This is a genomic window from Methylovorus sp. SPW-M1 (genome assembly GCF_053848825.1).
In genome coordinates, this window is sequence record NZ_CM132626.1 from 2,186,936 (window position 1) to 2,244,110 (window position 57,175).

The following is a 57,175-nucleotide window of genomic DNA, read 5'->3' on the forward strand; positions in this document are numbered from 1 at the left end:
ACGTGTTGCCTAACGGCTACCTGGTCGTGGGTGGTGAAAAACAGGTGGCGCTGGATAAAGGCACCGAGTTTGTACGCCTGTCCGGCGTCGTGAACCCCGACACCATCACGGCCGCCAACACCGTGCCATCGACCCGCGTGGCTGACGCCCGTATCGAATATCGCACCAACAGCCGTGTGGATGCCGCCCTGGTGACGTCCATCCTGTCGCGATTTTTCCTGAGCTTCATCCCGCTGTGAGAATGCCATCATGACCACGCTTCTGCCTAAACGCCGCCTGAATATTCTGCTGATTGCCCTGCTGGCCGCCGGCCTGGGCATGAGCCTGCCGGTGGAAGCGGAGCGCCTGAAAGACCTGGCGACCATACAGGGCGTGCGCTCCAACCAATTGATCGGCTACAGCCTGGTCGTGGGTCTGGATGGCACCGGTGACCAGACCACACAGACGCCATTTACCGTACAAAGCTTGATCAGCATGCTGCAAGGCATGGGCGTGACCCTGCCACAGGGCACCAACCTGCAACTGAAAAACGTCGCTGCCGTGATGGTCACCGCTACCCTGCCGCCATTTGCCCAGCCAGGCCAGGCACTGGACGTAACGGTATCTTCCATGGGTAACGCCAAGAGCCTGCGCGGCGGCACGCTGTTGATGACACCGCTGAAAGGTGCTGATAACCAAGTCTACGCCATGGCCCAGGGCAACCTGGTGGTAGGCGGCGTCGGTGCTTCGGCCAATGGCAGCCAGACCCAGATCAATCACCTGGGCGTAGGCCGTATCTCGGCCGGTGCCACGGTGGAACGTGCAGTTCCGGTGGCGCTGAATCAGGGCACCGGCATTAACCTGGAATTGAAAGATTCGGATTTTTCCACCGCCAGCAAGGTGGTCGATGCCATCAACCAGCGCTTTGGCACGGGCACGGCCGCCGCGCAGGATGGCCGCGTCATCCGCGTCAATGCCCCCGCAGACAGCAGCCGCGTCAGCTTTCTGGCCGCGCTGGAGTCGATTAACGTCAACCCGGCCGAATCGTCGGCCAAGGTAATTCTGAATGCGCGCACCGGCTCGGTGGTCATGAACCGCTCGGTATCGCTGGAAGACTGCGCGGTATCGCACGGCAATCTTTCCGTCGTGATCAACACCGCACCGGTGATCAGCCAGCCTGGCGCGCTTTCCGGCGGACAAACCGTCAGCACCGCCCGCTCGGAAATCTCCATCGAAAAAGAACCTGGCAAGGTCCTGAAGCTGGATGGCGGCGCATCGCTATCCGATGTGATCAAGGCCCTGAATGCCATCGGCGCCACCCCCCAGGACCTGCTCGCCATTCTGCAGGCCATGAAGTCTGCTGGCGCCCTGCGCGCAGAACTTGAAGTGATCTAGACCACACACCATGGTCAACGCTCCTTCAGACAGCACCGGCAAACTGGCATTTGATGCCAATAGCCTGAATCAGCTGAAGCTGGCCGGCAAGAATGATTCGCCTGAAGCGATCAAGGCCGTCGCCAAGCAGTTTGAAGCCGTATTCGTCAACATGATGCTGAAAAGCATGCGCGATGCCACGCCCCAGGAGGGCATGTTTGACAATGAACAAAGCCGCACTTTCACTGCCATGCTGGATCAGCAGTTGAGTCAGAATATTGCATCCAAGGGCATAGGCCTGGCCGATGTACTGGCAAGACAGCTGAGCAAAACTGGTGTTACCCCCGGCGCCAACCCCGATCAGGATGACGGTGTGAGCGCGGCTTTGCCCTATAGCAGCCCCTTTGTGCCCCGCACGGCGCTGCAGATGTATGCAGACCCATCGCAGGACGCCAGCAAGGGTGCAGGCTCAACCAAGTCCGATGGCAACGCTGACAGCTTCCAGGCCACCATGGCGCCGTATGCCGAGGAAGCCAGCCGTACAACGGGCATCCCGGCCAACTTCATGCTGGGTCAGGCCGCGCTGGAGAGCGGCTGGGGCAAACGCGAAATCAAGGGTGTCAACGGCGAGAACAGCTATAACCTGTTTGGCATCAAGGCCACCGCCGGCTGGACTGGCAAGACAGTGGATACCGTCACCACGGAATACGTGAATGGCGTCAAGCAGAAGCGCGTGGAAACCTTCCGCGCCTATGACTCGTATGCAGACTCCTTCAAGGATTTTGCCAACATGATCAGCAAGAATCCGCGCTATGGCAACGCCATGTCCAACCTCAATGACGTCAATGCCTACGCGCAAGGACTGCAAAACGGGGGGTACGCTACAGATCCTGACTACGCCAGCAAACTGATCAGTGTGATCAAGAAGGTCACTACCGCCTGATGCCCACGATTAAAGTTCCTGCGGCTTCTGCCGTCAATAATCCATAGTCTAGGAAAAAAGAACCATGGGAAGCGATATCTTAAATATAGGTAAAAGTGCGCTGAACGCAGCCCAGATCGGGATTAGCGTGACGGGCAACAATATCTCCAACGCTTCCAGTGCGGGTTACAACCGGCAAGTGATTTCGCAATCAGCAGCCGCTTCGCAGAATGTAGGCTTTGGCTATCTGGGCAAAGGTACCCAGGTAACCAGCATCGAACGGGTATACAGTGCCCTGCTGGCCAAGCAGGTGAATGTCAGCCAGGCCCGCAGCAGTGAGCTCTCCACCTACAGTTCGCAGATCAACAGTATCAACAACATGCTGGCCGATTCTTCGGCAGGCTTGTCGCCTGCCCTGCAGGATTTCTTCGACAGCGTGCAGGATCTGACCAACAACCCGGGCTCGGCTTCCAGCCGCCAGGCCATGCTGTCTTCATCCGAAGCGCTTGCCAGCCGCTTTCAGAGCCTCAGCAGCCGCCTCACCGAGATGGAAAATTCGGTCAACTCGCAACTGAGAAGCAGCACCTCACTGGTCAACTCATACGCCCAGCAGATCGCCTCCCTGAATGACTCGATCAACAATGCGATGGGAGCCACGGGCAAAACACCCAATGACCTGATGGACCAGCGTGATCTGCTGGTCAGCAAGATGAGCAGTCAGATCAAGACCACCATCGTGCAATCGGGCAACAGCTATAACGTATTTGTCGGCAATGGTTTGCCTCTGGTGGTGGACAAGGAAAGCTACAGCCTGTCCGTGGTCAATTCGCCCACCGACAGCACCCGACTTGAAGTAGCGTATTCCGGCAAGGGTGGCACCCCGATCATTCTGGGGGAAAACAGCGTCACCGGCGGCACGCTGGGCGGCCTGGTCCAATTCCGCAACCACTCACTGGATACCACCAAAAACCAGTTGGGCCAGATTGCCGTTTCACTGACCGAGACTTTCAACGCCCAGCAAAAACTGGGGCTGGACCTCAATGGCAATGCGGGCGTGAATTACTTCAACACCATCAGCCCGACCATTAAATCCAATGGCAACAATACCGGCAATGCCGTGTTGACCGGCAGTTTTACCGATGCCTCGGCGGTCACCACCAGCGACTATACGCTGACCTACAACGGCGGCACCAATTACTCGGTCAAACGCCTGAGCGATGGCACCACCACCAACTACACCAGCATGCCGATCACCATTGACGGGGTCAGTATCAGCGTCAGTAGCGGCACCATGAGCAGCGGGGATAACTTCCTCATTCAGCCCACAGCCGATGCCGCCAGACAGATTTCCGTATCGATCACCGGCACCGACCAGATTGCCGCAGCATCACCATTGATTGCCGCCAAAAGCAGCAGCAATACCGGTAGCGGCGCCATCAGCAACCTGACAGTGAACAGTGCCTACATGGGCAGCCCGTTCAGCAGCGCGCTGACCCTTACATACAATAGCGGTACAGGCACGCTGAATGGTTTCCCCGCGACCGAAGCCGTCACCGTCAAAACCAGTAGCGGTACCACGACGACCTATGCCGCTGGCGCTGCTGTTCCCTATACCGCGGGGGCAACCTACACCGTGGCCGGGGCCAGTTTCACCATGGGCGGCACACCGAATAACGGCGACAGCTTCACGCTGACGCCCAGCACCGGCAGCAGTTCAGGCAACAATACCAACGCCTTGCTGCTGGCAAAGCTGCAAACAGCCTCTACCGTTAGCGGCAACAAGTCGTATGAAGCTGCCTTTGCCCAAATCGTGAGCGCAGTGGGCAACAAGACCAGTGAACTGCAGGTGACAGGCGCGGCAGAAGCCACCCTGCTGGAACAGGCACAGGCTGAAATGGAATCCAACTCCGGGGTCAACCTGGACGAAGAAGCCGCCAACCTGCTTCGCTATCAACAGTCTTATCAGGCCGCTGCCAAAGTCATGCAGATTGCCAGCCAGATGTTCGACACGCTGATCAATATCCGCTAAGGAATATCGCCATGCGCATTAGCACCAATACAATTTATCAAACCGGGATCAACAAGATCAGCGCCCTGCAGAGCGAGCAGTACAAGCTGCAACAACAGGTTTCTTCCGGCAAACGTATTCTGACCCCCGCCGATGATCCTGTCGGCGCTGCCCGCGCGCTGACCATCAGCCAGGCACAGAGCATTAACAGCCAGTATGCCGATAACCGCGCCATGGCATCGTTCAATCTGAACTCAATTGAAAGCACCTTGACCAGCGTGACCGATCTCATGGTGTCGGCCAAGAGCACGCTGGTCGGTGCCGGCAATGCAGTCTTGTCCAGCGAGGAAAAAAATTACATTGCCACCCAGCTGAGTAATGATCTGCAGGAATTGATCGGCCTTGCCAATAGCAAGGACGGCAATGGCAACTACCTGTTCGGCGGTTTCAAGAACACAACCCAGCCCTATACCGCCACTACCACGGGCGCCACTTACAACGGGGATAATGGCCAGATGGACATGCAGGTCAGCGATACCCGCCGCATGTCGACCACGGAAAATGGCCCGGACGTATTTCAGGCAGAGGGCAATGACGTGTTTGCCACGCTTTCCAATATTGTGGACCTGCTCTCCAACCCCGCCACCACCTCCGCCGCGCTGAATACCGCCCTGGCCTCGGCCAATACCAGCCTGGATAAAGGCCTGGACAACGTGCTGACCGTGCGCGCCTCCACCGGCTCCAAGCTGAAGGAAATCGACGCGCTGGACAACAATGGCGACGATAGAAATCTGCAATACAAGGCAGAGCTGTCCGACATTCAGGATCTGGATTACGCCCAGGCCTTGTCCGACATTACCAAGCAAAAAACCATTCTGGAAGCAGCGCAGCAGTCTTACGTTCAGCTCTCCGGCCTCACGCTGTTCAAGTACATCTAATGTGATCTGCCTGCGAATGTGCAGGGCTTGAAGACAGGCGGCTTGAAGATAAGGTGGCTAGAAACGCAAGGCCATATTGGCCGTGCTTTCCTGTATCAATTGCAGGATAGGCTGCAAAATCCCCGGCAACACCAGCGCGACCACCACATAGCCTATGGCGATGGTCACCGGAAACCCTATCCCGAAAAGATTAAGCTGCGGCGCGGTACGTGTCAGTATGCCAAGCGCCATGTTGGTAATCAGCAAGGCCGCGATCGCCGGCAGTGAAATCAGCAGACCGGCACTGAAAATCTTGCCGCCCCAGTTCGCCATTTTCATGAAGTCCAGCCCGCCCTGCCATTCGGCACTCAGGGGAAAATTGGCAAAGCTTTCCATTACCGCCGAGATCATGAGCAAATGCCCATCCAGACTCAGGAAAATCAGCGTAGTCAGCAACACCATGAACTGGCTGATGGCATTGCTCTGCCCCTGGGTCTGCGGATCATAAAACATGGCAAAGCCCAGGCCCATGGTCATGCCTATCATCTGGCCCGCCATTTCCACCGCGGCAAACACGATACGCATGCTGAAGCCAATGGCAAACCCGATCACCATCTGCTGCGCCAGCACCAGTATGCCTTTCCAGCTGAAAATATCCAGCAACGGCGGTTGAGGAAGACTGGGCAGTAGCGCCAGTGTCATCATCAGCGCCATGCTGATTTTGACGCGGGCGGAGATGGAACGGTGACTGAGGACAGGAGCCACGGCGATCATGGCCAGAATACGGGTCATGGGCCACAACAGCAGCACGATCCAGGATTGCAGGATGTCAGTGTTGAGAGAGACCACAGCGTGGGCTTATCCCGCCAGGGAAGGAATGCTGGTGAAGATGGCGCGCATGTAGTCCAGCATGACGCTGAGCATCCACGGGCCCGCGATCACCAGCACGGCAAATACACCGACCAGTTTGGGAATGAACGACAAGGTGGTTTCGTTGATCTGCGTCGCCGCCTGAAAAATACTGACCAGCAAGCCGATGACCAGCACCACGATCAGCATGGGCGCCGATACCATCAGAGTCACTTCCATGGCCTGGCGGCCCAGGGTCATCACGCCTTCTGGGGTCATGTCCGCACCTTTCTCTGTAAAAAAATCCCGGCTAGCAAGCCGAGACCTCAGTAAAAACTCTCGGCCAGCGAGCCAAGCACCAGTTGCCAGCCATCCACCAGCACAAACAGCATGAGCTTGAATGGCAAGGCCACAATGGCAGGTGACACCATCATCATGCCCATGGACATCAGCACGCTGGCGACCACCATGTCGATGATGAGGAAGGGAATGAAGATGGCAAAGCCGATCTGGAAGGCGGTTTTCAGCTCACTGGTCATGAAGGCAGGCACCAGCACACGCAACGGCGTCTGCTCCGGGCCATCGACGGCGTCACTGCGCGAAATGCGCATAAAGAGGGCAATATCGGCCTCGCGCGTTTGCTTCAGCATAAAAGTCTTGAGCGGGGCAGCGCCCTTCTCCAGCGCTTCCTGCAGGGTGATCTTGTTCTCGGACAAAGGCTGGTAAGCCTCGACGTAGATCTTGTCCATCACCGGACTCATCACAAAAAACGTCAGGAACAGCGCCAGCCCCACCAGCACCTGGTTGGGCGGCGAAGTCGGCGTACCCAGCGCCTGGCGCAATAGCGACAAGACAATGATGATGCGGGTAAAGCCCGTCATCATCAGCAATACCGCGGGCAGGAAAGAAAGCGAGGTCAGCAGCAGCAGCGTCTGCAGGCTCAGGGTGTAATTCTGGCTGCCACCGGAGCCCGGAGCGGCATTGATCAGGGGCATGGCGGCCTCGGCATGGGCCAGCGCCGGAATAGCCAGCAGTGCCCATGGCAGATGCCGGAGCAGGGTTTTGCAATGACGATGCGCCAGGATGGAATTACTTGTTGCCATGAAATTTCTCTGCGGATCGTTGTAACCAGCCGGCAAAGGGCTGCGGGTTGGCACTGGTGATGGCCTGTTCGACCTGGCTGTCACCTGCTTCAAGATCGGCCAGTGCACGCACTTGTCCGGGGGCCACGCCCACGACAATCCAGCGTCCCGCCACTTCAACCACCACGACACGTTCACGGGTACCCACGCTGACGCCACCCACGACGCGGGCGACCGAATTCTGGGCGGTGCGTCCAGGGGCAAACCGGCGAACAAGCCAGGCCAGGCCAGCCATAATGGCAAGCACGACCAGCAAACCAAACGTCATCTTGAGGGCACTGGTGGCAGGCGTCGGTGGCGCATCAGCAGCAAACACCAGCATCGGCAACAGCAGCGCGGGAAGGACAGCCAGTTTTCTCATGCGCTGCCTATCGGTTGATTTTACGTATGCGTTCAGCCGGGGTGATGATATCGGTGAGGCGGATACCAAACTTGTCATTCACCACCACCACTTCACCCTGGGCAATCAGGCAGCCATTCACCAGAACATCCATCGGCTCACCGGCCATGCCATCCAGTTCCACCACCGAGCCCTGCGCCAGTTGCAGCAGGTTCTTGATGGCGATCTTGGTACGGCCCAGCTCGACGGTCAGCTGTACGGGAATGTCGAGAATGAAGTCGATGTCGTTCTGGGTCTCGCTCATCTTTTTGCCAGTCAGCTCGGTAAACACCGTCGCCTGGGCAGTCTTGGCTTGCAGCGGATTGTCTTCGGCCTGCTGCTGCTCGGCCATGGCGGCACCCCAGTCGTCCTCAGCAGCAGCGCCTGCTGCGGCTTGTTCAAATTCGTCTTCCGGGCTATTCGCCATGTTTCTCTCCTTTTACATACTCTGAGGCGTTGGCCCGCAGCAATTTCTCTACCCGCAGCGAATATTGCCCGTTGAACACCCCGTATTTGCATTCCATGACCGGCACATTATCGACATGCGCCTCTATCGTTTCCGAAATATTGAGGGGAATCACATCGCCCACTTTCATGTTCAGTACATCGCCCAGCTGCATTCTGGCTTTGGCCAGGTTAGCCACCAGCTCCACCTCGGCGGCCTGAATCTGTTGCGTCATCAGGCGCACCCACCGCTTGTCCACGCCCAGCACCTCGCCTTGCAGGCTGGAAGTCAGGAGATCACGCACCGGCTCGATCATGGAATACGGGAAGCAGAAATGGATTTCGCCGCCTGCCGGGCCCAGCTCAATACTGAAGGTAGTCGCCACGATCACTTCGTTGGGAGTGGCAATATTGGCAAACTGGGTATTCATTTCCGAGCGCAGGTATTCAAACTTGACCTGATATACCGGCTCCCAGGATTTTTCGTAGTTTTCGATTACGATCGCCAGCACGCGCTGGATGATGCGCTGCTCGGTCTGGGTAAAGTCGCGCCCCTCAATGCGGGTATGAAAGCGGCCATCGCCGCCAAACATATTGTCGACGATGGAAAATACCAGCGAGGGATCAAACACCATGAGCCCGGTGCCGCGCAGTGGATTCATGTGCACCAGGTTAAGATTGGTAGGCACCACCAGATTGCGCACGAACTCGCTGTATTTGGAAATGCGCACGGGGCCGACGGAGACTTCCACGCTGCGGCGCATGAAGTTGAAGAGGCCAATGCGCAACAGGCGGGCAAAACGTTCGTTAATGATCTCAAGCGTAGGCATGCGCCCACGGACGATACGTTCCTGGGTAGCCAGGTTGTATTCGCGCACGCCATGCGGGTCGTGCTCGACCGGGGTATCGTCCTGGTCAAGGCCCACGCCCTTCAGCAGGGCATCGACTTCATCCTGAGATAAAAAACTGTCCGCCATGGCTGTTTATTGCACCACGAATGAAGTGAAAAACACGCCACTGACTTCGAGTGGCTTTTCGCCCGCCGAGAATGGCTGTTTGACCTGCGCCACAATCTCGTCGCTCAAGGCTTTCTTGCCTTCAATGCTGGTAACTTCGGAAGGCTTTTTGCTGGAAAGCAGCATCAGCAGACGGTTGCGTATTTCCGGCATGTGCAGCTTCACGGCCTCGGCTTGCTCGGCATCGGCGACTTTCAATGTGAGGTCGACTTGCAGGAACTGGGATTCAGGATCAGGTTGCAGATTGACGGTGAAGGTCTCCAGGCTGACAAAGACTGGCGGTTTTGGCGCCTCTTCGTGCTTTTCTTCGACCTTGTGTTCTTCCTTGGCAGGCTTGTGCATGAAGAACCATGCTGCCGCCCCACCGCCACCGCCGAGCACCAGCAGGGCAATCACGATAATCATGACCAGCTTCTTCTTGGAACCCGCTGCAGGTGCTTCTTCTGCGGGCGCTGCCGCTTTTGGATCTTTTGCCATCTAATGCTCTTCCCTTGTAACCGCGTCTATCTGGACGCTTCTATTATGAAAAATCCAAGGATACCAAGATGCGCCGAAAAGAGGGAGAAAAATAGCCCAAATCGGGCAGAGAGAGCGCGGCAGGGAGGGGGGGATGGGCATCCGGGCCATATGAGGGCCAGAGCGGATGCCGATCTGTGTATCAGGGCAACTGAATGTGCCCGACTGAACGTGCCCGACTTAAGTGACTGAGCAATCGCCCTAGACGAAGGTATCCACCATGCCGTTGCCGCTACGCACCACGGTAGACTGTACGGCGGCGGGGGCTGCACTACCATCTTCCGCCGCATTGCCGGAAGCACGGCCACTACGGCCACCCGCTTCTGCCAGTTGCTGCTGGGATTGCGTATGCTCGCCGACATTGCTCTGCCCAAGCTGGATGCCAGAGGCATTGAGCATGTCACGCAGATTGGACATGCCATCCTGCAGCGCCTGACGCACTTCCTGATTGTTGGACATGAAGGTGGCATCGGCAATGTCATTGTGCACATGAATGACCACTTGCAGCGGCCCCATGTCAGGCGGGTTCAGGGTCAGCGTGGCAGATTGCTCGCCGCCAGCCACCATCCAGGCCACTTTCTGGCCGATGGCCTGATCCCAGCCTGCGCGGCCAGGATACGCCGTAATGGTATTGGAGCTACCGACGGCTTCGCTCGCCTGCACCGGATTCATGGGCGCAGTCGCTGCGACAGCTTGCGCCTGGGTAATGGTGGCGGTGTTATCCACCTTGGCCGCTTGCTGTTCAGCCAGTTTGGCGGTTTCGCCTGTACTGAAGCCTGGCAGCATTTTCTCCAGCCATGCACTCATATCGGCCTGGTCACTGCCAGCCTGCGCAATCTGGCTGGTATCGCTAGTGTCAGTGCGGCTTTGAGCCAGCATATTGCCCAGCTCCTGATCCAGGCGGCCACGGGGGCGGCTGTCTGTGGTATCCACCTGCGGCTTCGGGGCGGCTGCAGCATCTTCTGTGGTCAATGCAGGCTTGTCAGCAGGCGTTACCGGCACGTTGGCAGGCACGGCCAGTGCCGCAATGGCAGGATCCGTAGTCACCACGGATGCAGCATCTGTAGCGTCTTTTGTTTCTTCCGACTTCTCAGGCTTGCCCTTGAGGTCTTTTCCCTGCTTGGCAAGCAAGGCGAGGTCCTTGAACTGGTCAGCCAATTCAGGGGCGATATTGGCGCTGCTGTCTGCGGCATCTTTTTTGGCGTCAGCCGCCTTGGTATCCGTCGCTTTTTGCTCGGCCTGCGGCGATTTCACATTCGCCGTCGTGGCTTTGCCCTGCTGGCTGTCGTTCTTTTGCTGGCGCTGCTGCACCTGGTTGGACAGCACTTTCTGAAAACTATTGGTGGCCGCCGCGTTGTCCGTCGTCGTGGACTTGGGGGCATTCATGGAACCCATGCCATTGCTGGACGGGGTGCTGGAAATGATCGGTAACGGGGTATTTTGCATGATTCACTCTTTCGCAGTATGGGAGCTAGCCTCGGCCAGGCTGACGGCTGCTGCGCATGGCATGCTCATCCATCAGTTTCTGATCGCGTTTTTGCTCCTGCTGGTGCGCTTTCTTTTCCGAGCGCTCTGCCAGTACCTCATAAGATAATTTCTTTTTCTGGCATTCCTGCCAGACGATGCGTTGGGCGGAAACACGGCTGCGCGCCAGTTCCACGGATTCCTGCTGCCCCCCTACCGCCTGGTCAAGCTTGCGGATGAAGGATTGAAAATTCTGATACGACTGGGCGTCCATGCCGGTTTCGAGATCACGCGCCAGCTTGGCCATGTAGTCATTGCGGTATTCGGTCAGCATATTGAGCTTGACCTGTGCGTCTTCGAGCAGCTTGTTGAGTGCCACCAGCTTTTCGGCGGCCTGATCGGCCTCCTTGCCAGCCAGCTCGGTCAATGTCACCAGAACCAGTGATTGTGCTGTCATATCTGCCCCCTACTGATTAACTCAGCCTGCCACCACGGCGGCAAGCTCAGCAATGCTATGTTCAACATCGGAGCGCTCTGCAATATCCTGCTGCAAAAACGCCTCGATTTTTGTGTGCTTGGCAATCGCCTCATCCAGGACCGGGTCGCTGCCAGCTTCGTATGCTCCTACATTAATCAAATCCGCACTGCGTGTATACCGCGAATTGAGCTGCTTTAACCTTCTTGATAGCTTTTGATGTTCTGGCAAGGTTATGTTATGCATGGCGCGGCTGATGGATTGCTCGATATCAATCGCCGGGTAATGGCCGCTTTCTGCCAGGCTGCGGCTCAGCACAATATGCCCATCCAGAATGGCGCGCGCGGCATCGGCAATCGGATCCTGCTGGTCATCGCCTTCGGTCAGCACGGTATAAAACGCCGTAATGGAACCCTCGCCGGGCCGTCCGTTGCCCGCACGCTCCACCAGCGCAGGCAGCTTGGCAAACACCGAAGGCGGATAGCCCTTGGTGGCAGGCGGCTCGCCGATCGCCAGTGCGATCTCGCGCTGAGCCATGGCATAACGCGTCAGCGAATCCATGATCAGCAGAACATTCTTGCCCTGATTGCGGAAAAACTCGGCAATTGCCGTGGCATAGCTGGCGCCCTGCAAGCGCATCAGTGCAGGCACATCGGCCGGAGCCGCCACCACCACCGAGCGGGCCAGTCCATCCGTGCCCAGAATCTGTTCAATAAACTCTTTCACTTCGCGGCCGCGCTCGCCGATCAGCCCCACCACAATCACATCGGCCGTGGTGTAGCGCGCCATCATGCCAAGCAGCACGCTCTTGCCCACACCGGAACCGGCAAACAGGCCCATGCGCTGCCCGCGGCCTACGGTCAGCATGCTGTTGATGGCGCGTACGCCTACATCCAGCACATCGGTAATCGGGGCACGCATCAAGGGATTAAGCGGACGGGTATTCAGTGGCACGCTGTTCTGCGTGAGCAATGGGCCGAGATCATCCAGCGGACGGCCAGCACCATCAACCACGCGCCCCAGCAAACCATCGCCGACGGGCAAATGGCGGGCACGATCCGAGGTACGGCGGCGTGGCGGATTGGAATGGCTGGGTTTGGGCAAGGCATCGGACACATCCATGGCAAACACCTTGGCGCCGGGGACGATGCCCTCTACCCCGCTTTGCGGCATCAACAGCAGTTTATCGCCATCAAAGCCCACGACTTCGGCCTCTACGCGGCGGCCTTCGGCCAGTGGCACCACACAGGCGCTGCCGATGGGCAGCTTGATGCCGACGGCTTCCATTACCAGCCCGGTGAGTTTGGTGATACGGCCTGCCACTTCCAGCGGCTCAACAATCTCCAGTATCTCGCCGCAATCGCGCAGATAGCGATGCCAGCGTTGCACGTGAGGATTGGCGGCAGTCATTATTTCAGCCAGTCATTCTGCTGGGAAAGTGCATCGGCAATGCGCTTCCAGCGCACTTCATTCGTGGCGTCGATCTGGTTGGCGGCGGTTTCGACGATGCAGCCACCACGCTCGACATTGCGGTCTTCCTGGATCATCCAGTGGTGCTCGGCTATATCGTCCACCAGATAGTTTTTCAGGGTTTTCACATCCTCGGGATGCACCAGAATACGCGCGGGCCGCTGCACATAGGGCAAATAGTGGATGGCATCTTTCACCACGCTCAGCACGGCGGCCGGATCGACCTCGATCTTGGTCTTCAGCATGGCCTTGGCAAGATCCAGCGCCAGTGCCAGCAATTGCTCGCCCACGGCCTCATCCGATGCCGACATGGCTTCGGTCAGCGAGTTGAGCAACACCTGCAATTGCTCGCGCTCGGCCTGCGCCTGCTCCAGGGCTTGCGCCATGCCAGCGGCATAGCCTTCTTCCAGTCCTTTGGCGTAACCTTCCTGGCGCAGCTTGTCTATCATCTGCGCCAGCTTGGCGCTGTCAGTTTCTTTTTCCTGGGGCGATTTGGCGACCGCCACCGGCTTGGGTTTGTCCTCGGCAAACGAGGATAGCTCCCAGCGCTGATATGCGGTCTGTTTTTCCTTGGGGATGGTGGCGTTAGACATAAGCCTCATCGCCCTTGCCGCCTAAGATAATCTGGCCTTCGTCGGCCAGACGGCGAATGATCTGCAGGATCTGCTTCTGCTGGGCCTCGACTTCGGAAAGCTTGACCGGTCCCTTGGTTTCGAGGTCTTCACGCATCATTTCAGCCGCACGGCTGGACATGTTCTTGAATATCTTGTCGCGCAGCTCTTGCGTCGCACCCTTGAGTGCCACGATAAGGGTTTCGGACTGCACTTCGCGCAGCATGACCTGTATGCCCTTGTCGTCGATATCAATGACGTTATCAAAGACAAACATCTCATCCATGATCTTCTGCGCCATGTCTTCGTCGTAGCTCTTCAGGCCTTCCATGACGCTGGCTTCGTTGTCCCCGCCCAGATAGTTCATGATCTCGGCTGCCGCCTTGATACCGCCCATCTGCTGCTTCTTCAGGCTTTCGTTGCCAGTCAGGAGCTTGGTCATCACTTCATTGAGTTCACGCAGCGCGACCGGCTTTACGCCATCCAGCGTAGCAATGCGCAGCATGACGTCCTGCCGCAGACGATCGGTAAAATTGCTCAGCACTTCAGCGGATTGATCGGGCTCAAGATGGACCAGGATAGTCGCGATGATCTGGGGATGTTCGTTTTTGATGAATTCCGCCACGGTCTGCGCATCCATCCACTTCAGGCTTTCAATGCCGCTGGCGTCGCGCGTTTGCAGAATGCGGTTCAGCAGCCCGGCTGCCTTGTCATCGCCCAGTGCCTTGGTCAGCACGGAGCGGATGTACTCGTCGGAATCGAGGCCGATGGAGGTTTTCTGGTCAGCAATATCGAGAAACTCCGTCACCACGGCTTCAATCTGGTCATGCTCAACCGATTTCATGCCCGCCATGGCCGATCCGAGCTTCTGCACCTCTTTCGGGCTCAGGTACTTCATGACCTCCGCCGCCTCATCCTCCCCCAATGCGAGCATGAGGATTGCGCTTTTCATCACGCCATCTTCACTCATTCTTTACTCACCCAATTCGTTACCAAACTTGCGACCAGTTTAGGGTTTTCCTTGGCCAGCTGTTTGGCAGCTTCCAGATTTTGTTCGTAGCCTTTGGCGGCGAGCTTTCTCGGCACACCCACCATATTTTCACCCTCCGCTCCCTCAGCGGCGCCAGTCAGTGTCACCACGGCGGCATCATCGTCACCGGGCGCGGGCAAGGCTTCCTTTTCATCCGACTTTACCAGCTTTTGCATCATCGGTTTCATCAGTTTACGATAAAGCAGGAAGATTACCAGCAGGCCTGCGGCCATCTTCAGCCACTCTTTGGCCATCTCGATGTTTTCTGGCTGCTTCCACAATGGCAGATCAGGGATGGCTTCGATCTGATCACCGGCAAACGAGCTGTTGACCACGGTCAGCGAATCGCCACGTTCCTGGTTGAAACCCATGGCCTGCTTGGCAAGATCGCTGATCTCGGTTTTCTCGGCATCGGTCAGTGGACGGTTGGTCACCTTGCCATTCTTGTCCACCACCTGCTTGTGATTCACCACCACGGCCACGGTCAGACGTTTGACGCCACCCATGGGTTGCTGCACATAGCGGATGGTCTTATCCAGCTCGTAATTGGTGGTGACGTTCTTTTGCGTGTTAACCGGTACGGCAGGCGTGGCATTGGCTGCGTTGGCGGCCGCTGCATTCGCAGGCGTGCCTGCGCCGGGCGCACCGGCATTGGCTGGAACAGCGGTATTCAGCGGTGCCGTGGCAGGTGCCGGTGGCTGATTGGACAGCGCACCTGGGACACCACCCACGCCAGCAGGCGAGGTGCTTTGTGATTCATTGGATTGCTGGCTGCGCACCGACATGGCATCTGGTGCCTGATTGGGGCGATAGGTTTCAGCAGCCTGCTCCTGGGTAGAGAAATCCACCTCGGCACTGGCTTCGGCATGCACGTTCTTGGCACCGACCATAGGCGCGATGATGGACTCAACGCGGCGCACGATATTTTGCTGCAACTCGTCTATATATTTAAGTTGCGTTGGGTCCAGATTATTGCGGCCAGCTTTTTTGTCGGTATCGGACAACAGATTGCCGTTCTGGTCGACCACGGTCACATTGGCAATCGGCAGCTCAGGCACGCTGCTCGCCACCAGATGCACGATGGCGCTCACCTGCTGCTGATCCAGCATGCGGCCTGGGCGCAGATTGAGCAGCACACTGGCAGTGGGCTTTTGCTGATCACGCACAAAGACGGAAGGCTTGGGAATCGCCAGGTGAATACGGGCCACTTCAACGGCGGAGATGGTCTGGATGCTGCGCTCAAGCTCGCCTTCGAGGCCGCGCTGGAAATTCACCTGTTCGACAAACTGGGAAACCCCGAATTTCTGGTTTTCAAGCAGCTCAAAGCCGATATTGCCGCCCTTGGGCAAGCCCTGGGCAGCGAGCTTCAGCCGCACCTGATGTACTTGCGATGCTGGCACCAGAATGGCGGTGCCGCTTTCAGAAAACTTGTAGGGAATGTTCATCTGCTCAAGCGAGGCGACAATGGCGCCGCCATCCTTGTCAGCATAATTGGAAAACAACACACGGTATTCGGGTTGCTGGCTCCACAGCCAGAACACCACCATGACAGCGACCACGGCGGCCACGCCCAGTGCGAGCAAAACCTTGTTGGTCAATACAGCCGTGTTCTGCCCAAATATGCCAGTGGGGGCAGCTTCAACAACGGCGTCAGGTGCTGCAGCCATATCCATCTCCAATTCAAAACGCGCTCAAGTGACCGGTTTAATGTTGGGCCCTTGAGCTGGGATTACCGATTGCAGGTCATTATCATCGCATCCGCCATTTTCAAATGCTGGAATAGAGCGAATTTCACTGGTTTATTTGGGGGCTGACTGGATAAGGGGAATGATACATTAGCTTCGTAGCATTCCCTATGCGGTGAGGACAAGATGGCCATTAACGGAATAGATTCCAGCAGGATAGAATCCATGCTGGCGCAGATCAGAGCGGCAACGCAGAAGCCAGCCATGGCGCCTGTTGCCGAGACCACGCCTGCCAGCAACACGCAAAGCACACCCAAAGTCGACTTTGCCGAAACACTGAAAGCCAGCCTGAATCAGGTGAACCAGTCGCAACTGGAAGCGGAACGCCTGGGCAAGAATTTCGCCATGGGTGATGATTCGGTCAGCCTGTCCGATGTCATGATTGCCGGGCAGAAGGCCAATATTTCCTTCCAGGCCACCTTGCAGGTACGCAATAAACTGGTGTCCGCCTATCAGGACATCATGAACATGCAGGTTTAAGCCATTTCAGGATAAAAATCTCAGGGGTGGTATTGCGGCGGCTCCGCGTCCGCATCCTGCTCCAGCCGATAGAGCCAGGCCAGAATCTCCGCAATCGCCATATACAGTTTGGGCGGGATATGGTCGTCCAGATCAATCTGCATCAGCAAGGACACCAGCTCCTTGGATTCATGCACAAACACATCATGCTCGCGCGCCCGCGCAATAATCTGCTCCGCCACCAGCCCACGGCCTTTGGCCACTACACGCGGCGCAAAGTCACCGGTCTCGTAGGCCAGGGCTATCGCCTGCTGGGTCAGACCCGCTTCGGCCGGTTTATTCGCCATCGCGCACCACCACCAGAGCATCTATCGTTTGCCCGCTTTGTTCCAATGCCTCAAACAGCTGATGCCGACGTGCGCGCATGGTTTGCAGCGTATCGATCTGCTGCGCCTGCAGCTGTATGCTCATGTGGCCATTCACCACGCGCAGGCGGGCGCTGACGCGGCCCAGTTGTGGCAAGTCCAGCGTCAACTCGCTGCTGACTTCAGGTTCGTAATCCAGCTGCGCGGTGGCGTGATCGGTCGCCGTATCCTGCTGATTGCCGCGCTGTTCCACCGGCACCGATGGCGGCTGGTACAGCAAGGGCTGATTAAGGGCAGGATTGGGCAACATGGATTGCTGCAACGGCGATGGCTGATTGAATGCCTGTGCTTGTGCGGCCGCTGCCGGTGAGGCCTGGGTCTGCGCGGATTGCGGCTGTGCTTGTTGCACTTCCACCGACCAGTTCATCTGCTGGCCGGGCCACACCTCGCCGCGCCAGTTCACGCGGCTGTTTTCCAGCACGGAAAGCTGCTGCGGCAACAGCATGGTGCCAGCGTTGGAGTTGGGTTGATTCTGTGGCTCTTGCAGGATCGCCGCCAGGGGGCGATCGCCTTCGGCAAAGGATTTGAGATGCGATTCATAAAACAGCCCGGTCAGCGTGAGGGCCTGCTTGAGATCCTGCGCCATTTGCTGCGGCGCCTGTGGCGATTGGCTGACAATGCCTGTGGCCTCAAACCGGGTAGGAACGCCCTGCTTCTGGGCTTCCTGCAATTTGCTGTCGATGAGCCGGGCGGCAGAACTGAGGGCAATGTCGGGCTCGGCCTCCGCAGTAAGCGATGACATGAGCTGGAAGGTTGGGGTCGGCGTTTCATCCAGAAAACGCAGGGTGAGGTTTTGCCCTACCCTGGCCTGCGAACCCAGGTCCATCTTGAGCAGCGTGCCGCCAACTTCCACATTGAAATGCCGGGGATCGGCACGGGACATCACCTGGGCCAGATAATCCTGGCCCTTGATGAATTGATTGAAACGAAAATCGACATCCTGAACAGTATCGGCAACCCTGACCGTAGGCAGCGCCTGGGTTACCCGGCTAACCGGCGCAACTCCTGGCGTATCCGATAGCTTGATCTGCATGGCAGTTCATTACTGCCGATAACTGCTACCGAGTCGACGCTCGTTGCTGTTGCTGCTGATCATGGCCGACAGCTTGACCATCCACGGATCCACCAGATTGCGGATTTCGCGATCATCTGCCAGGATTTTCTTGATGCTGGCGATCTTGCGCTGCAAGGATGGCCCACTCAAATGCTCTTCGGTGCAGGACTTCAGTTGCTGCACAAAATCCGCGCAACGCTGCTCCAGCTGTGCCAGGCGCTCCCAGTCATGTTCGCGCGCTGCCAGCAGCATTTCGCCAGTGACATCGGCCACAGACTCGTAGATTTGGACTTCCATGGATTCACTCATCACGATGCCTTTGCGTAATTTTGTACACGCTGAAACTGGGTGTTGTCAGGCGCAACCTGGGTGCCAATGGCTTCCCAGGCACTCTTGAGATCTCCCAACAGGCGTATGACTTCCTGTATCAGCGAGGGATCATTTTTAATATTGGCCATATAGAGACGGTCGCTCATATAGCCGTACAGCGCATCCAGACTGGTGGCAATCTCGCCACCGGCTTTTTTGTCCAGACTCAGGCGCAGGCCGCTCTCGATAATCATGATCGCCTTGGAGATCATGGCACTCTTGCGTTCAAAGTCCTTGGCTTCCATATGCATCACGGCGGTGTGGCAGGCCGTCATGGCACCGTCATATAACATCACCACCAGCTTGTGGGGGTCGGCGGAGACCACGCCGGTTTCAACGCCAACCCGGGAATATTCATTCACACCACGACTAGATCCAAACATAATCTTTATTCCTTAAATGGCAGGGTTAGCTGTTTGCCGAAAGTTGCGCGAGCTGCTGGGTCAGGTAGCTGCTCGTCGTTTTCATGCTGGCGACCAGGGTATCCAACGCGCTGAACTGGGCGCGGTAGCGTTTTTCAATCGCATCCAGACGATCATTCAAGGCCTCCTCCTGCTTGGTCAAACGAGTTATTGAGCTGTTCAGACCATCGGTACGCGTCGCGAGCAAGCCATCGTCGCTCAGCAGATTGGTCGTGACTTCATTCAACTGGCTGGCAAAGCCCTTGCTAAAGGTAATCGTGCCGCGACTGCCGGTGCTGCCGCCCAGAATCTTGACGAACAGGCCTTCAGAATCGTCGCCCGTCGCGCCTTTCAAGCTTTGACCAGTGCCAGTAGCGGCAACGCCATTGATCGAGCCAGCGACATTCACGCCGGTGGTGGAAGTGGCACTGCCAAACAGATCGCTGGCGCCATTGCCACCATTCAGCGTAATCCGCGAATCAGAACCGTAGCTGGGCGAAGTGATTTTCAGCGCACCGCCGCCATCCACGCCAATCTGGGCCAGGGAACCTGCACTCACCAGCTGCTGCTGCACCTGGTCAGCCAGGGCCTGGGTGCTGGCATAAGTGCCTGCGGCCAGCGTAATGCTGTAGTCAGTGCCGTCAATCGAAAAGGTTACCTTGTCGTTGCTGCCGGCGGTAATCGTCAGGTTGGGGGCGCCACCGCCCACCATGGTGCCCTGGGTAGCCAACTGGGTCACCGTCACGGCATAGGTACCGGCCTTGGTAGCGGTGGAGCTGCCGCCGTATGCGGTCAGTGCATCCGTGGTCGTACCGCTGGCGCCGAACAGTTTTGAAATATCAGAAAAATTGGTTTCAAGAGCAGTCTTGAGCTTGGTGCTATCCAGTGCAAGTTTGCCATCGCGCTGAAAGCCGACGCCAATTTGCGACAGGGTGCTGTAAGTGCTGGTGCCATCAATGGTCTGGGTAAAAATACTTTTCATCTGGGTGGAGATGGAGCGTGCGCCAGAATCCCCCAGTAATACGCCAGACTTGGTGCTGTCTGTCGCATTGAAATTGGTCAGGTTGCGTATCGTGGTGTCGAGTGCGTTGTAGGCATCCACAAACGCCTGCACATTCTTGACGATACCATCCGTATCGGTAGCCACATTCAGATTGGTGGCGGTGCCGGTGCCTGCCTTGAGCAGATTGAGGGTCACGCCCTGAATCGCGTCTGTAATGGTATTGCTGGACTTGGTGACACTGATGCCATCCACTGTCAGCAAGGCATTGGTGGCGGCCTGGCTTTGTGTCATGTTTTTGCCCGCGCCTGCCGTGCTGGTCGGGTCGTAGGCCAGCTGCGAAAGCCCGCTGGCATCGCTGCTGTTGCCATCGCTATCGGTTACGCTGATCTTGACGCTACTGGAGGCGCCCGTCTCTTTGGAGGTCACCACCAGACGCGCACCATTGGTGGAGCCGTCATTCACAATCGACGCCGTCACTCCGGCATTGGCGGAATTGATCGCATCGCGCACGCCAGCCAGGGTGTTATTGGAAGAGTCAATGGTGATGGTTGCCCCGGTTTTACTGCCGTTGACGCTAAAGGTATTGGTGGTGCTGTTGTACTCGCCGAAGCTGATCTCCAGCGTGCCGCTACCGATTACCGCGTTGGTCGAGGAAAAGCCGGAAGAAGCGATCTTGTGCGCTTGTGCAAGCTGGGTCACATTGATCGAGTAATTGCCCACCGTAGCACTGCCGGTAGCAGTAGCCGTGAACAGGCTGGTATCGCTGGACGTTGCCGTTTGCAGGTTGAATTTGGATGCGGTTGCCAGACTGCTGATCGTGGTCTGGAACGTAGACAGCGCACTTTTCAATGTGCCATAGGCCGATATCTTGGATTGCGTTGCAGTCTTTTGCGCGGTTACTTGGGTAAGAGGGCCTTTTTCTGCGTTGACTAATGCCGTCACCCAGGTCTCGAGCTCCAGTCCGGAACCAGTTCCTAATCCTGTCAATGTCGCCATAATCCTCTCCTACCTATCGGCATCAAGCCGTTTGTTTAATAACAAGACCTTGCAATTTGTCCAGCGTCTTGGAAATCGCCAGCACTTCTTCGTTGGGGATTTGCCGCAACACTTTGTTTGTTTCTGTATCCACTACTTTCACCACGACTTTTCCGGAATCCTGATCCATGGAAAATTGCACACTCTGTGCCACGGGTGAAATAAAACTGTTCAGCGTCTTAACTGCGGCCGCGATATCTTTGTCACTTGCAGATTTGTTGGTGTCGTTTTGCGCAGCCGTTGTCTGGGCTGGTGCTGACACTGTCGCTGCTGCCCTGCCGCCACCCAAACCCTGGGGGCTGCTGCCAGCGCCATATGTATATGCATTTATATTTGCGATCGACATTTTTAGCTCCTTTGTGTGAATGCCCGTAGAAGGCTTTCGTTCCTTCTACGGGCGATTCATCCCATCTAGCCTTCGCTTACGTCTTAGCCTCTCAGGAGGGTCAGCACGTTTTGCGGTACGGTGTTAGCCTGGGCCAACATCGCGGTACCTGCCTGTTGCAGAATCTGCGTACGGGTCAGGTTGGCGGTTTCTGCCGCAAAGTCAGCATCCATGATCCGTGACTTGGCTGCAGACTGGTTTTCAACCGATACTTGCAAGGCGCTGATCACAGAATCAAAGCGGTTTTGTACAGCACCCAAGGTAGCGCGGTTGGTATTGGCAGTGTTCAGAGCCGTATCAATCGCAGACAGTGCAGTATTGGCAGCCGTGTCAGTCAGGATGTTGCCTGAGATCGAAGATGCTGCTGTTGCGCTGACAGTGATGGTTTGACCGCTGTCTGCACCCACCTGGAATGTCATGCTGGTAGAACCGAACACAGCGATACCGTTAAACTTGGTGTCAGTGCCCAGACGTGTGATTTCGCTAGCCAGTTGCTGGAATTCAGCATCCAGGTTAGAACGGTCACCAGTACCGTTGGTGGCGTTGGCGGACTGAACAGCCAGTTCACGCATACGTTGCAGTGCATCAGTTACTTTACCCAGCGCGCCTTCAGCAGTTTGTGCGAAAGAGATCGCATCGTTAGCGTTACGGATCGCAACAGTTTGACCGCGAACCTGGGAGTCCATACGCGTTGCGATGGACATACCAGCAGCGTCATCCTTAGCGCTGTTTACGCGCAGACCAGAAGACAAACGTTGCAGCGAAGTATTCAGGCTCGACTGAGAAGACGACAGGTTACGTTGAGCATTCAGCGAGGCGATGTTGGTGTTAATTACAGCAGCCATGGTAATTCTCCTTTGTTAATTGATTCAAACACTTACTTTGCATTTCAGCATTGCGTTCATCGCGCCGCTGTTAAATTGTTTATCGGTTACTTTTAGTGAAAATTTAGCGGGGTTGGCTATTTAAATTTTCAAGCATTCCGAATCAAGCAATCTTGTGTTTGATGACGGCCGTAATTAACAAATCTTTAAACCTTTCTCATATATTTTTATTAAGAACTATAAAAATCAATTACTTAAACTTATGCACGCTGAGCCGAAACTCGCGTGGTCAACTGCTTTGCTGCCTTGTTTAGCTTGGTTTGGTCCCATGGCTCATTGACGATTTTCTGAAAATTCCGCACTTCATGCAGGACTTGATCGTCGCTTTGGATCACTTCGGTGAGACTATCCAGTGTCAAATTGAGCAAACGGATGAACGCTTTCTGCTTGCCATACTCATCTTCGGTCACCATGCTGATGCGATAACTGAGCTCATTGACCTCGCGCATGACCTTTTGCATGGCCCGGTAAGATTGTGTTGTCTTCACCTGTTCAGCCAGCTGACGTGACTTCATGGCCAGCTCGGATTCGTTCTGCAACAATGCAGGCAAAGTATGTGCCAACATCTTGGCAAGCTGATCCTGCCAGGGTCGGCCATCGTCTGCGGCATTGCTTAAATCACCAAAGGCGGCAAACCGGGACCGTTGCGACTGGATGGCCACCGAGGCCTTCACCAGTTTGAAAATCCCGTCCAGCAACGCATCCCAGTCTTCATTCTCAATGGCATAGGCCAGCTTCATCCCCGCTTCATTGGAGTTTTTCGCCAGCTGGCGGGCCACTTTCTGAAAGCGCTGCTCCAGCATGCTGGGAGCGGCAGGCGTCGGGCTGCCCTGTTGTGGGGCGCTCATCGGCGCGGCGGCCTGTTGTCCAGTCAATTCCAGATACAAGGCCTGATAGGCTTCAGGGGTAGGCGCAATGTCACGCGCCTCCAGTCGTGCCAGGATTTCCTGGCCGAGCAAGGCGGGTTTCTGCTGATAGATATGGAGAGTAGGGTCTGCCATGGCTGCATCTCCTTTGCCGCTCGGGCAAAGGCTCCGTCTATAGTTTGATTCCGCCATGCTAATCAAACAGACGACAATGCAAACAGCCTAACAGGGAGGTAAAAACCGCTTAAATCGGCAAAACCCACGGCTGAGCTTTGCCAGAGTAAGGTCAGACCAGAGACGTGGACTCACATCTGCGCTGTCTCCAGGCAACGACAGCCGCTTAATCGACCAGATTGTTTTTTATCGCGTAGTGCGTGAGTTCAGCGTTATGTTTCAGCTGCATTTTTTCCAGTAGCCGGGTGCGGTACATGCTCACGGTTTTGACGGATAGCGACAGCCGCAGGGCAATCTCACCCACCGTCAGGCCGGAGGCAATCAGCGTCAGCGTCTGGAATTCGCGGTCAGACAGGGATTCGTGCAAGGGCTTTTCAGTGTCCATCACCTGATTGGCCAGGGCGTCGGCCACTTCCGGCGTAATGTATTTCTTGCCCTTGGCGATCACCCGGATCGCATTCACCAGCTCGGAAGAGGCACCCTGCTTGCCCAGATAGCCAGCCGCGCCGGCCTTGAGCGAGCGGATGGCGTATTGATCCTCACGATGCATGGACAGCATGAGGATGGCAATCTTGGTGTTTTCCTTTTTGATATAGCGCAGCGCATCGATACCACTGCGGTCCGGCAATGAAATATCCAGCAGAAGCACATCGGCCTCAAGTTTGCAGGCGTAGTGGATGGCCTCACTGGCATTTTGCGCCTCGGCGATGACTTCGATATCCTCGGTTTCCGACAATATCTGCTTCAGCCCTTCGCGAAGAATCGCATGGTCATCGGCGATGATGACCTTTATTTTTTTGTCTGCAGGCATATAAATGCTTGTCCCCGTATTACCTTCGTTATGTCGCAATCTTACTTGAGACTGCGTGGAATTTTAACCTGCACCGCTGTACCCCCACGTACACGTTTTTCGACTTCAAGACTGCCATCCAGCGCAGCGACGCGCTCCCGCATGCCCCGCAGACCAAAGGAATTGGATTTATGCTGGTCCTGCATGCGTATGCCCTGGCCGTCATCGACGATACGCAGCATGATATCGCGGTCTTCCACCAGAAGCTCAACTTCCACCTGCCTGGCCCTGGCATGCTTGGCGATATTGGACATCGCCTCCTGGCAGATGCGGAACAGCGTGATCGCCTCATCGGCACTGACGGCCAGCTCGGTCTGCGAGCTGTAAAACCGGCACGGCAGGGAAAACTGCTTTTCAAATTGCCCGCATTGCCACTCCAGCGCCGCCACTATGCCCAGTTCCAGCACATCCGGCCGCAAGTCACTGGCAATGCGATGCACGATATCAAAGGTGCGATCGACAATGCTTTCCAGATTGAGTGCCTTCTCCACCAGCTTGGGTTCGTCGGGATTGATACGCTTGATAATGGAGGTAAGGCCGATCTTGATCGCGGTCAGGTTGCCACCGAGATCATCATGTATCTCGCGCGCAATGCGCCGACGTTCCTGCTCTTTCACCTGTGTCAGGTGGGCAGACAGCTCGGCCATGCGCTGGCGTGAACGTTCAATCTCGAGTTTTTCGTTTTTGCTCTGCGTGATGTTGGTAATGATGCCGCCCCACTGCACCTCGCCATCGTGCAGCTTGATGGGGCTGCCACGCAGGTTGATCCACTTGGTATCCTGCCAGGCCTTGATCCAGATGCGGCCTTCCCAGTTCAGCACGGTCATTTCATTGGCCGAGGTCAGCAAGGCTTCACGGAACGATGGCCGGTCTTCTTCTGCCATCAGCCGGTAAAACTGCGACGGCGTCTTGGTCAGCTCGGCTTCGGTAATGCCCAGCACGGCATAACAGGCCTCGCTCAGATAGATAAAACCGAGCCGGCCCGGCCCCAGCAATCTGAACTGGAATACCAGACCCGGCGTGTTGGCCACAATCGCCTGAAAGCGCGACTCGCTGTCATCCAGCGCCTGCATGGCAGAGCGGCTGACGCTGTTTTTCATGACCAGCATCCAGGACCGCCCTTCGGCCTCAAAAAAGCTCACTTTGGTGCTGTCGCCTGCACGCCGCCCTTTTTCGCCATCGGCCTTGGGTAATAACAGCGTCGTCAACGGTGCGCCGGATGGTTGTTTTACACACTGGGCCTGCCATTGCACAAGCTCGGTCTCGGGCATGCCGAGCACCGCGTGCAATGGCATCGCATGCAATTGCGTCAGCGTGCATTGATGACTAACCAGCGCCTGGCTGCTGACGCAGGCCAGTTGCATGTTATTGGCATCCACCAGATAGGCTTCATCCGACATGCCTGACATCAGTGCAGAAAAAAATGGATTGGCTATCGTTGCCTCTAGCAAGACATCACCTGTTGTTCATGGATAAGTTTTTATGGAGATCAAGCCGCTTGCAGGCAGTCAGCACAAGGCGTGCAAGCGATTTTAAGATAATCGCATCCACATAATTTCACAAGCGTTAATTGCGGGGAGAATCAGACCGGCCGATAACCGGCAAAAAAAAACCAGACCTGGAGAGCAAGTCTGGTTGAATTTCTATGGAGTATGCCTGAACATTGTGCGACACGCGAACCGTCATTCCTGACATTTCAATTGCACTAGAGCATGTGTTGCATACTAAAGGTCGCCGTCTGTTGCCACTACACTGGGACTCCCGAAAAACCTCGGGAATTTTTCCCGAAAGTTACTTGCCGCTTTCCACCAGCTGCTTCAGATTATCCAGGCCCTGACGGAAATAGGCCGTCACGCCTTCCACTGCCGTGGCATCGTCCTGCCCGGCAGGCGGCTCATTACCGGTAAAAGCACGGTAGAAACGGGCCTTCCAGGTCACTACGGTCTTGCCGTCCTTGCCTGCAGTGACTTCCAGACGGCCATTCAGCGAGCTGACCGGCAAGGCCTTGATATCCATGTCACGGCCCATGCGGTAGGCATAGCGCATCTCGGCATCCGAGTAATCATCCAGCTCTTCTTCTAGCACACCGCCGCTCTTGAATGTCAGCGTACGCTTGGCGCCATTGCCATTGCCGCCTTCAGCCGCCACTTTTTCCACGGCAGGTTGCCAGCTGGCAATCGCGCCAAAATCCTTGATCTTGGCCCAGACGGCAGCGGGTGCCGCATTGATCTCTACAGTTTCCTCGGCTTTCTGCGGGGTGGGGCCATGCGCCCACGCCGCCAGGGGTAATGCCAATAACAGTGCTGCAATCCATGATTTCATGGTTTTCCTTTCTTGAACAATGATGAAATAAAAGCGGGGAAATACGAGGCCAGCAGCAGGAGCAAGGCCAGCCCGGCAAATACGGGGCGGATATCGCTGGCAACCCACTGCCGGTGCAAGGTGTTCTGACGCAGGGCATCGGCCAGCTGGGCCTTGTCCTGCAGATGCAGATAATGCAAACCGGTTATCTTGGCGAGTTCCTGCAGGCCTTTTTCATCCAGGGCCGACATATGCTCGGTATACGAGCCTTCGGGGTGCGCGCCATGCGGCGCATTGCGTCCATGGTAGCCTTCCATTTCCAGCACAGACTGCACGTGGGACATGCCGAAGGTGGCAAATTGCATGGCATCTTCCGGCAGCCAGTAGCCGGTAATGTTGTCGTTTTCATCGAGCTTGGGAATGGCTTGCCGTTGCAGCTCGCCGACCCCGGCAATGATGCCGCCTACTTCGCCCGGTTTGCCATCAAACACCGGCATGTACCGCGGATTGGCGGGCGGTGCCTGCTGACCATCGGTCAGAAACACCAGGGTATCGAGCTTGAGCTTGCGGGTTTCTTCAATACCGCGATACAGGCCATGCGTGATGAAGGAATCCGCCGCCCAGGCCATGCGCCAGTCCAGCCGCTCCACAGCTTCATCCAGCACACTGAAATGGGCACAGACTTCCATGGGCTTGAACAGCATGGAAACATCGCGCTCGGTAAACATGCCGATGCTCACCAGCGAGCCACAGGGCAGATGACGCAAGGCATCGCGCACCGCTTGTCGGGCGAATGCCAGGCGGGCCACACCACCGGGACCACCATCGCGCACATTCATGCTCTGGGTAATATCGATGACAAAGCCCACCGAGTACACCTTGCGCGGCAGGGGCAGCTCCGGATGCAGAAACACCGGCAACATCAGGATACAGGCCGCCAGCAGCAGCGCCCGCCCGGGAGCCTGGGCAATACGCAAACGCCAGCCTTGCTTCACGGCATGCCCTTGGGGAAACCGGGAATCGTCGGCCAGGCACGCTCGGTGGTGGTCTTCAGCTCGGTTTCTTCCTGTGATTGCTCATTGCGGATGCCGGGCGTCAGGTCCGGGCTGGCACGCTGCGCCAGCTCCATGTTGTGACGGGCATCCCATAGCGTCGGATCATGGCGCAGGGCGTCACGGTAAGCATCCTTGGCCATCGCCAGCAAGGGAGCGGCCTGGTTGTAGGCCAGCGCGCCCTCTTCAGTCAACGCGCCCAGCGCCGTCGACAGATAGGCATTGCCCATATTGTATTTGGCGCGCGCCAGCAAAGCCGGAGGCAGGCGCTGCTCCAGCCGACCATAGATTTCCAGCGCATGCGTACTATCGCCACGTCGCGTCAGCTGCCAGGCTTGCAACAGCTGCCCTTCGGGGGTCTGGCTTAGCCATGGCGCGTGCTTCTCTATCGGCTCCTTGGGGTTAGCCAGTATCTGATTCACCTGGCTGGCCTGCAACCATTGCCAGCCCTGCCAGCCAGTAAGCCCCAGACCGGCGGCGAGCAGGCTCCAGGCCAGGGTCTCGCGCCACAAGATCATGCGTGCCATTGCGATATCTCCATTCGTTTTGCGCCATACAGCAGCGCCAGCAACAGCAGGGCTGCGGCATAGCAAATCCCGGCCAGATCGCGGCGTGGCTGTTTTTCAAAGTAATGCGAAGGCAGGTTGTGCATCTTGCCTACATCGCGCAATGCGGCTTCCAGCGCGCGCGGGTTTTCCGCCTCGTAAGCCTGATAAGGCACGCCCAGGGTTTTGAAATATTCATGCAGGAAATACTCAGGGGCACTGGCGGCATCATCGCCCTCCCCCGGCTGCACAAAAATGCTGGGGGAATTGGTGCCGCGGATATAAATCCAGGCAAGCGCTGCGTGCTCACTGGCAAACCAGCTGCGTATACGGTCCTGCGTCTGGCTGTCGATATGGGCGCCGCCGTCAGATACCAGCAGGATCAGCCGGGCGCCTGTCACCGGCTTGCCCTTGAAGTAATCCAGCGCCATGCCAAGGCCCCGCGCCACGGCGGTAAAGCCCATACCCTGGGCTTCGGCACTATCCAGCGCTGCCTTGAGCGCGACCTGGTCATGCGTCAGTGGCAGCACAAACACCGGGGAGGTACTGAAGGTGATCAGGCCCACCAGATCCTGCTGGCGGCTCTCGATAAATTTGGCGAGCACTTCGCGGGCGGCTTTGAGCTTGGAGGGATTCTGCACAGCGTCGGTCGACTGGATATATTTGCCGGCAAAGTCATCGTTCATGCTGGCGCTGCGATCCAGCACCACCATGATATGGGCGCCATGCCCCACGCGCTCCACCTCGGACTGGCGCAGGTGCAAGCCCGCCATGCCCAGCACCAGCGCCACCACACACAGCATGCCGATGAGCCGCAAGGCCCATGACAATGCGCGCGACCAGCGGTCTTCCGGCATCAGCAACATGGCTGGATGGCGCAACACCGATTGACCATGGCGCCATAAGGGCAACAAGCCCAGCACCAGCAGCCACAGCGCGGCTGGCGTATCAAACCCCAGGGCGTTGATCACGGTTTGCGGCCTCGCTCCAGTGCGCGACAGGCGGCCAGCAAGGTCTTGATCGCAGCGACATCGTCAGCGCTCGCGGCATTCGGTGCCTCGGCAAAAAACACGCGGGCAGAGCGCGCATAAAACGCTTCAATCTCGGGGCGCAGGCGCGCAAGCTCCGGCCGCAGTTTCAGCAACACCTGCACATCGCTGGCAAACACCGTCCGCCCTGCCGCCTGATTAAACGCGTGATGCGCCACGGCAAAGCTTTGCGCCAGGCTGAGTTTGCGGCCCTGGCGGCCACGCAGACGACGGTAGGCCGCCGTGAATGGCCCAGCGGGCGCCCAGCGGAAAGGCGGTTTGTCATGGCGCCATAACAGCCAGAGCGCGGCAGTCAGCGTCAGCGCCAGTGCTAGCAAGGTGTAGCGCATGGGCCGCGCGGTATCGCGTAATGGCGGCAGACTGTCTGGGCGCAAACTGGTCTGGCTGGTATCGAGAATCACCGGCAGCAAGGGCGACACCATGACCTGCCGCTCGTGGATTTTGACCGGCAACACGGTCTGCCCATGGCGCAGGTTAACGGTGAAGGCAGGCAAAGGAATGGTGCGCGTTTCGCGCAGGGCCTTGAACAACTGCCAGCGCAGATGCAGCTTGAAACGGCCATGCTCGGGGGCATTTTCCTGTACATCCACCTCGCGCAGCTCTATCCACTGGCCATCGCCACTGCGCGGCAGGGTTTCTTCCACCAGCGTGGCGCCGGGCGTGGCGGTAATATCCACGACTTCATCAATCACGTCGCCGATAAAGTATCCGGCCTCGCGGTAATGGCTTTCCACATGCGCATCAGCGGCGGCGTGTGCGCTTGCCATCGAAAAAACCAGCATGGCCTGGCCCAGCATCGCCAGCCATGCCATGCGGCACCCGCGAATCAGGCGCCACGGACGGTGTAAAGGCATCATCGTGCCGACTCCATAAAATAATGTGTCAGCGCCCGCGCTTGCAGGCGGTCGCTGATAAAAAACGGCAGGCGTCCCCATTGCGCGCAGACCTCGGCAATGGCCTCACGGCGCGCCTCATAGGCGGCATTGATTTTTTGCTGCAGGCGAGGCCGGCACCACAGCAGGCGCTCCTGCCGCGTTTCGGCATCGCGAAAGCGGGCAAAGCCCCAGCGCGGCAGGGCGCTGTATTCGGCGCTATTCCATAGCACCACGGGCACCACATCATGGCCGCTCAGGCTTTGCAGCACCTGTTGCAATTCAGGCAAGGGGTAATGGGCATCGGTCACCAGAAAAACCAGCGAACGCTCGCGGCCGATCTCGGCGGCGGCAGAGGCCAGACCATGCGCGCCGCCTTGTGGAGCGGGCGCTTGCATGAGCCGCTGGCGAATGGCGCTGCCCTGCAGGCGGCTGCAGCGTGCGGGGACTTGCAGCTCGCGCACGATGCCATCGTTGCAGGCAATGAACCCCAGCCGGTCTGCCATACGCCAGGTAGACCAGGCCAGTTGTTCGCACAGGTCGGCAATCACTTCGATCTTGTTTGCGTCAATACGCGCAGAAGGTTGGTAAACGGGATTCCCAGCGGAATGCTGAGGCTGGCCATCATTTGTCCCCTGCTCGCTCTGAAACGCCATGGAGGCCGACCAGTCGGCCACCACCCACACTGGCAGCGATACATTTTGCTGGTACATCTTCACCAGCAAACGCCGGTATGGATCACGGGCGGTTGCGCGCACATCAATGCGACGCGGATCCGGGTTATCCAGCAAGGGGCCGTGCCCGCGAAAACGGCTGCCGGAACCGGCAATGCGGCCGACATGGGCACCAGCCCGCAAGCCGTTGGCGCGCCATTTCACATAGTAGTGAATCAGCTCGGGGATAGAGGACAACAGGCTCACGGTGCCGCCACTTGTGCCAATACGGCTTCCATCAAGGCTGGGGCAATCACATCGCGGTGCAGCTCGTGCACCGGCTGCAGAAACACGCGGTGGGCAATAATGTCGTAAAACACCTCGCGTATGTCTTCCGGCATCAGATAATCACGCCCGGCCAGCCACGCCACCACGCGCGCACCACGCATCAGCATGCCCATGCCACGTGGGCTGGCACCCGCCAGCACCAGGCTGCTCACGTCAATGCCGGATAACTGCACACCCACATCCTGTGGTTTGGCAGTGGCTTGCCACAGGGCGAGCGCGTAATTCTGCAGCGCAGGGCTGGCCTGCACATGCTTCTGAATGCTGGCGGCCACGTCGTTGAGCTGGTCATACGGCAGGATGGCCGCAGGCACACTCTCGATAAGCTTGTCGGTATCCTGAAAGCGGGTATCAAACATCAGTTGCTTGCGAATCTCGTCGTCGTCCGGAGCCTTCACCAGCACTTCCATGAAGAATCGGTCGCGCGCGGCGCCCGGCAGCTCAAAGGTTTCTTCTTTTTCCACGCGGTTGCGGTCGGCAAACAGAATGAAATGCGGGAAATAATATTCGCGGTTAAATGCCGTCACGCTGCGCTCGGCCATGGCACGCAGCAGCAGTGAGTGGACTTGCGGACGCGCCCGGTTGATCTCGTTAAAGAAAAACACGGACAAGGCGTCGCCCTGACTGAGCAAGGGGCCGGGATCAATGCGCATCTGCCCGGCATCGTCTATCCAGGTGTGGTAAATCAGGTCGGAAGGCATCAGGTCCACCGTGCCCTCAACGCGCTGATAAGCGCCACCCAGAGCGCGCGCTGCCGCTCGCAGCAGCGTAGTCTTGCCTACGCCCACATCGCCTTCAAGCAATACATGGCCACGGGCAAACAGTGAAATAAGCAGGGAACGGATCGGGTGGGTCTGCCCCAGAACGACCGCATTCAGGGATTGTTCAAACGCCGTGGCGCGTTCACGCCAGTCGGCCAGAGCAGAAGGTGTCGTATTCATGGAACTCACTATCGGGTTAATCCGCGCAAGGCGGCAGAGGGGGTCCGGGATGCCGCGGTGGCACCGGAAAAAGCGGATAGCGCATAACATGCACTATCCGCTACGCCAGTTAAATCAATCGCTTTACTTGACGTCGTATTTGAACTGACCTGTTTCTTTCAGGTTGGCAACGCGCTTGGCGTTACGCTCGTTCATGGCCTTGATGGCCTTTTCCTGTTTGCTGAGTTCGACGGGGTCATGCTTGGGGTCGTATTTGGAACCAGCAATCTTTTCCGGGAAACCTGGTTTTGGTTCCCAGCAGTTGCCTGGTTCTTTACAGTTGGTGCCATCGTAAGCAAAAGCACTGGATGAAAATACCAAAACCGCCACGCCCATCAGACCGTGCTTGAGCCAATTTTTGCTTTGCATTGCATTCCTCCTCATACCCGGCAGTTAAAGAACCCTTCGCGCGGCCAGGATCACATCGCGAAGGGAGTGATACAAAAGCAACTTAGTTATTGAGCCACTTGGCTTTTTCAGGATCACCCTGATAAATGGAACGTACCCAGCTCATGATCTGCAGCATCTCATCCTGCGTCAGACGGCCACGTTGCGGGCCCATCATGCCTTCGGCCCCACCAAAAATGGTCTCGAACAAGCCCTTGTCGGTGGCATTCTTGGGGTAGGTCCAATAGTCGTCGGACAGCGCCGGGCCCAGCTTGCCTTCGGCCAGATGGCCATGACAGCCGGAACAGGCGGTGGAGAACAGGCTCTCACCCTTCTTGATCACCTCGGCATTGCCGTTGTAGGGGTTGACGCCGGTTTGCTTGAATTTCTTCACCGCATCGGTTTCCGTCTCGTTGAGGCCCTTGAAATCGAGCATTTCACCGGAGATGGTGCCGCGGAAGATCAGGTCATCCGCGAAGACAGATACGGTGGCCGCCAGAAGTGCCGCGACCAGAACCAGTTTGTTACGTTTACGCATTGCATTACCCTTTATTGCTTATTGAAAAATCGTGGCTACCGCTCAGTAAAGCGTCGCTTCAAGGCTTGGTTGTTGGCAACAGCGGGATACCTTCTGCCTTCAAAATGGCATCAATATCGCCCTTGCGCTTCACCAGCGCCTGCTCAATCTGCTTCAGCAGCTCGGTATCGTTCTTACGCACACCCACGCTTACCGAAAACTGATGCGGAACACGCTCACCATTCGATTTCTTGGCGTTATCCACCACCAGCTTTTCCACCAGCGGCACGCTAGACTGCTTAACATATCGGGCAGCTGCAGGCGCCCACAGCACGGCAACATCCAGGCGGCCATTCACCACATCATTCACCACACGCGATGGGTCATACTTGATGTAATGGTTGCGCGGCGACTTGTAATTGGAGATCTCGGCCTTGTACTGGAACATGTCGACAAAGCGCTCGATCTGCACCAGCATGATTTCGGGTGGTGTTTCCGGAATCCAGCCTATCTGGGTGGTCGATTTCTTGAGATACGGGCTGTTCCAGTCCGTCAGCCCCAGGTCGCCCTTGTCTTTCTTGTAAACAAAGATGTAGCCGGAACGGTAATAAGCAGGCGTCGTGGCGACACGTGGGTCGTTTTCATCGGCACCAATAATCACATCGCATTTATCCTTATCCAGCAGGTCACGCACCACATAGCGCGCATCTTTCCACCAGACGTTTTCCACCTTGCGGCCCAGTTCACTGGCCAGCACATCGGCGATCCGGTTTTCAAACCCTTCTTCCCGGGTATTCGAGTAAGGCAGTTCATCCTCACCCGCACAAATTCGTAATGGACTGTCGGCTTTGGTCTTGATTTGCGCATTGTCTTGCGCCATGGCAGTCTGCCCGCCGAACGCGCTCGCCCAGATGGCGAACATCACACTCCACTTGATCAGTTTCATTGCTTTCCCTTAAAACACACCGTGATGATCTTTAAAACTGCACAGTAAAAACGCTATCTGATAAAAACCGCCGGCACCCTGTCATCGTGCCGGGCACCGGCGGCCTAATAACAAGGCCCGTATTACAGACCGAACACCATCACACCACCGCCCATCTGGGTGTAGCTTTGGAGTTCCTTGAAGGCACCTACAGCACCCAGACCAGCACTTGGGTCAGTCAGGTCAAACACCAGACCTACACCAGGCCAGCCGCCTACACCGTAGTTGGTAGCGATGTATTGCTTACCCTTGTAGGCGTAGCTCATAGGCGCACCAATCGCACCGGAAGGCATCTTGAATTTCCAGATTTCCTTGCCGTTGGTCTTGTCGAGAGCCTTGATGTTGCCGTCGAGAGTGTTGTAGAACACCAGGCCGCCCTTGGTAGCCAGAGTGCCGCCCCAAACGGAGAATTTCTCCCACTTGGTCCACTTCACTTCGCCTGTCACACCGTCCATGGCGCGAACTTGACCCATTTCCTTCTTGGTTGGGCCGTTAGGGCCTGGGTACATAGCCAGCGTTGCACCAACGAAGAACTGACCTGCACGGTATGGCAGCATGAACGGCTCCCAATCCATACAAATGTGGTTCAGACCGAAGTAGAACGTGCGGCTGTCAGGATCGTAAGCATCCAGACCCTGGTTGTGGAAACCCATGGCAGATGGGCAGATGTTGGTACCCTTGTGGTCCATGCGGGTGCTGAATTCAGGATCGCGCAATGGCAGGCCGGTCTTCAGGTCCACCTTCTTGAATACATTCACTGCAGGATCAACCTTGGCAGCTTGTACGATAGAACCGGTTTGACGGTTCAGCGTGTACATGATGCCGTTACGGTCAACGTGAGTCAGCAGAGGCTGCGACTTGCCGCCAACTGGCTGATCGGTCAGGATCATCTGGTTAACACCAGCGAAGTCCCACTCGTCATGAGGAGTCTTCTGGTAGCCCCACTTGGCAGCGCCAGTATCCACATCACGTGCCCAGATGGTCATCGTCCACTTGTTGTCGCCTGGACGCATGGTTTCATTCCATGGAGCAGGGTTGCCGGAACCGTAGTAGAACAGGTTCAGCTTGGGATCATAGGCATACCAGCCCCAGTTGGTGCCGCCGCCGATTTTCCAGGCTTCGCCTTCCCAGGTCTTGGTGCCGAGGCCCATTTGACCGTAGTGAGGATTGTCCTTGTTGAAGTCTTTGGCCAGGTTGAGCTCATTGTCAGGACCGGTCGCGAACGAACGCCATACCAGCTCACCAGTTTTCTGATCATAGGCAGTCACGTAACCGCGCACGCCCAGCTCAGCACCGGAACAACCAACCAGCACCTTGCCCTTAACAGCGAAAGGCGCCTGGGTAATGGTGGAACCTACTGCAGGATCGCAGTTTTCCATCTTCCACAGCTCCTTGCCGGTCTTGGCATCCAGGGCAACCAGGTGACCATCCAGCTGGGTCTTGAAGATGCGACCATCATCGTAGGCAAGGCCACGGTTCACGATGTCACAGCAGGCAACCGCCTTGACGGAGGCATCCTGCTTGGGCTTGTGCTGCCAGACAATCTTTTCTGGCTCAGCCAGGTTGAGGGCAAATGTATTGTTTGGAAATGGCGTGTTGATGTACATCATGTCGCCAATCACCAGCGGTGCACCTTCATGACCGTGCAGCAGGCCGGTGGAGAACGACCAGGCAGCTTTCAGGTTCTTGACGTTACCTGTCGTGATTTGTGAAAGGCGGCTGTAATGTTGCCCCGTATAATCCCCAGTTTGCATTGTCCAGTTATTGGGATTGGCACCCAGCGCTTCCAGGCTATCAGCTGCCGCAGCTACTGATGGCAGCATGGCTGACAATGCCAATCCAGCAACTGCAAAGCCAGTAGCTGTTATTCTTGCCTTCATCTTCGGAATCCTCCTCGTATGTTGATATAGTCCTACTCCCTCGCTACCACTGTCGTAGAGCGACGACGAACTATCTCAAACCTGCCTTTGCGGCACGAGGTGCGCCATTCACTTTTGCGCAGGGAAAAATTCACATATTCACAATTTGTAATACTTAATTACATTTTGTAACAATGTAAGGATGAGCTCCCGGTCACATTCGGGAGCGAGTCGCTAGGGTGACAATGTGACAGAGCGCATACTGAGCATTTATGCGCATCCCGTTCGCCCCCATTACCCTAGGCAAGCAGCTGGATAGAAAGAATGTCCTGCTTGAGTTTGCGATTGTCCCTTGCAGCTTCATCCTGACTTACCTGCTGGCAGGCTACTTTGAGCTGTCGGAAATCTTCATCGACTGGACATTGACCAGCCAAGACGAATACGACATCGATGAGCTGCCCTATGCGCTGGCCGCCGCCACCCTCGCCATGAGCTGGTTTGCCTGGCGCCGCTGGCAGGAGATCAAGCGCGAGGTGCGCAGCCGCAACCAGACCGAACAGGCACTGCTGGCCGAGCGCCTGCAATTCCAAACACTATTCAATGAAAACCTGGCGGGGAATGCCGTAGTCACGACGCAAGGCGTGATCCAGATGTGCAACCCGGCCATGGCCTGCTTCCTGGAAATACAGACGCCAGAGCTGGCCGTGGGGAATAATCTGGCCGACTACTTGCAGCACGGCCCGTCGTGGTCGCACCTGATGGAAGTGGTCAAAGAACATCAAAAAGTGGATGTGGAGCAGCTCTGTGTAATAGGCGTCTACGGTAAACGCACCTATGCCATGGCTCGCATCCTCGGGCATTTCAGCCAGGATGGCAGCTTGCAGTTCCTGCATGTATTTGCCGCCGATATCACCGAGATCAAAACCGCCGAATCGGAAATTTCCAACCTGCTCAGGGAGAATCACTTTCTGTTGCGGCAGGCGCTGGAGTTGCAGGAAGAAGAGCGCCGCCATATCGCCCGCGACCTGCACGACGACATGGGGCAATACCTGAATGCGATCAAGGCCAACGCCACCAGCCTGGTCAATATGCCGGATCTGCCACCCAGCATCAGTGAAGTGGCGCTGCACATTATTTCGCACTCCGATCATATCTACCGCTCGGCGCGCCAGCTTATTCATCGCCTGCGCCCTGCTGCGCTGGACGAGCTTGGGCTGGGCGCCGCCCTGCAGCATTTGATCGACACCTGGAAATATCCGGCCAATGGCACGCGCTATCAGCTGGCGATAGACGATGCGCTTGACCATCTGGATGACAAGCTGACCATCAATATCTATCGCGTGATTCAGGAGGCAATTACCAATGCCGCACGCCACGCCCAGGCCAGCCTGATTGATGTGCACCTGTTCATGCAGGGCGACAGGCTGATCGTGGATATTACCGACGATGGTTGCGGCATCTCCCAGGCCCAGCCACACAAAGGCCTGGGGCTTGCCGGCATGCGTGAAAGAATCAAGGCGGTTGACGGTAAATTCGAGGTGTCCAGCGCTGCTGGCACGGGCACCCGGATTCGTGCGGTCATCCCCATAACCCCGATAAAGGAGATGGTGTAATGCAAGGTGCAGTAAGAGTGATGCTGGTGGACGACCATGCCGTGGTAAGGCAGGGCTATCGCCACCTGCTGGAAAAATCCGGAATCAAGGTGATCGCCGAAGTGGATAGCGGCGAGGATGCCTACCGGGTTTACTCGGAGCACCAGCCGGAAGTGGTGGTGATGGACCTTTCCATGCGGGGCATGGGCGGCCTGGAAGCGCTGAAGCGCATTGTCTCGCGCGACCGCAATGCCAAGGTGCTGGTGTTCAGCATGCATGACGATGCCATATTCCCCACCCGCGCATTGCAGGCGGGCGCCAGTGGCTATGTCACCAAGTCGTCTGCGCCGGATGTGCTGGTAGAGGCCGTATTTGCCATTGCCAACAATCGCAAATACGTCAGCCACGATATCGCGCAGGAAATCGCCATGCACAATATCAATGGCGGCGACATACTCAACAGCCTGAGCTCACGCGAATTCGAGGTGTTCAACCTGCTGGCCCAGGGTCGCTCGATTGAGGATATTGCCGCGGCTCTGTGTCTGGATTACAAGACCATCGCCAATGTGCAGACGCGCCTGCGGCAAAAACTGAATGTGGAAAACGCCGCGCAACTGATGCTGCTCGCCATCAAGCTCAACATCATAAAAACGTGAACATTTCCCGCTGAAATCATGAAGCCGTCTCTCACGGCAAGCGGGGCTCTGCTTTTACACTGGAGTCAGTTGTCTCTCTCCACTGACAACACCATAGTTGATGGACCGGCATACCCTTGCCGGTCTTTTTTTTGCTCTGGCTTATATGGTTCGCCAGACCAGCCATGAACTGGCCTCAGCTATCGATCAAGCCATGCTTGATGGCAAAACGCACCATCTCCACCGGGTTGGACAAGCCCAGCTTCTGCTTCACCAGCGTGTGGTAATTCGCCACCGTTTTCTGGCTGATCTTCAATACCTCGGCAATTTCCTCGGCATTCTTGCCCTCGGCAAACAAGCGGAACACCTCGAATTCACGCGGCGACAGCTGGCTGATAAGGTCACCATCGCCGATGACGGTTTGCAGGGCGATCTTCTGGGCAATGCTGGTGCTGATATAGCTCTTGCCTCGCGCCACTTCCACCACGGCTTTTACCAGCTCATCAAACGAGCCGGTTTTGGCTACATAGCCGCGTGCACCGCTCTTCAGGGTCTGCATGGCAAACGCGGCATTTTCATGCATGGAGAAAATCAGCACGCGCGCTGTACGATACCGCGCCAATATCCGGCGCATGGCTTCCAGCCCGCCCATGCCCGGCATGGAAAGATCCATCACCGTCACATCGGGCAGGTATTCGCCAAACACCTGGTAAGCCTGCTCACCGCTCTCAGCCTCGGCCACCACCTTGATGCCGGAGTGTTGCTCCAGCAAGCGGCACAAGCCAGAGCGCACCACTGTGTGGTCATCGACCAGCAAGACCCGGATAATTTCTTCACTCACCTGACAACTCCTGTTGATTTATCACCGGGATACTGACCATGATGGTCGTCCCCTCCCCTGGCGCGCTCTGCACATCAAGCTTGCCGCCCAACCCTTCCACCCGCTCGCGCATGCCAGCCAAGCCAAAGCCGGAAGGCGCTTTTTCCATTTCAAACCCACAGCCGTTATCGCGTATCACCAGATGCAGGTGGTTGCCCATGCGTTGCACCGCCAGGCTGACCGACCCCGCCCTGGCATGACGGCTGATATTGGTCAGCGCTTCCTGCAACAGGCGGTAGATGGTGATCGGGATAAACTCGCCCAGATCTTCCAGGTCTTCCTCAATATTGATGGTGATGGTCGCCTGTGGATGCCGCTGGCGCCAGTTGCTCACCAGATCCGTGAGGGCAATGTGCAGGCCGAGCTTATCCAGGGTATCTGGCCGCAGGTGCTCCAGCATGTCGCGCACAATGGTCACCACATGGCGTGCCACCTGCACAATCGCCGCCGCACTCTCCTTGATGCGCGGATTGCTTGAGTCGGAATTCACGATGGCCGTGGCATCGGCGTTGATCGCCGTCAGGCTCTGGCCGATTTCGTCATGCAGATCGCGTGCAAGATGCTTGCGCTCATCTTCCTGCGCACGTATCAGCTGTTGCGACAAACGATGGTTACGCTCCACGCTGGTTTCCAGCTTGTGCGCCATCAGATTGAATTTGTGGCTGATGCGCGCCAGCTCTTTCAGCTTGAAATCCGGCAGGCGTGCCTTGAGATTGCCACGCTCCAGTTCGTTAAGCGCGGCCAGTACCGTATCCACCGGGCGCAAGGCATGGCCCACCGCCCAGTACACCATCAGATTCACCAGCAGGAAAAACAGCGCCGACAGCACCAGCAGATCCTGGGTATCGCCCCACACTTCGGCAATCTCGTAAGAAGGGTCAGGCGTGACGACCAGCACACCAATCACCCGGCCATTGACCTTGATCATGCGGCGCGACTGTATCCACTCGCTCGATACCATGCCCATGGCACTGACAAACCAGCGTGGAGGTGGGGCCTCGTTTACCGCATCGGCAGGCAGGCTGTTGCTGTCCACCAGCGTGCCGTTGTGATCATAGAATTCAATGCGCAAGTGACGCAGATTGCTCAGGCTTTTAAGCCGGAATGAACGCAGCTGCTGGGGATTGGAAAGCTGGGAGTAATACAAGGCTTCTGCATCCAGCAGATACAGGGCCAGTTTGGCGGTCGACTCCACCTCGGCACGCACATCCTGCCGTGCATTTGCCACCATCAGCATGGTGCCAAGCGCCATGATCAGCACCAGCAGGGCCGTGATCATCAGATTTAAGCGTAACTTGAGGCTCATGGCGCTCCGTCTTCGTGAAAACGGCTATTCTATAGTCTTAGCTCCTTTCATCATTCGGGAAATTTTCCCGAATTCACCTGAACATGCGGGATGGCAAGGAAGGCACTACCCTGCCTTGACTGCAGAACATCATGCGCCGACCAGAGGGGTAAGCCAGACGGCCCCTCATCTACCGGATGATATTGTCGCCCCGCCTCTCAGGCCTGTGGCATGCCAGCGTTACCCATTTAAAATAAAAATAAAAGCCCCCTTATGTGATGGCATGGGCCGTGCTTTAATAAGCGGAATATATACGTACGTATCACTAGGGGGAGTATGAAAGAATCAGTGATCGAGTGGCCCAAGCCACCTTATTTCAGCTTTGCTGCCAATGGCGAGAGCCCTGCTAACGAAATCTGCCTGATCTACCTGTTTGATGGCAAGAAGCTGCTGGGACAGCTCATCGAGTTCATGCCCGATGCCAATACCCTGATCTATCGTACCGCCAAGGATAAACCGCAAGAAACGCTGGCGGTCGATAAAATCAAAAGCATACAGCTGCTGCAACCCATGGAACTGGTGCGGGATCAGGCCTTTCTTGAGGACAGGGCCGAGGAGCTGTTTCCCCCTTCCGAAAAACAAACCTATGCCATCGAATATACCGATGGCGAAATGGTGGTGGGTTATACCTACAGCTATGTCACCACGAACCATGGCTTGTACATTTACCCGACCACGGCTGACAGCAAGATCATCCGCGGTTACTTCCCACGCGCGTCCATCAAGAGTTACAAGATTGGCCAGAAGATAGGCGAAATCCTGATACAGGAAAAGCTGGCGACCAAAGACGCGGTGGAAGAAGCGCTGAAACGCCAGGATGAATTGCGCAACCAGCGCATAGGCGATTACCTGTTTGAAAATCAGATTGTCACCAGCGAAGAGCTGCAAAAGGCGATTCGCCATCAGGAAAGTCGCCCGATTCTCAAGCTGGGCGAGGCACTGAGACAGCTGGAGCTGATTACCGAGGATCAACTGCAGCATGCCTTGAATAAGCAGAAGGAAAACCGCGGTATTCCGTTGGGTCGCATTCTGGTCGACATGGGCATCGTCGATGAGCAGACCCTCAAAGGCACGCTGGCGAAAAAACTGGGGATTCCGTATGTCAGTCTCAGTAAATTCAACTTTGACCCGAATGCCATACGCCTGATTGGCGCACCCGTGGCCCGCAAGCATCTGCTGATACCGCTGTGCATGTATGAAGGCGCATTGGTGGTGGCGTTTGAAGATCCGATGAATGTGAAGGCGATTGATGAGGTACGCTTTCTCACCCAGATGAAAACCCTGCCTGCCATGGCCTCGCGTGAAGATATCGTCACGGCGATTGACAGCTTTTATGGTCGCAGCGGTGCGTTTGAATTCAACAAAAGCAAGGATGACATGCTGGATTTCGACCTGAAATCCAGCAATGTCGCCGGCATGCAGATTGATGACCTGGCCACCAAGCTGTTCAGCGAAGAGAACAGCATGCAGTTTGAGTCTGCCGAAGAGCCCGTGGCAGAGTCTGATAACACGCTGGTGCAGCTGGTCAATAAAATGATTCTGGATGCTTATCAGGATGGCGTATCGGATATCCATATTGAAACCTATCCGGATCGCCGCAATACGCAGGTGCGTTTCCGCAAGGATGGCACGCTGGTGCAGTATCTGGAAATCCCGTCCAATTTCCGCAATGCCTTGATCTCGCGGATCAAGATCATGTCGCAGCTGGATATTTCCGAACGGCGCAAGCCACAGGATGGCAAGCTGGATTTCAAGCAATTCGGCCCGGCCAATGTCGAGCTGCGCGTGGCGACCATCCCCACCGCCAATGGCCTGGAAGATGTAGTGATGCGGGTGCTGGCGGCGGCCAAACCTGTACCAGTGGATAAACTCGGTCTGGCGCAGGACAAACTGGAAAACCTGAAAAAGCTGATGCAGCGGCCCTATGGGCTGATTCTGGTCTGTGGCCCGACCGGCTCAGGCAAAACCACATCGCTGCACTCGCTGATGGGGTACATCAACACCCCGGAACGCAAGATATGGACAGCCGAAGACCCGGTGGAAATTACCCAGCAGGGCCTGCGCCAGGTGCAGGTAAATGCCAAGATAGGCTGGACCTTCGCCGCCGCCATGCGCAGTTTTCTGCGGGCCGACCCGGATGTGATCATGGTGGGTGAAATGCGTGATCAGGAAACCACCAAGATCGGCATTGAAGCCTCATTGACCGGCCACCTGGTGCTCTCCACGCTGCACACCAATAGCGCGCCGGAAAGTATTGTGCGTATGCTCGACTTGGGCATGGACCCCTTCAACTTTGCCGATGCGTTGCTGGCGATCATGGCCCAGCGTCTTGCCAAGACCTTGTGCGACAAATGCAAGGAAGCCTATGAACCCAGCCATGCCGAGCTGGAAGAGCTGGCGGCCGAATTTGTCCTTGGCACCAGCCATGGCGCGACGAAAGAACTGGCGCGCTTTCAGGAGGAATTTGCGCGTGAGGGCAAATTCACCCTTTATCGCGCCAAAGGTTGCAAAGAGTGCAACAACACCGGCTACCGTGGGCGTCTTGGCCTGTATGAGTTGATGATCGTGACGCCGGAAATCAAGCGCATGATTCAGAAACGCGCACCCGTGAGTGAACTGCTGGAAGAAGCCCTCAATAGCGGCATGCTGACGCTGAAGCAGGATGGCATCAACAAGGTACTCCAGGGCAAAACCGATATCGCGCAGGTGCGCGCCGTGTGCGTCTAGCCTTTATTGGGTAAGGCCGTTGGGGCTGGGGCGCTAGCCCCGTTCCGCGTGTTAAGTAGCGCGGCAGGTGCCAGTCATTTCCCGCTCACTGCGGCAGAGGCATGCGCGTCTCAGCCATACACATAGAGCTCGCGCGTGATATCCCCATAGCCCGCCTGCGTCAGCAGCGCGCGCTCAATATAGCGGCTCACGCGCTGCCGCAGCATGGGTACCAGCTCGCCATCAGGAAAGGTCTGCGGATACTTGAATGCCAGCCAGGCATAAAGGCTGATGTCCTGACTGAACTGTTCCGCCTGCTCCAGGTATTGCGGCCCGCTGCTGTCGAGCCAGGCCACATCCTCTGGCAGGCGCCTGCGCTTGTGGTCAGCATGGGCTTTCAGGCATTGAATGAAATAATCCATCTCGTGCCGCTTGTCGAAAGACACCGGGGCGCATGAAAACCGGAACTTGTCGGCCAATGGCATATGAGGCGCCTGCTGGTCGATAAGATGCCCCAGCGCAATCTGCCCCTCGGCACTGGTGAGGTGAAACAGATCACTCTCCAGCGCTTGCCGGGAAAAGCGCTCCAGCAATTCCCCTATGCGCGCGGTGTGCACCCGTTGCGAAAGCCGCGCGATATCCGGCCAATTGGCAGCCACCGGCAATTGCTGCAACTCCGCACTATCCGATGTCGTCAGCATGTGTTGCAGATGCAGTAGTTCATCGGCCTCCACCGCGGCGACAAAGCCTGTGGGATAGATGCCATAACGTCCGGCACGCCCCGCAATCTGCCGGGTTTCGGTCGGGCCGATCAGGCGGCTCGCCACGCCATCAAATTTATGTACGGTGGTAAACACCACGCGCCGGATCGGCAGATTCAGCCCCATGCCAATCGCATCGGTCGCCACCAGCACATCAGCCTCGCCACTGGCAAAGCGTCGCGACTCGGTACGCCGCACTTCGGGCGACAAGGCCCCGTAAATAGAGGCCACCGACAAGCCCCATTGCCGTATGCGCGCACTCAGGGTCAGCACATCCTTGCGGGTAAAGGCGATCACGGCATCGCCCTTTTGCAGCTTGCCTTTCAGCCGCGCCCGGTTGTAGCGTTGGCCGCAAATGGCGTGCTCTTCCAGTATCAATGGCGTTTTGCGCTCAAGCCGCGTCAGTTGCCACGGCTCATTCAGCGATTCCAGCAAGGCCAGGCAGATGGGCGTCACGGCATCCGAACCGCAGACAAACACTTGCTGCGCGGGGACGCCAACCAGTGCGGCGGTCCAGGCATAGCCACGCGCCTCATCCTGCAGCATCTGGATTTCGTCGATAACAGCCACATCCACCACCTGATCCGGCCGCATCATCTCAACCGTGCAGGCCGTGTGCCGGGCACCCGGCACCCAGTGTCGCTCTTCCCCGGTAACCAGATTACAGGGCACACCCGCTTCCATCAGCCGGTCACGCACCTCCATTGCCAACAGACGCAAAGGCGCCAGATAGACGCCTGATGCCGCTTGCTGCAGCACTTGCAATGCTTCATAGGTTTTGCCGGAATTGGTAGGGCCAAGATAAAAATGGAAATGGCGCCGCATGCCGCGTGCTACAGGAAACGATGCGGGGTAATCGTGCAAGGCAGAGGCCGACAAGGAGGTATCTCGATGAGGTAGTAAACACTGCCCTCAATGTAGCAGATGCCGCCCCATATGGAAACGGAGCCTGACCGAATGGCCAGGCTCCGCGGTTTTTCAGCTAAATGGCGGTGTTATTTGAAGGCGTAAGTGTTATTTGAAGGCGTAGGTGGCATTCAACATGATCATGCGTGGATCACCCGTGTAACAGGCGCTCACGCTGGAGCAGGAGGCAATGTACTCCTTGTCAGCCAGATTGCGCGCATTCAGGGCAAAGCGCCATGGTCCCGTGCGGTAGAACAAGGCGGCATCGTACACGGTGTAATGTGGCGTGTAGAAGGTATTGAGGTCATCCCCCGCCTGCTTGCCGATATAACGTGCGCCTATGCCAACACCCAGGCCTTGCAGCCAGTGCCCCATGTCGTAATTGGCCCAGAGATTGGCCATGTTTTTCGCCACCAGAATCGGACGTTTGTGCAGCGTGCCCGTCGTGCTCTTGGTGATTTCGGCATCAATATAACTGTAGCTGCCCACCACATTGAGCCGCGAGGTCAGTTGCCCGGTAGCCTCGATTTCCACACCACGATGCTGCTGTTCGCCGGTCTGGATGTTGAATGCGGTGTTATTGGGATCCGTCGTCGTCACGTTCTGGCGCGTCAGGTCATACAGCGCCACGGTGGTGCCAAATGCCTTGTTCGGTGTTTCATACTTGAGGCCGATTTCACGCTGCTGGCCGGTTTCCGGCTTGAAGGCGGAACCGTCTGCCCCGCTGCCGGTAACGGGTACGAAAGATTCGCTATAGCTGATATAAGGTGACCAGCCATTGTCAAAGGCATACAGCAAGCCGGCACGCCCGGTGGTTGCCCCCGGATTGGTGCGAGTTCTGCTGCCGCTCAGGCGTTTTTCCAATAGATCAGATTCATCGCGCCGCAAGCCCAGCACCAGATTCCAGCCATCGCCAAACTTGATGTGATCCTGCAGATATAACCCTTTTTGTTCGAGCTTGTCCGTGCCGGTGGTCGCTGGCGTTGTAACGGCAACACCTATAGTCGGGCTGTAATTCGGGTTATAGAGATTAAGCACGGTGACGCTGGCGCGCTTGTCCGTGCGCTTGCTGTCAAAATGCAGGTAATCAAACCCCAGCAGCACATCATGGCGCAAGGCCGCCGTGTCAAACTGCATGTTGAGCTGATTGTCCATGGTCAGCATCTGGCCATGCACATCGCGATACTCAATCCGGCGAGCATAGTTGAGCCCGTTGGTCGACAGCGATGTGGGGCTGGTAAAGGCCCCTTCCAGGTCATAGTCATTCACGCGCATGCTCTGCTTGAATTTGATGGATGGGGAAAACGCGTGTTCAAACAGATAGCCGACTTGCGTCTGCTCAGTGCTGTATTTATCCACACCCGGCACGCCGACAAACCGGCTGTATGAAATTGGGCCATTGGGATTGGCAAGCACGGTACCGCGCGCAGGCAGGCCACGAATCGGCACAAAGTCACTCTTCTGATAGCTTGCCAGCAAGGTCAGGCTGGTCTTGTCGCTGATATCCCAGGTTAAGGACGGCGCAATATAGGTACGCTGGCGATCGACAAAATCCACCTGGTCATCGCTGGCGGATGAAATGCCGACCAGGCGATAACGCACTGTGCCGTCCTCATTCAACGCATCCGAAAAGTCGGCGGTCAGCTGCTTCTGATTGTAATTGCCCAGACCTATGCCAATTTCGGCAATAGGCTTGTCAGTTGGCCGTTTCGTCACCAGATTAACCAGCCCACCCGGAGAAATCTGGCCATATAACACAGATGCCGGCCCCTTCAGCACCTCGATACGTTCAAAGGCAAACGGCTCGTTCTGTATCCACATGTCGTTATCCATGCGCATGCCATCACGCAGCACATAAGCACTCTGCACAAAACCGCGGATGGAAATATCATCCAGCCCACGCCGTCCGCGCTGCCCGGCATCGACCCCAGCGGTAAACCGCAAAGCCTCTGCCAGCGACTGTGCGCCCTGATCGCGGATCTGCTCACTGCCAATCACCGTCACGGACTGGGGGGTTTCTGATAACGCGGCATTGGTTTTGGTGGCCGTTTGCGAACGGCTGGCTTTGTAGCCTTTCACTGGCCCGGTGGCCGACTCCTCCTGACGGGCGCTGACAGCGACTTCCGGCAACTCAGTGGCATCCTCCGCCACTTCAGCATGGACAGACCAATACGGCATCATCAAGGCGCAAACAACGCCCCACTTTAATTTCATAACAGCTCCTGCGTGTATATTTTCGTCCCGCATTATACATCTCAAATGATAATTGATATCATTTACACTTTACGATAATACACGCTACCCGTCCGCCTCATTCATCCAGGTCTACGGCAGGCATCCTTGCTATTTCCAATCGCGACACCAAAGAACAGGCTCTCGCCCTCATGTCCAGAAAATTGTTTGTCCGCCTGCATCGTTATGCAGGGTTAATCCTAGTGTTGTTTTTAACGGTTGCGGGACTAACCGGAGCATCGCTGGCGTTTTATCACGAGCTTGATGAATGGCTGAATCCGGACTGGATGCTGGTGACGCCCACGGCAGCCTCACCAGTGCCGCTGGCACAACTTGCACGCAAGGTCAGTCAGGCCTATCCCGACCATCAGATAGCACGCATTGAGTTTCAGCACAGCGCCGATCGCGCATTGATTGTGCGTATGGATAGTAAACAGACTGGCGACGACGCCCCTCTTCCCATGCAGGTATTTGTTAACCCTTATACCAATGAAATTCTGGGCGCCCGCGAATGGGGCAAGGTGGATATCAGTCGTCAGGGCTTGATGCCATTCCTGTTCAAATTGCATGACACACTTCATCTACCAGGAAAAATTGGAAAATGGCTATTGGGTGGCGTCGCCATACTTTGGCTACTGGATTGTTTTGTTGGATTTTATTTGGCTTTGCCACGACATGGTCTACTGCCATCGCCCGTGCAGTTCATGAAAAAATGGGCGCCCGCCTGGAAAATAAAGTATCAGGCAAATGCCACTCGCGTAAATTTCGACCTGCATCGTGCCAGTGGCTTGTGGCTATGGCCCGTGCTGGCTGTCGTCGCGTTCAGTAGTTTTTATCTCAATCTCAACCGAGAAGTGTTCAGACCGGTGATGGGCATGATAATGCCATTCAGCTCTCTTCCTGGTGATACCTTGCCCAAAGTGAAAGATGGGGAGATTTCACTGGATTGGGATGCCGCTTATCAGCGTGGATTAGCCTTGCGGCCCGCCAGTGCGGATGATTACCGGGTTGCCAATATTTCATACTTGGCCAAGCAGAATGTCTACCGGTTGACCTTTGATGAACGTCAACCCAATGCCTGGCTGACCTTCAAGCGTGAGCAAGTGTTTTTTGATGCAAACACAGGCGAACTGAAAGCCCAATACGGCTACTCACAAGGCAAAACGGGAGATCGCTTGAGTATTCTGCAATATCCGCTACATACCGGGCAGATATTTGGATTGCCCGGGCGCATACTCATTTTAGTCACAGGCTTGCTGACCGTATTGCTGGCCTGGACCGGTGTCTTTATCTGGCTCAAAAAACTCCAGGGCCAAAAATAGTCTGATGGCCAATGGCTTGGAGTCAGCCATTGGCCATTAACTCCCAGATATCGCTTCGATTAAAAGTCCACCGTGGCAGAGAAAAATGCCATGCGCGGTGTGCCATACGTCAGGCCATTCACGCTATCGCTAGTGCTGACGGTAGCCCAGTAATGCTTGTCGAGCACGTTATCTACGGTGGCGCGCAGGGTTACGTTTTTACCCGCCGAAACAAACCGATAGCAGGCACCAAGATCCAGCCGCGCCCAATCCGGAATCTCGCGCGTATTGGCAGCATCTACATATTGATCACTGGTATAGATGGTACGTGCCGTCCAGGTAAAACCAGGTATGGCAGTCACATCCCACTCCATGCCGAGATTGGCATTCACTTTGGCTACGCCTGGCGCAGTATTGCCATCGTTCGCGCCACCCAGTGTCTTTTTCAATTTGCCATCCAGCAGTGTCACCCCACCCAATACACGCACGCCACTCACGGGCTCCCCATACAGAGACCACTCCAGGCCCGTGTTGTGTTGCTCGCCATTCAAGCCAAAAACAAGGGTAGCGGGGTCGCGAAATGTACTTGGACGTTCAATCCGGAATAATGCCAAGGTAGAAGTGAAGTTACCAAGATCCAGCTTCGCCCCCACTTCAACCTGCTTTGTTTTGGCTGGAGGAAAAATATCTCCCGCATTGGCAGCATTTGTAGGGGCCATAGCGGTCTGGGTCAGCGACTCAATGTAATTTCCATAAAGGGCGAGATGGTCGAGCGGCTTTACCGTAAAAGCGAACGTCGGCGTTAGTGCGTCTTCGTCATACTTGGCACGCACGGGCCCTGTTACCAGATAGGTTTTATTAAGCACCGACTGCTTGCGGACGCCTATGGTGATTTGCAGACGATCATCCAGCATGGATAAAGTATCGCTCAGGGCAATACTGCTCAAGTCGGTCTCCGCTGTTCGTGGAGGTGTATTGGACATGCCAATCACGGCTGGCTCCACCCCATTCACCGGGTTGTAAATGTTGGATGCTACCGTGCCTATTTCATTTTCCAGATTACCAAACTGGATACGATACAAACTGGTATTAAGATTCACCGTGTGGTGAACCACACCAGTATCAAACATGGTGCGCACGCCCGCCTCTCCAGACACCGTATCCTCATGCCTTAGAAAACGATTCACGGTACTCGTATTGACCGTAGTGTTACCGGTCGTGGTAACAAAATTACCCGCAGAATCGACCGCCACCGGCACCCGCAGAAAATCATATCGACCGCGACGAGCCCCCACCGCGGCGTAGGCTGTGATTGCAGGTGAAAAATCATACTCGCCACGCACGGCAACGGTCGTGTCTATGGTATTGGCATAAGACCAGCGCTGGGCAAAGTTGCGTGTGACCTTATCGGCATCAGGCACGGCGGCCAGAACACCACCGCGGCTGTTCAAGGTTACCCGTTCCATTGGCGCCGTGCCTCGATTCTCGTAATGCCAAACATCCGTAGACAGGCGTAAATTTTCACCTCGAAAATCCAGCCCCAATGTCATGAGTGAACGCTCTATTCTCTGATCATTCGAAAATGCCGTCCTGCCATCCTGATATACCGAGTTCAGACGAATGCCAAACTGGTTATCGCTACCGAAGCGTCGACCAATATCCACATGCCCGCCAAGAACCGAGCTTGAGGCATAGTTAGCGGTAAACTGGGTAATCGGTACATCTGTCGCCCGCTTGGCAATCACATTGATCGCACCGCCAACGCCACCCGTAGGTGCCATGCCATTCAACAAGCTGTTAGGCCCCTTGAGCACTTCAACTCGCTCAACCCCCTCCAGTGGTACTGTGTAATTGGGAACCAGCCCGAACAAACCGTTCAGCGCCACCTCCCCATTCGATAGAGAAAAACCACGGATGGAGAACTGATCAAAGCGACCAAACCTGGGGTTGTTATTGCGAATGGATGAGTCGTTTTCGACAATATCCGCTAAGGTCGTCGCCTGCTGGTTCTGAATCAGCTCACGGGTATAGCTAATCACACTGTATGGCGTATCCAGCACTGACTTATTGCCCAGCAATCCCACCCGGCCTCCTCGCGCGACTTGACCACCCACATACGCAGGCATCAACTCGCCAGGCAAAACCGTGTCTGCCGATTTATCAACAACATGGACAGTATCGAGCGTTGTCGCAACTGGCGTTGCCGCTGCACTCTGCTGTGCTTTCTTTTTATCCGCCAGTTGCTGCTCTGTCACCTCATCTGCAGACCCGCTCGTAGAAAATGCCAACAGTAATAAAGCACCCGCTGCCTTGCCAGAAACTTGTATGAGATCGACCGTACTGGTCAGTAAAGAGAAGCGAGACATTATTTTCCTTGCATATCATTGTTATTAAGAAGCATTTACAAATAATAACAATTCTCATTAACAATGTCGATGCTGAAGAATCCTGTTCGGAACCCCTGAACGAGCCGAGCAATAACAAAACGTGAGAATTCCAACGCCTTGAAAAAACGTGATAGTCCGGAAACAGGAATAAACGAGATATCGCGCTGATCGCGCGAACATGAAAAAGGGGCATGAAAAAAGGGGTTAGTTACCTAACCCCTTTCGGATACTGGTCGGGACGGCAAGATTCGAACTTGCGACCACTTGCACCCCATGCAAGTACGCTACCAGGCTGCGCTACGCCCCGATGTCGCTAAAGCAACAAGGCCTGTATTATAGCGGAATGAACTGGAGGGAACAAACAGGAAATTGGTTTTTAGTGGGCGCGCAGTAGATCAAGCACTTCACGCAACTCGCTGCGCAACAAACCAACATCCAGTTGCGGATAGGTGGAGGCAGCTGAGGGGTGCTCAACCTGCTTTTCCACCACAGTTTCAGGTGGAGCTTCTACTGCTTGTGCCGCATCATCAAGCCTGTTGCGGGCGCCGCTGATAGTGAAGCCTTGCTCATAGAGCAATTCACGGATACGGCGAATCAGCAGAACTTCATGGTGCTGGTAATACCGGCGATTACCACGACGCTTGACGGGTTTGAGCTGCGTGAATTCCTGCTCCCAATAGCGCAAGACATGGGGCTTAACGCCACATAGCTCGCTGACCTCACCAATGGTGAAGTAACGCTTGGCAGGAATCGGCGGCAACACAACCTTAGGCGCGGTCTCCGGCATAAGCCTCCTCTACCTTTAGCTTGAGCTTCTGGCTGGCATGAAAAGTCACAACACGGCGTGCCGTGATCGGGATTTCTTCGCCTGTTTTGGGGTTGCGGCCTGGCCGCTCTGATTTTTGACGTAATTCGAAATTGCCGAAACCCGACAGTTTTACACTGTCTCCTGATTCCAAAGCCGTACGTATTTCTTCAAAAAACGCTTCGACCATATCTTTGGCCTCACGTTTGTTCAGCCCAACCTGTTCAAAGAGCAAATCAGCCAGATCGGCTTTGGTTAATGTCATGCAAATCTCCCAACTACTTTTCTTAACTTTCGCACCATCGCGACGCATTTTCTAAAAATTGGCGCCCCATTGGCGTTCTAATTTCTTAATTCCGCACCATGTTCGGTCTTGAGCAATGCTAGCAAATTACTCATGACGGCATCTGCCTCAGCATCCGTCAAAGTTTTTTGAGTATCTTGCATAAGCACAAGAAATGCAAGGCTTTTTTTGTTTTCTGGAACACCTTTTCCGCGGTAAATATCGAACAATGCGATGTCTGAAATCAAGACATTTTTCGCATCATTCATGGTATCCAACAGCGCTTGAACAGGGGTTGCCTCATCCACCACCACGGCAATATCGCGTCGCACAGGCGGGAACTTAGCCACCTCTTGATATCTAGGCAACTGAACGGTAAGCAAAGGGGCAAGATCACATTCAAACACCACCGTGCTGCGTGGCAATTGATAATGTTGTTGCCACTTGGGGTGTAACTTGCCCAGCCAGCCAATGACCTTGCCATCTAGCAAGATATGGGCAGATTGACCTGGATGCAGCGCAGGATGCGTGGCGGCCTGATACACAGCGCGTCCGTGCGTCAGCGCATCCACCTGGGCTTTCACATCATAGAAGTCGACATCACGCTCATCTTCAGCCCATTGTTCAGGGTAGGCAGCACCGTAAGCCAACCCGGAAACCCGCATGGTTTCAGCATAGCCGGAGTCGGCTTTATGATAGGCGGAGCCAATTTCAAACAGTTTGGCGCGGGGCTGCTTGCGGTTGAGATTATAAACCAGCGTCTGCAACAGACCGCCCCACAAGCCGCTACGCATCACGCTCATGTTGCTGGCGATGGGGTTTTTCAGCACTATCGCGTCATTATTCCCCAGCAAGTCACGTTCCCAGCTGGCATCCACAAAACTGTAGCTGACGATTTCCTGATAGCCACCAGCCACCAGGGCATCGCGCACCCAGGCACGATTCAGTTCGCTACCTGAGGCAGGCAACATGGCCAATGTGGCTTGCGGCGCAATCGCGGGGATATGCTCATAGCCATGCAGGCGAGCCACTTCCTCGATAAGGTCTTCCTCAATTTCGATATCAAAGCGATAACTGGGAGGCGTAATCTCGTAACGACCATCCGACTCACGTGCCTCGAAACCAAGGCGGGCAAATATGACCGATACTTCGCTACGCTCCAGCGGGATACCCAGCACCGAAAGCAGTCGCTCATAGCGCAATGTCACCGGCTTGCGCGTGGGCAAGGCAGATTTGACTTCGACAACATCACCAGGCTCACCACCGCAAATCTCAAGAATAAGCGCGGTTGCACGTTCCAATGCCTGACGGGTGCTGCCAAAATCCACGCCACGTTCAAAGCGATACGACGAGTCCGTCGACAAGCCCAGGCGGCGTGCTTTGCCAGCGATCACCCCGGGCGCAAAGTAGGCGCTCTCCAGGAAAATATCGCGCGTTTCCAGTGAGACAGCCGAATCCAGACCACCCATAATGCCGGCCAAGGCCAGCGGCCCCTGGGCATCGGCGATCACCAGCATATCCTGTTGCAAGTTCGCTTGCTGCTGATTCAGCAAGCTCAGCGCCTCGCCAGAATTGGCATATCGCACCTCGATATCGCCCTGCAGCTTCCCAGCGTCAAAGGCATGCAGAGGCTGCCCCAGTTCCAGCAATACATAATTGGTAATATCGACGATTGCACTGATGCTGCGAATACCACTACGCTCCAGACGTCGCTGCATCCAGTCGGGTGTCGCCACGGCGGCATTCACGCCACGGATGCTGCGCCCACTGTAATACGGGCATGCCTCAGGCTCACGCACGGAGATCTTGACGTCGGTGCTGGCAACCGGGCTGATGCTGGCCGTCGCCGGTACCTGCAAGGCGGCACCAGTGATCGCGGCCACGTCGCGGGCAATACCAACGATACTCAGGCAGTCGCTACGGTTAGGCGTCAACTTCAATGTAAACAGCTGATCATCGAGTTGCAGGTAATCACGAATATCCGTACCGGTTACCGCCTCTGCAGGCAGCTCCAGCAAGCCACTGCTCTCTTCGGCGAGCCCCAGCTCCTTGGCGGAACACATCATGCCAAACGACTCGACACCGCGGACTTTGGCCTGCTTGATGTTAAATCCAGGCAAGGCCGCACCAACCATGGCGCATGGCGCCTTCAGGCCCACGCGCGCATTGCTGGCGCCACAGACGATCTGCAGGGGCTTATCCAAGCCGACATCCACTGTTAATACTTGCAGGCGATCCGCATCCGGATGCTTTTCTGCCGTCAGCACTTCTGCCACCACGACGTGACTGAACGCTGGTGCCACAGCATCCATCGCTTCCACCTCAAGGCCAGCCATGGTCAAGGCATGACCGAGCTGCTCACTGCTAATGGCAGGATTGACGTACTGGCGTAACCAAATTTCTGAGAATTGCATGATCGTTAACCAAACTGCTTGAGGAAGCGAAGATCGTTTTCGAAAAACAAGCGCAGGTCATTCACGCCATACCGCAGCATCGTCAGGCGCTCAACGCCGAGCCCAAAGGCAAACCCACGATATTTTTCACTATCGATGCCCACATGCTTGAACACTTCGGGATGCACCATGCCGCACCCACCGATTTCCAGCCAGCCACCATTCCAGCTCATATCCATTTCGGCAGAGGGCTCAGTGAAGGGGAAAAACGAAGGACGGAATCGCACTTCCAGATCTTCGCGCTCGAAGAAACGCTGCAAGAAATCCTGCACAACGCCCTTGAGGTTGGCAAAGCTGATGTCTTCATCGACCCACAAGCCTTCCACCTGATGGAACATGGGCGAGTGAGTGGCATCGGAATCCACGCGATACACGCGGCCAGGCGCAATGATTTTAAGTGGGGGGGTCTTGTTCTGCATGTAATGGACTTGCACAGGCGAGGTGTGCGTACGCAACACATGCTGCTCATCCACATAAAACGTGTCGTGCATTGCACGCGCAGGGTGATCTTCAGGAATATTCAGGGCAGTGAAATTATAGAAATCGGACTCGATTTCCGGACCTTCAGCCACATCAAAACCGATCGAATGAAACAGTTGCTCAATCCGTGCCAGCGTCAGCGAAACCGGGTGTGCGCCACCGCGATCACCACTCCGGGCTGGCAATGTCACATCCAGAGCCTCGCTGGAAAGCTGACGTTCCTGCTCCGCCAGCAACAGCGTATCGCGACGGCTGCGCAAAGCTTCTTCTACGCCCTGCTTCACGACATTTATCGCCGCACCGGCGGCGGGACGCTCTTCGGCTGAAAGTTTACCCAAGCCCTTCAATGCATCGGTCAAGGCACCACTCTTACCGAGGAATCGTGCCTTGGCCTGCTCCAGATCATTGAGATTGTCACACGCAGCAAACGCGCTTTGTGCCTCGCTCAGGATGTGATCAAGATGTTGTGTCATATATTCTTGAGACCTTACTTGCATGTGTCATGCATCAATAAACCAGGGCATTTTCATCAGCATTCAGATTTAGGAATTCCATCGGAAATCCACAACGAAACGGCTGAGGGAAAAACCCAATAAAAAAGGAGGCACAAGGCCTCCTTTTTCAATTGCCGGATTTAAGCGGCAGCAAGGCCCGATTTTGCCAGCTCGGCAAACTTGGCAAATGCCACTTTGTCGAACACAGCCAGATCGGCTAATACCTTACGATCCACTTCAATAGCAGACTTCTTCAGACCGTTGATGAAACGGCTGTATGTCAAACCATACTCACGTGCACCGGCGTTGATACGCGCGATCCACAAGGCACGGAATTGACGCTTTCTTTGACGACGGTCACGGTATGCATATTGACCAGCCTTCATTACCGCTTGCTTGGCAATGCGGTATACATTCTTGCGACGACCACGGTAACCCTTGGCAGCGTCTAAAACCTTTTTATGACGTGCGCGGGCGATGACACCACGTTTTACTCTAGGCATGCTCTATCTCCTTATTGAGTTGGCATCATGGCGCGTACGCGCTTGACGTCAGTTGCGGAAATAATAGCCGTGCCACGCAGGTTACGCTTCTGCTTGGTGGTCTTCTTGGTAAGGATGTGGCGCAGGTGCGAATGGGTACGCTTAACCTTGCCATTACCCAAGAACTTGAAGCGCTTTTTGGCGCCACTCTTGGTTTTCATTTTTGGCATTTTTTTCTCCTGAAGGAACAATAAAAAAGAGCGATCGGGCATGCCTTTAGCCGCGTCGCTACCTCTTGCTGCTTGATACTGGCACCACTTAGCGCCAGTCATCATCAAAACAGCCCGCTATTATAACGCAATAACGGGCTGAAGTTAATGCACTTACTTCTGCTTCTTGTGCGGACCGAGCACCATCACCATCTGACGGCCTTCCATCTTGGGGAACTGCTCAACCACCGCATGTTCCTGCAAGTCGGCTTCCACACGTTTCAAAAGTGCGAGCCCAAGTTCCTGGTGGGTAATTTCACGGCCACGGAAACGCAAGGTAATCTTGGCCTTGTCGCCTTCCTGCAAAAAGCGGATCAGGCTACGCAGCTTGACCTGGTAATCACCTTCATCCGTGCCTGGTCGGAATTTCACTTCCTTGACCTGAACCTGTTTCTGCTTGAGACGAGCCTCGTGCTGACGCTTGCTTTCGGCATATTTGAATTTGCCGTAATCCATCAAGCGACAGACTGGCGGCTGCGCCTGAGGCGCAATCTCAACCAGATCAATATCAGCTTCTTCCGCTTTTGCAAAAGCCTCATTGAGACTCATGATCCCCAGCGGCTCGCCATCAACCCCCACCAATCGAATCTGTTGTGCAGTGATGTCACCGTTGATTCGTATTTCTTTTTCTTGAGCTATCGCAAATTCTCCAAATTAATCATTAAACGGCCATGCATAAATTTAAACCTTGGCGCGAACGTCCGCCTTGAGTCGCTCTATAAAAGCGCTCACCGACATGGAACCAAGGTCTTCACCCTTGCGGGTACGCACAGCCACTTGTCCGCTTTGCATTTCGCGGTCACCTGCCACTAGCAGATAAGGCAGCTTCTGCAAGCTATGTTCGCGAATTTTATAGGTTATTTTCTCATTCCTCAAGTCCGAATCGACCCGGAAGCCGTTTTTCCTGAGTTCGGCGACCACTTCCTGCACATAAGCAGACTGGCTATCGGTGATATTGAGGACCATGGCCTGAACAGGGGCGAGCCAGGTAGGCATCGCTCCGGCATAGTTTTCAATCAGGATACCCAGGAAACGCTCCATGGAACCGACGATGGCGCGATGCAGCATCACAGGGTGCTTGCGCGTGTTGTCCTCAGCCACATACTCCGCACCAAGGCGCTCTGGCAAGTTGAAGTCCAGCTGTATGGTACCGCATTGCCACAGGCGGCCCAGGCTGTCTTTCAGGGTGAATTCAATTTTGGGACCATAAAACGCGCCCTCGCCCGGTTGCAGGTCGAATGCCAGATTATTTTCCCGCAATGCCGCTGCCAGGGATGCTTCGGCTTTATCCCAGGTTTCATCAGAACCCACGCGCTTTTCAGGGCGAGTCGAGAGCTTGACCAGCACATCGTTAAAACCAAAATCCTTGTAAG

Annotated in this window: 57 protein-coding genes and 1 tRNA gene (2 of these 58 cut by a window edge); 10 read left to right on the forward strand and 48 right to left on the reverse strand. The window is 56.0% G+C overall.

Features of this window, described 5'->3' with window-relative positions; translation table 11 throughout:
* The 5 genes from ACWWD9_RS10270 to flgL form a co-directional block, all read left to right on the forward strand.
* On the forward strand, positions 1–239 hold the final stretch of the coding sequence (locus tag ACWWD9_RS10270; protein WP_049821925.1) for a flagellar basal body L-ring protein FlgH. 448 nt of this gene lie to the left of the window's left edge; 239 of the gene's 687 nt are visible here — the last part of the coding sequence; the start codon falls outside the window, past its left edge; it ends in the stop codon at positions 237–239.
* Between the two features lie 10 nt (positions 240–249).
* The gene (locus ACWWD9_RS10275) at positions 250–1,374 is read left to right on the forward strand and encodes a flagellar basal body P-ring protein FlgI (RefSeq protein WP_013441604.1); all 1,125 of its coding nucleotides are present in this window, start codon (positions 250–252) and stop codon (positions 1,372–1,374) included.
* A gap of 10 nt (positions 1,375–1,384) precedes the next feature.
* Complete coding sequence (flgJ, locus tag ACWWD9_RS10280) at positions 1,385–2,296, forward strand: flagellar assembly peptidoglycan hydrolase FlgJ (RefSeq protein WP_455866966.1); 912 nt, start codon at positions 1,385–1,387, stop codon at positions 2,294–2,296.
* 64 nt (positions 2,297–2,360) lie between these two features.
* Entirely contained in the window at positions 2,361–4,304 is a 1,944-nt protein-coding gene (gene flgK, locus ACWWD9_RS10285) for a flagellar hook-associated protein FlgK (RefSeq protein ID WP_455866967.1), read from the forward strand.
* Between the two features lie 11 nt (positions 4,305–4,315).
* The gene (gene flgL / locus ACWWD9_RS10290) at positions 4,316–5,221 is read left to right on the forward strand and encodes a flagellar hook-associated protein FlgL (protein ID WP_013441601.1); all 906 of its coding nucleotides are present in this window, start codon (positions 4,316–4,318) and stop codon (positions 5,219–5,221) included.
* Between the two features lie 57 nt (positions 5,222–5,278).
* On the opposite strand, the gene fliR is transcribed toward flgL, so the two are convergent.
* The 13 genes from fliR to fliF form a co-directional block, all read right to left on the reverse strand.
* The gene (gene fliR, locus ACWWD9_RS10295) at positions 5,279–6,049 is read right to left on the reverse strand and encodes a flagellar biosynthetic protein FliR (RefSeq protein ID WP_013441600.1); all 771 of its coding nucleotides are present in this window, start codon (positions 6,047–6,049) and stop codon (positions 5,279–5,281) included.
* 9 nt (positions 6,050–6,058) lie between these two features.
* Positions 6,059–6,328 (reverse strand): flagellar biosynthesis protein FliQ, encoded by a 270-nt coding sequence (gene fliQ, locus ACWWD9_RS10300; RefSeq protein WP_013441599.1) that lies wholly within the window; start codon positions 6,326–6,328, stop codon positions 6,059–6,061.
* A 47-nt stretch (positions 6,329–6,375) separates the two neighbouring features.
* Positions 6,376–7,152, reverse strand: a complete 777-nt coding sequence (fliP, locus tag ACWWD9_RS10305) for a flagellar type III secretion system pore protein FliP (protein ID WP_455866968.1) — start codon at positions 7,150–7,152, stop codon at positions 6,376–6,378.
* Positions 7,139–7,552, reverse strand: a complete 414-nt coding sequence (fliO, locus tag ACWWD9_RS10310) for a flagellar biosynthetic protein FliO (protein WP_455866969.1) — start codon at positions 7,550–7,552, stop codon at positions 7,139–7,141. Before fliO ends, fliP begins: the two co-directional genes overlap by 14 nt.
* A 7-nt stretch (positions 7,553–7,559) precedes the next feature.
* Positions 7,560–7,997: a flagellar motor switch protein FliN gene (gene fliN / locus ACWWD9_RS10315; RefSeq protein WP_455866970.1), complete on the reverse strand. Its 438-nt coding sequence runs from the start codon at positions 7,995–7,997 to the stop codon at positions 7,560–7,562.
* A complete protein-coding gene (gene fliM / locus ACWWD9_RS10320; RefSeq protein ID WP_013441595.1) occupies positions 7,987–8,991 on the reverse strand; it encodes a flagellar motor switch protein FliM in 1,005 nt (334 codons plus the stop codon). The genes fliN and fliM overlap by 11 nt, the downstream gene beginning before the upstream one ends.
* A gap of 6 nt (positions 8,992–8,997) precedes the next feature.
* Positions 8,998–9,507: a flagellar basal body-associated protein FliL gene (gene fliL / locus ACWWD9_RS10325; protein ID WP_455866971.1), complete on the reverse strand. Its 510-nt coding sequence runs from the start codon at positions 9,505–9,507 to the stop codon at positions 8,998–9,000.
* A 240-nt stretch (positions 9,508–9,747) separates the two neighbouring features.
* A complete protein-coding gene (locus ACWWD9_RS10330; RefSeq protein ID WP_455866972.1) occupies positions 9,748–10,992 on the reverse strand; it encodes a flagellar hook-length control protein FliK in 1,245 nt (414 codons plus the stop codon).
* Positions 10,993–11,017: 25 nt separating this feature from the next.
* A complete protein-coding gene (gene fliJ / locus ACWWD9_RS10335) occupies positions 11,018–11,467 on the reverse strand; it encodes a flagellar export protein FliJ (RefSeq protein ID WP_013441592.1) in 450 nt (149 codons plus the stop codon).
* 21 nt (positions 11,468–11,488) lie between these two features.
* Positions 11,489–12,895: a flagellar protein export ATPase FliI gene (gene fliI / locus ACWWD9_RS10340; protein ID WP_013441591.1), complete on the reverse strand. Its 1,407-nt coding sequence runs from the start codon at positions 12,893–12,895 to the stop codon at positions 11,489–11,491.
* On the reverse strand, positions 12,895–13,548 hold the full coding sequence (locus ACWWD9_RS10345) for a FliH/SctL family protein (RefSeq protein ID WP_455866973.1): 654 nt from the start codon (positions 13,546–13,548) through the stop codon (positions 12,895–12,897). The genes fliI and ACWWD9_RS10345 overlap by 1 nt, the downstream gene beginning before the upstream one ends.
* Complete coding sequence (gene fliG, locus ACWWD9_RS10350) at positions 13,541–14,536, reverse strand: flagellar motor switch protein FliG (protein ID WP_013441589.1); 996 nt, start codon at positions 14,534–14,536, stop codon at positions 13,541–13,543. Before fliG ends, ACWWD9_RS10345 begins: the two co-directional genes overlap by 8 nt.
* Positions 14,533–16,263, reverse strand: coding sequence for a flagellar basal-body MS-ring/collar protein FliF (gene fliF / locus ACWWD9_RS10355; RefSeq protein ID WP_041362562.1), 1,731 nt, complete (start codon positions 16,261–16,263; stop codon positions 14,533–14,535). The genes fliG and fliF overlap by 4 nt, the downstream gene beginning before the upstream one ends.
* A gap of 204 nt (positions 16,264–16,467) precedes the next feature.
* Between fliF and fliE the strand changes: the two genes are divergently transcribed.
* Entirely contained in the window at positions 16,468–16,821 is a 354-nt protein-coding gene (fliE, locus tag ACWWD9_RS10360; RefSeq protein ID WP_015829583.1) for a flagellar hook-basal body complex protein FliE, read from the forward strand.
* Between the two features lie 20 nt (positions 16,822–16,841).
* Here fliE and ACWWD9_RS10365 read toward each other — a convergent pair whose 3' ends face one another.
* The 21 genes from ACWWD9_RS10365 to ACWWD9_RS10465 all read right to left on the reverse strand — a co-directional run bounded on the left by ACWWD9_RS10365 (position 16,842) and on the right by ACWWD9_RS10465 (position 35,755).
* A complete protein-coding gene (locus ACWWD9_RS10365) occupies positions 16,842–17,147 on the reverse strand; it encodes an EscU/YscU/HrcU family type III secretion system export apparatus switch protein (RefSeq protein WP_013441586.1) in 306 nt (101 codons plus the stop codon).
* Positions 17,137–18,258, reverse strand: coding sequence for a flagellar hook-length control protein FliK (fliK, locus tag ACWWD9_RS10370; protein WP_455866974.1), 1,122 nt, complete (start codon positions 18,256–18,258; stop codon positions 17,137–17,139). Before fliK ends, ACWWD9_RS10365 begins: the two co-directional genes overlap by 11 nt.
* Before the next feature lie 9 nt (positions 18,259–18,267).
* Entirely contained in the window at positions 18,268–18,588 is a 321-nt protein-coding gene (locus tag ACWWD9_RS10375) for a flagellar protein FliT (protein ID WP_013441584.1), read from the reverse strand.
* Positions 18,588–19,031, reverse strand: coding sequence for a flagellar export chaperone FliS (fliS, locus tag ACWWD9_RS10380; RefSeq protein ID WP_455866975.1), 444 nt, complete (start codon positions 19,029–19,031; stop codon positions 18,588–18,590). The genes ACWWD9_RS10375 and fliS overlap by 1 nt, the downstream gene beginning before the upstream one ends.
* A 25-nt stretch (positions 19,032–19,056) precedes the next feature.
* Complete coding sequence (gene fliD / locus ACWWD9_RS10385) at positions 19,057–21,048, reverse strand: flagellar filament capping protein FliD (RefSeq protein WP_455866976.1); 1,992 nt, start codon at positions 21,046–21,048, stop codon at positions 19,057–19,059.
* A gap of 22 nt (positions 21,049–21,070) precedes the next feature.
* A complete protein-coding gene (locus tag ACWWD9_RS10390; RefSeq protein WP_013441581.1) occupies positions 21,071–21,433 on the reverse strand; it encodes a flagellar protein FlaG in 363 nt (120 codons plus the stop codon).
* Positions 21,434–21,516: 83 nt separating this feature from the next.
* Positions 21,517–22,317: a flagellin N-terminal helical domain-containing protein gene (locus tag ACWWD9_RS10395; protein WP_455866977.1), complete on the reverse strand. Its 801-nt coding sequence runs from the start codon at positions 22,315–22,317 to the stop codon at positions 21,517–21,519.
* Between the two features lie 239 nt (positions 22,318–22,556).
* On the reverse strand, positions 22,557–23,357 hold the full coding sequence (locus ACWWD9_RS10400; protein ID WP_455866978.1) for a hypothetical protein: 801 nt from the start codon (positions 23,355–23,357) through the stop codon (positions 22,557–22,559).
* 205 nt (positions 23,358–23,562) lie between these two features.
* Positions 23,563–24,207 (reverse strand): response regulator, encoded by a 645-nt coding sequence (locus ACWWD9_RS10405; protein WP_013441578.1) that lies wholly within the window; start codon positions 24,205–24,207, stop codon positions 23,563–23,565.
* 41 nt (positions 24,208–24,248) lie between these two features.
* Positions 24,249–25,646: a sensor histidine kinase gene (locus tag ACWWD9_RS10410; protein WP_455866979.1), complete on the reverse strand. Its 1,398-nt coding sequence runs from the start codon at positions 25,644–25,646 to the stop codon at positions 24,249–24,251.
* Between the two features lie 391 nt (positions 25,647–26,037).
* Positions 26,038–26,568 (reverse strand): SRPBCC family protein, encoded by a 531-nt coding sequence (locus ACWWD9_RS10415; RefSeq protein WP_013441576.1) that lies wholly within the window; start codon positions 26,566–26,568, stop codon positions 26,038–26,040.
* A complete protein-coding gene (locus ACWWD9_RS10420; protein WP_455866980.1) occupies positions 26,565–27,542 on the reverse strand; it encodes a VWA domain-containing protein in 978 nt (325 codons plus the stop codon). Before ACWWD9_RS10420 ends, ACWWD9_RS10415 begins: the two co-directional genes overlap by 4 nt.
* Positions 27,539–28,126: an MxaK protein gene (locus tag ACWWD9_RS10425; RefSeq protein WP_455866981.1), complete on the reverse strand. Its 588-nt coding sequence runs from the start codon at positions 28,124–28,126 to the stop codon at positions 27,539–27,541. The genes ACWWD9_RS10420 and ACWWD9_RS10425 overlap by 4 nt, the downstream gene beginning before the upstream one ends.
* The gene (locus ACWWD9_RS10430; protein WP_015829572.1) at positions 28,114–29,115 is read right to left on the reverse strand and encodes a vWA domain-containing protein; all 1,002 of its coding nucleotides are present in this window, start codon (positions 29,113–29,115) and stop codon (positions 28,114–28,116) included. Before ACWWD9_RS10430 ends, ACWWD9_RS10425 begins: the two co-directional genes overlap by 13 nt.
* Positions 29,112–30,050: a hypothetical protein gene (locus tag ACWWD9_RS10435; RefSeq protein ID WP_455866982.1), complete on the reverse strand. Its 939-nt coding sequence runs from the start codon at positions 30,048–30,050 to the stop codon at positions 29,112–29,114. The genes ACWWD9_RS10430 and ACWWD9_RS10435 overlap by 4 nt, the downstream gene beginning before the upstream one ends.
* Positions 30,047–30,985, reverse strand: a complete 939-nt coding sequence (locus tag ACWWD9_RS10440; RefSeq protein ID WP_455866983.1) for a DUF58 domain-containing protein — start codon at positions 30,983–30,985, stop codon at positions 30,047–30,049. The genes ACWWD9_RS10435 and ACWWD9_RS10440 overlap by 4 nt, the downstream gene beginning before the upstream one ends.
* Complete coding sequence (locus ACWWD9_RS10445) at positions 30,982–32,004, reverse strand: AAA family ATPase (protein ID WP_159356068.1); 1,023 nt, start codon at positions 32,002–32,004, stop codon at positions 30,982–30,984. The genes ACWWD9_RS10440 and ACWWD9_RS10445 overlap by 4 nt, the downstream gene beginning before the upstream one ends.
* A 123-nt stretch (positions 32,005–32,127) precedes the next feature.
* Complete coding sequence (locus tag ACWWD9_RS10450; protein ID WP_013441569.1) at positions 32,128–32,412, reverse strand: methanol dehydrogenase [cytochrome c] subunit; 285 nt, start codon at positions 32,410–32,412, stop codon at positions 32,128–32,130.
* An 82-nt stretch (positions 32,413–32,494) separates the two neighbouring features.
* Positions 32,495–32,968 carry a cytochrome c(L), periplasmic gene (moxG, locus tag ACWWD9_RS10455; RefSeq protein ID WP_013441568.1) on the reverse strand — a complete coding sequence of 158 codons (474 nt, stop codon included), beginning with the start codon at positions 32,966–32,968 and terminating at the stop codon, positions 32,495–32,497.
* Positions 32,969–33,026: 58 nt separating this feature from the next.
* Positions 33,027–33,893 carry a methanol oxidation system protein MoxJ gene (gene moxJ / locus ACWWD9_RS10460; RefSeq protein ID WP_455866984.1) on the reverse strand — a complete coding sequence of 289 codons (867 nt, stop codon included), beginning with the start codon at positions 33,891–33,893 and terminating at the stop codon, positions 33,027–33,029.
* 122 nt (positions 33,894–34,015) lie between these two features.
* A complete protein-coding gene (locus ACWWD9_RS10465) occupies positions 34,016–35,755 on the reverse strand; it encodes a methanol/ethanol family PQQ-dependent dehydrogenase (protein WP_328486895.1) in 1,740 nt (579 codons plus the stop codon).
* Positions 35,756–36,063: 308 nt separating this feature from the next.
* Between ACWWD9_RS10465 and ACWWD9_RS10470 the strand changes: the two genes are divergently transcribed.
* A complete protein-coding gene (locus tag ACWWD9_RS10470; RefSeq protein ID WP_159356070.1) occupies positions 36,064–37,404 on the forward strand; it encodes an ATP-binding protein in 1,341 nt (446 codons plus the stop codon).
* Entirely contained in the window at positions 37,404–38,039 is a 636-nt protein-coding gene (locus tag ACWWD9_RS10475; protein ID WP_013441564.1) for a response regulator, read from the forward strand. The genes ACWWD9_RS10470 and ACWWD9_RS10475 overlap by 1 nt, the downstream gene beginning before the upstream one ends.
* 175 nt (positions 38,040–38,214) lie before the next feature.
* On the opposite strand, the gene ACWWD9_RS10480 is transcribed toward ACWWD9_RS10475, so the two are convergent.
* Positions 38,215–38,859 (reverse strand): response regulator, encoded by a 645-nt coding sequence (locus ACWWD9_RS10480; protein ID WP_013441563.1) that lies wholly within the window; start codon positions 38,857–38,859, stop codon positions 38,215–38,217.
* Complete coding sequence (locus ACWWD9_RS10485) at positions 38,852–40,204, reverse strand: ATP-binding protein (RefSeq protein WP_455866985.1); 1,353 nt, start codon at positions 40,202–40,204, stop codon at positions 38,852–38,854. Before ACWWD9_RS10485 ends, ACWWD9_RS10480 begins: the two co-directional genes overlap by 8 nt.
* Before the next feature lie 315 nt (positions 40,205–40,519).
* On the opposite strand from ACWWD9_RS10485, the gene ACWWD9_RS10490 reads away from it, so the two are divergent.
* Entirely contained in the window at positions 40,520–42,970 is a 2,451-nt protein-coding gene (locus tag ACWWD9_RS10490; RefSeq protein ID WP_455866986.1) for a GspE/PulE family protein, read from the forward strand.
* A gap of 110 nt (positions 42,971–43,080) precedes the next feature.
* Here ACWWD9_RS10490 and ACWWD9_RS10495 read toward each other — a convergent pair whose 3' ends face one another.
* Positions 43,081–44,589: a helicase-related protein gene (locus ACWWD9_RS10495; protein WP_455866987.1), complete on the reverse strand. Its 1,509-nt coding sequence runs from the start codon at positions 44,587–44,589 to the stop codon at positions 43,081–43,083.
* Between the two features lie 135 nt (positions 44,590–44,724).
* On the reverse strand, positions 44,725–46,830 hold the full coding sequence (locus tag ACWWD9_RS10500; RefSeq protein ID WP_455866988.1) for a TonB-dependent siderophore receptor: 2,106 nt from the start codon (positions 46,828–46,830) through the stop codon (positions 44,725–44,727).
* Positions 46,831–47,000: 170 nt separating this feature from the next.
* Here ACWWD9_RS10500 and ACWWD9_RS10505 point away from each other — a divergent pair, with 170 nt between their 5' ends.
* Entirely contained in the window at positions 47,001–48,170 is a 1,170-nt protein-coding gene (locus ACWWD9_RS10505; protein WP_455866989.1) for a PepSY-associated TM helix domain-containing protein, read from the forward strand.
* A gap of 59 nt (positions 48,171–48,229) precedes the next feature.
* Here the strand turns inward: ACWWD9_RS10505 and ACWWD9_RS10510 are convergent, their stop codons facing one another.
* The 10 genes from ACWWD9_RS10510 to thrS all read right to left on the reverse strand — a co-directional run.
* Positions 48,230–50,515 carry a TonB-dependent receptor gene (locus ACWWD9_RS10510; RefSeq protein WP_455866990.1) on the reverse strand — a complete coding sequence of 762 codons (2,286 nt, stop codon included), beginning with the start codon at positions 50,513–50,515 and terminating at the stop codon, positions 48,230–48,232.
* A 251-nt stretch (positions 50,516–50,766) separates the two neighbouring features.
* Positions 50,767–50,843, reverse strand: a tRNA-Pro gene (locus ACWWD9_RS10515).
* 69 nt (positions 50,844–50,912) lie between these two features.
* Positions 50,913–51,323: a MerR family transcriptional regulator gene (locus tag ACWWD9_RS10520; RefSeq protein ID WP_015829559.1), complete on the reverse strand. Its 411-nt coding sequence runs from the start codon at positions 51,321–51,323 to the stop codon at positions 50,913–50,915.
* Entirely contained in the window at positions 51,304–51,606 is a 303-nt protein-coding gene (locus tag ACWWD9_RS10525; protein ID WP_013441555.1) for an integration host factor subunit alpha, read from the reverse strand. The genes ACWWD9_RS10520 and ACWWD9_RS10525 overlap by 20 nt, the downstream gene beginning before the upstream one ends.
* Positions 51,607–51,683: 77 nt before the next feature.
* Positions 51,684–54,038, reverse strand: coding sequence for a phenylalanine--tRNA ligase subunit beta (gene pheT / locus ACWWD9_RS10530; protein WP_455866991.1), 2,355 nt, complete (start codon positions 54,036–54,038; stop codon positions 51,684–51,686).
* Positions 54,039–54,043: 5 nt separating this feature from the next.
* Complete coding sequence (gene pheS / locus ACWWD9_RS10535; RefSeq protein WP_455866992.1) at positions 54,044–55,030, reverse strand: phenylalanine--tRNA ligase subunit alpha; 987 nt, start codon at positions 55,028–55,030, stop codon at positions 54,044–54,046.
* 161 nt (positions 55,031–55,191) lie between these two features.
* Positions 55,192–55,554: a 50S ribosomal protein L20 gene (rplT, locus tag ACWWD9_RS10540; RefSeq protein ID WP_013441552.1), complete on the reverse strand. Its 363-nt coding sequence runs from the start codon at positions 55,552–55,554 to the stop codon at positions 55,192–55,194.
* An 11-nt stretch (positions 55,555–55,565) separates the two neighbouring features.
* Entirely contained in the window at positions 55,566–55,763 is a 198-nt protein-coding gene (rpmI, locus tag ACWWD9_RS10545) for a 50S ribosomal protein L35 (RefSeq protein ID WP_013441551.1), read from the reverse strand.
* A 153-nt stretch (positions 55,764–55,916) separates the two neighbouring features.
* Entirely contained in the window at positions 55,917–56,441 is a 525-nt protein-coding gene (infC, locus tag ACWWD9_RS10550; RefSeq protein ID WP_015829557.1) for a translation initiation factor IF-3, read from the reverse strand.
* Between the two features lie 42 nt (positions 56,442–56,483).
* On the reverse strand, positions 56,484–57,175 hold the 3' portion of the coding sequence (thrS, locus tag ACWWD9_RS10555; RefSeq protein WP_455866993.1) for a threonine--tRNA ligase. The gene runs 1,231 nt beyond the window's last position; the window shows 692 of its 1,923 coding nt (coding positions 1,232–1,923); the start codon falls outside the window, past its right edge — the gene reads right to left on this strand; the stop codon is at positions 56,484–56,486.

What these genes read in the sequence shown, in the direction of transcription:
- ACWWD9_RS10505 (WP_455866989.1), top strand. Translation starts at nt 47,001, where the DNA reads ATGTCCAGAAAATTGTTTGTCCGCCTGCATCGTTATGCAGGGTTAATC.
- flgK (WP_455866967.1), top strand. Translation starts at nt 2,361, where the DNA reads ATGGGAAGCGATATCTTAAATATAGGTAAAAGTGCGCTGAACGCAGCC.
- ACWWD9_RS10450 (WP_013441569.1), bottom strand. Translation starts at nt 32,412, where the DNA reads ATGCAAAGCAAAAATTGGCTCAAGCACGGTCTGATGGGCGTGGCGGTT.
- fliJ (WP_013441592.1), bottom strand. Translation starts at nt 11,467, where the DNA reads ATGACAGCACAATCACTGGTTCTGGTGACATTGACCGAGCTGGCTGGC.
- fliS (WP_455866975.1), bottom strand. Translation starts at nt 19,031, where the DNA reads ATGTTTGGATCTAGTCGTGGTGTGAATGAATATTCCCGGGTTGGCGTT.
- moxJ (WP_455866984.1), bottom strand. Translation starts at nt 33,893, where the DNA reads ATGAAACTGATCAAGTGGAGTGTGATGTTCGCCATCTGGGCGAGCGCG.
- ACWWD9_RS10520 (WP_015829559.1), bottom strand. Translation starts at nt 51,323, where the DNA reads ATGCCGGAGACCGCGCCTAAGGTTGTGTTGCCGCCGATTCCTGCCAAG.
- ACWWD9_RS10375 (WP_013441584.1), bottom strand. Translation starts at nt 18,588, where the DNA reads ATGAGTGAATCCATGGAAGTCCAAATCTACGAGTCTGTGGCCGATGTC.
- ACWWD9_RS10490 (WP_455866986.1), top strand. Translation starts at nt 40,520, where the DNA reads ATGAAAGAATCAGTGATCGAGTGGCCCAAGCCACCTTATTTCAGCTTT.
- ACWWD9_RS10395 (WP_455866977.1), bottom strand. Translation starts at nt 22,317, where the DNA reads ATGGCTGCTGTAATTAACACCAACATCGCCTCGCTGAATGCTCAACGT.
- ACWWD9_RS10400 (WP_455866978.1), bottom strand. Translation starts at nt 23,357, where the DNA reads ATGGCAGACCCTACTCTCCATATCTATCAGCAGAAACCCGCCTTGCTC.
- ACWWD9_RS10330 (WP_455866972.1), bottom strand. Translation starts at nt 10,992, where the DNA reads ATGCAAAATACCCCGTTACCGATCATTTCCAGCACCCCGTCCAGCAAT.
- fliN (WP_455866970.1), bottom strand. Translation starts at nt 7,997, where the DNA reads ATGGCGAATAGCCCGGAAGACGAATTTGAACAAGCCGCAGCAGGCGCT.
- ACWWD9_RS10465 (WP_328486895.1), bottom strand. Translation starts at nt 35,755, where the DNA reads ATGCTGCCATCAGTAGCTGCGGCAGCTGATAGCCTGGAAGCGCTGGGT.
- ACWWD9_RS10500 (WP_455866988.1), bottom strand. Translation starts at nt 46,830, where the DNA reads ATGAAATTAAAGTGGGGCGTTGTTTGCGCCTTGATGATGCCGTATTGG.
- flgL (WP_013441601.1), top strand. Translation starts at nt 4,316, where the DNA reads ATGCGCATTAGCACCAATACAATTTATCAAACCGGGATCAACAAGATC.
- ACWWD9_RS10415 (WP_013441576.1), bottom strand. Translation starts at nt 26,568, where the DNA reads ATGAAATCATGGATTGCAGCACTGTTATTGGCATTACCCCTGGCGGCG.
- fliP (WP_455866968.1), bottom strand. Translation starts at nt 7,152, where the DNA reads ATGGCAACAAGTAATTCCATCCTGGCGCATCGTCATTGCAAAACCCTG.
- fliD (WP_455866976.1), bottom strand. Translation starts at nt 21,048, where the DNA reads ATGGCGACATTGACAGGATTAGGAACTGGTTCCGGACTGGAGCTCGAG.
- fliI (WP_013441591.1), bottom strand. Translation starts at nt 12,895, where the DNA reads ATGACTGCCGCCAATCCTCACGTGCAACGCTGGCATCGCTATCTGCGC.
- ACWWD9_RS10525 (WP_013441555.1), bottom strand. Translation starts at nt 51,606, where the DNA reads ATGACATTAACCAAAGCCGATCTGGCTGATTTGCTCTTTGAACAGGTT.
- ACWWD9_RS10365 (WP_013441586.1), bottom strand. Translation starts at nt 17,147, where the DNA reads ATGGCGAATAAACCGGCCGAAGCGGGTCTGACCCAGCAGGCGATAGCC.
- ACWWD9_RS10475 (WP_013441564.1), top strand. Translation starts at nt 37,404, where the DNA reads ATGCAAGGTGCAGTAAGAGTGATGCTGGTGGACGACCATGCCGTGGTA.
- pheS (WP_455866992.1), bottom strand. Translation starts at nt 55,030, where the DNA reads ATGACACAACATCTTGATCACATCCTGAGCGAGGCACAAAGCGCGTTT.
- ACWWD9_RS10405 (WP_013441578.1), bottom strand. Translation starts at nt 24,207, where the DNA reads ATGCCTGCAGACAAAAAAATAAAGGTCATCATCGCCGATGACCATGCG.
- ACWWD9_RS10485 (WP_455866985.1), bottom strand. Translation starts at nt 40,204, where the DNA reads ATGAGCCTCAAGTTACGCTTAAATCTGATGATCACGGCCCTGCTGGTG.
- fliE (WP_015829583.1), top strand. Translation starts at nt 16,468, where the DNA reads ATGGCCATTAACGGAATAGATTCCAGCAGGATAGAATCCATGCTGGCG.
- ACWWD9_RS10390 (WP_013441581.1), bottom strand. Translation starts at nt 21,433, where the DNA reads ATGTCGATCGCAAATATAAATGCATATACATATGGCGCTGGCAGCAGC.
- ACWWD9_RS10425 (WP_455866981.1), bottom strand. Translation starts at nt 28,126, where the DNA reads ATGGCACGCATGATCTTGTGGCGCGAGACCCTGGCCTGGAGCCTGCTC.
- fliL (WP_455866971.1), bottom strand. Translation starts at nt 9,507, where the DNA reads ATGGCAAAAGATCCAAAAGCGGCAGCGCCCGCAGAAGAAGCACCTGCA.
- ACWWD9_RS10445 (WP_159356068.1), bottom strand. Translation starts at nt 32,004, where the DNA reads ATGAATACGACACCTTCTGCTCTGGCCGACTGGCGTGAACGCGCCACG.
- rplT (WP_013441552.1), bottom strand. Translation starts at nt 55,554, where the DNA reads ATGCCTAGAGTAAAACGTGGTGTCATCGCCCGCGCACGTCATAAAAAG.
- fliF (WP_041362562.1), bottom strand. Translation starts at nt 16,263, where the DNA reads ATGGCTGCAGCACCTGACGCCGTTGTTGAAGCTGCCCCCACTGGCATA.
- fliK (WP_455866974.1), bottom strand. Translation starts at nt 18,258, where the DNA reads ATGCAGATCAAGCTATCGGATACGCCAGGAGTTGCGCCGGTTAGCCGG.
- ACWWD9_RS10510 (WP_455866990.1), bottom strand. Translation starts at nt 50,515, where the DNA reads ATGTCTCGCTTCTCTTTACTGACCAGTACGGTCGATCTCATACAAGTT.
- ACWWD9_RS10435 (WP_455866982.1), bottom strand. Translation starts at nt 30,050, where the DNA reads ATGATGCCTTTACACCGTCCGTGGCGCCTGATTCGCGGGTGCCGCATG.
- pheT (WP_455866991.1), bottom strand. Translation starts at nt 54,038, where the DNA reads ATGCAATTCTCAGAAATTTGGTTACGCCAGTACGTCAATCCTGCCATT.
- ACWWD9_RS10345 (WP_455866973.1), bottom strand. Translation starts at nt 13,548, where the DNA reads ATGTCTAACGCCACCATCCCCAAGGAAAAACAGACCGCATATCAGCGC.
- fliO (WP_455866969.1), bottom strand. Translation starts at nt 7,552, where the DNA reads ATGAGAAAACTGGCTGTCCTTCCCGCGCTGCTGTTGCCGATGCTGGTG.
- fliG (WP_013441589.1), bottom strand. Translation starts at nt 14,536, where the DNA reads ATGAGTGAAGATGGCGTGATGAAAAGCGCAATCCTCATGCTCGCATTG.
- ACWWD9_RS10410 (WP_455866979.1), bottom strand. Translation starts at nt 25,646, where the DNA reads ATGTCGGATGAAGCCTATCTGGTGGATGCCAATAACATGCAACTGGCC.
- rpmI (WP_013441551.1), bottom strand. Translation starts at nt 55,763, where the DNA reads ATGCCAAAAATGAAAACCAAGAGTGGCGCCAAAAAGCGCTTCAAGTTC.
- ACWWD9_RS10275 (WP_013441604.1), top strand. Translation starts at nt 250, where the DNA reads ATGACCACGCTTCTGCCTAAACGCCGCCTGAATATTCTGCTGATTGCC.
- fliM (WP_013441595.1), bottom strand. Translation starts at nt 8,991, where the DNA reads ATGGCGGACAGTTTTTTATCTCAGGATGAAGTCGATGCCCTGCTGAAG.
- flgJ (WP_455866966.1), top strand. Translation starts at nt 1,385, where the DNA reads ATGGTCAACGCTCCTTCAGACAGCACCGGCAAACTGGCATTTGATGCC.
- ACWWD9_RS10470 (WP_159356070.1), top strand. Translation starts at nt 36,064, where the DNA reads ATGCGCATCCCGTTCGCCCCCATTACCCTAGGCAAGCAGCTGGATAGA.
- moxG (WP_013441568.1), bottom strand. Translation starts at nt 32,968, where the DNA reads ATGCGTAAACGTAACAAACTGGTTCTGGTCGCGGCACTTCTGGCGGCC.
- fliQ (WP_013441599.1), bottom strand. Translation starts at nt 6,328, where the DNA reads ATGACCCCAGAAGGCGTGATGACCCTGGGCCGCCAGGCCATGGAAGTG.